Source organism: Butyrivibrio sp. INlla21 (genome assembly GCF_900116875.1).
Lineage (GTDB): Bacteria > Bacillota > Clostridia > Lachnospirales > Lachnospiraceae > Butyrivibrio.
In genome coordinates this window covers 1-57,671 of the sequence record NZ_FPCC01000015.1, presented here as the reverse complement: position 1 = coordinate 57,671, position 57,671 = coordinate 1, and the positions used below count along the sequence as shown (strand labels likewise).

The window sequence follows — 57,671 nt, the reverse complement described above, 5'->3', positions numbered from 1 at the left end:
GCGAATAAAGGATGTAGAGAAGTTGTCCTTACGGGAATTCATATAAGCTCATACGGGATGGAAAACGGAGAACAACTCCTTATTCCGCTTATCGAGAAGATAGGTGATATTGAAGGAATAGACAGGATCAGAATAAGCTCTCTTGAACCCAGGATAATGACCGAAGAAAACGTCAAGAGACTTGCAGCTGTAAAGAAACTCTGTCCCCATTTCCATCTTTCCCTTCAGAGTGGATGTGACAGTGTGCTTGCGAGGATGAACAGGCATTATACAGCCGACGATTTCAGAAAAGGTGTAGATCTTCTTCGTGAGTATTTCGATAAGCCTGCGATCACGACAGATATTATCGTGGGATTCCCGGGAGAGACCGAGGAAGAGTTTGAAGAATGCAGAAAATTTTCCGAGGAGATCGATTTCTACGAGATGCATGTGTTCAAGTATTCTCCGAGAAAAGGAACTGTTGCGGCAGGAATGAAGGATCAGCTCACCGACAAGGAAAAGAGTGCCAGAAGCGATGTGCTTCTTGATTTGACAAAGAAGCAGTCTGAGTGTTATCGTGAACTCTTCATTGGTAAAGAACTTTCGGTTCTATGGGAAGATGAGGAAAGAATAAGCGGTAAGAGATACATGATAGGGCATACTGACAGATATGTCAGAATTGCAGCACCTATGCCCGACGAAGCCCCTGAAAATGCGGGCTCAGGAGAGATTGCCACTGTTATACCCAGAGCTTTCTTAAGCTCCGATACGTTGCTTATTTGATTTTCTTATGTCATAATAATTGTGTACCGTTTTTTACAGATTCCAAGCGGAGAGAGAAGTCCGCTTCAATAATATATGAATGGAGAATACTATGGCAGAGCAGGATTTAGGAAACACCCAATTTTTTAAAGTTGAGATTGAACCCGAGACAGGTGTTAAGAAGGTTCTTTCTGTGGTATACGATGCTCTTCTTGAGAAAGGATACAATCCGGTCAACCAGATCGTCGGATATATCATGTCGGGAGATCCCACTTATATCACAAGCCACAAGGGTGCAAGAAGCCTTATTATGAAGGTTGAGAGAGATGAACTCGTGGAAGAGATGCTTGCAGAGTACATCAAGAGCAACGATTGGGCTAGAAAGTAATACGATAATATGCGGATAATGGGGCTTGATTACGGTTCCAAGACGGTCGGAGTAGCCATCAGCGATGCGCTTCTTCTTACCGCTCAAGGTAAAGAGATAATCCGTAGAAAAGAAGAGAATAAACTTAGAAAAACACTGGCACGTATAGAGGAGCTTATTGTGGAATACGGAGTCGAGAAGATAGTTCTGGGACTCCCTGTTAACATGGATACCACACCTTCTGTGCGATCAGAGTTATGCCTTGAATTCAAGGACAAGATTGAGAGAAGAACAAACATCCCCGTAATAATGTGGGATGAGCGCCTTACCACGGTAGAGGCGGATGAGATAATGGACGAACTCGGAATACGAGGTCGCGAGAGAAAAGAATACGTAGATATGATCGCAGCTCAGATAATACTTCAGGATTATCTGAACAACAGAAAAGATTGAGAGAAAACCGATTTGGAAAAGATTATTTTTAGTCCCGACGGCGAAGAACCTGTTGAGTTCTATTGCCTTGAACAGACAGTTATTGGTGCAAAAACATATTTGCTTGTAACAGATGAAGAGGATGGTGACGGAGAAGCGCTCATTTTGCGCGATGACTCCGATATTAAAGATGAAGAAGCGGTTTATGTGATCGTAGATGACGAAAAAGAACTTGATGCGGTCGCAGGCGTTTTTCGCAAGCTGCTTTCAGAAGACGACATAGATCTCGATATTTAACGGGTAACTGGTTATTATTGGGTTCTGCGTCTTTTCTACAAAAGATGGAGGAATAATTTTGAACAAAAAGAAAATTGAAAATGCGTCCAAGCTGCAGATCATTCCTTTGGGTGGTCTTGAGCAGATTGGAATGAACATCACTGCCTTCAGATATGAAGACAGTATTATTGTGGTTGACTGCGGATTGGCATTCCCTGACGATGACATGTTGGGAATCGACCTTGTCATTCCGGATATCACATATCTTCAGGAAAACATTGATAAGGTAAAAGGATTCGTTATTACCCACGGACATGAGGACCATATCGGTGCTCTTCCGTATATTTTGCATGAACTCAATGTACCCGTATATGCAACAAGGCTTACAATGGGTATAATTGAACACAAGCTCGAGGAGCATAACCTTTTAAAGAGCACAAGAAGAAAAGTGGTTAAGTTTGGACAGTCCATTAACCTTGGACAGTTCAGAGTTGAGTTTATAAGAACCAACCATTCGATCGTTGATGCAGCAGCGCTTGCGATATATTCGCCTGCAGGTACGATCGTGCATACGGGAGACTTTAAGGTTGACTACACACCTGTTTACGGAGATCCCATAGATCTTCAGCGTTTCGCTGAGATCGGTAAAAAGGGTGTCCTTGGTATCATGTGCGATTCAACCAACGCAGAGCGTCCCGGTTTTACTCCTTCCGAGAAGACAGTCGGAAGAGCGCTCAACTCACTTTTTGAAGAGCACGAGAATTCAAGGATCATCGTTGCGACTTTTGCTTCCAACGTTGACAGAGTTCAGCAGATAATCAACATTGCTCACAAATTCGGCAGAAAAGTTGTGGTCGAGGGCCGAAGCATGGTCAGCATTATCGATATAGCTCAGAAGCTTGAATGTATACAGGTTCCTGATGATACACTTATCGATATTGACCAGATCAAGAACTACCCTGAGAACAAGACCGTCATCATTACGACGGGAAGCCAGGGAGAGAGTATGGCTGCACTCAGCAGAATGGCAAGCAGCCAGCACAAGAAGATCACTATAGGCGCGGGTGATACGGTTATTTTCTCATCACATCCGATTCCGGGTAATGAGAAGGCCGTTACCAATATAATTAATGAACTCCAGATGAAGGGTGCAGATGTTGTATTCCAGGATGTCCATGTTTCGGGACATGCTTGTCAGGAAGACATCAAGCTTCTTTATACTTTGGTTAAACCCAAATATGCGATTCCCGTTCACGGAGAGTATAGACATCTTATGGCTCAGCGCAGAATAGCCAAGGATCTCGGAATACCCAAGGAGAATATCTTTATTCTTCATTCCGGTGATATTCTTGAGCTTAACGGAGAAGGCGCTGCCATAAACGGAAAGGTTCCTTTCGGAGCTATTCTTGTAGACGGACTTGGCGTAGGAGATGTAGGAAATGTCGTGCTCAGAGACAGACAGCATCTTGCCGAGGATGGAATTGTAATAGTTGTATTCGGGCTGGATCAGTCCAATGGAACGCTTGTATCAGGCCCCAGCATCGTATCAAGAGGTTTTGTTTATGTAAGAGAGTCCGACAAACTCATTGACGATGCTACGGATCTTGTTTACGACGAGGTTACCGAGGCACTTGATAAGGGTATTACCGACTGGGGAAAACTAAAAAATATTGTCAAAGACGTCTTAAGCGATTATATTTGGAAGAAGACAAAAAGAAGACCGATGATCATGCCGATAATTATGGACTCCAATAATTGATGCTAGGTCTGTAAGAGGAAAGACTATTTATGAATGCAAAAAACGGAATTTTAGGAATTCTTGATACCGTAGTAAAAGTTGCCTTTGTTTTACTTATGGTCATGCTTATAAGCAAATATTCCAAGCTTGCTTACAATTACGGATATCAGATCTTTAATCAGAAGCCTGTTTCCGCTTCGGGAACGGGAAGGGAAGTTACCGTCACCATAAGTGAGGGAGACGGCGCCAAGACTATAGGAAATAAGCTTGCGGGTGCGGGGCTTATCACAGATAAGACCTTGTTCATACTCCAGGAGCGCTTTTCCGAATATCATGGCAAGGAACAGCCGGGAACATATCAGCTCAGTACAGCGATGACTCCCGAGCGTATGATAGTGATAATGTCAGGTGCAGAAAACGCTGAGGGCGAGGAAGGCTCGGAGGCTAAATCCGCAGAGAAAGCGGAAGATACCGAGGAAGAAAGCTCTGAAGAGACAGCAGATGATACATCTGAAGGTGAAGAAGATGACGAGTCTGAAGATGAATCTGAGGATTCAGACGCTTCGGAGGAAGAAAACGGTGATTGAACAGGATAGAATGACTGCTTTCATCAATTCTCTGGATCCGGGAAATGAGGAATATCTTGATGCTCTTGAAAAAGAAGCCAAGGCAGCGGATGTTCCCATTATCCGAAAGGATACTCAGGCTTTGCTTAAGTTCCTTATGGCATCATCCAAACCCAAAAACATTTTGGAAGTAGGATGTGCCATTGGATTTTCGGCTCTTTTAATGGCGCAGTACAGCGGTGATGATACCAAGATTACGACCATTGAGAAGTACGAGAAGAGAATTCCTGTTGCTAAAGATAATTTCATAAAGTACGACAAAAATAATAAAATCACACTTTTGGAAGGTGATGCGACCGATATACTAAGAACGCTGGCCCCGGGGTATGATTTTATTTTTATGGATGCGGCAAAGGGCCAATATATCAATTTTTTGCCCGAATGCATAAGATTACTTAATAAGGGTGGTCTGCTTGTTTCCGATAATGTGCTTCAGGACGGGGACATAATAGAATCCAGGTTTGCGGTCACAAGGAGAGATCGGACCATCCATGCGAGAATGCGTGAGTATCTGTATGAACTCAAGCATAACGATGCACTAAATACGGTGATACTTACCGTTGGCGACGGAATGACACTTTCCGTCAAGCTTTGATCTGTTAAATGGAGATTTCAATGAAAAAACCGGAATTACTTATACCTGCGAGCAGCCTTGAAGTATTAAAGACTGCCGTTATATTCGGAGCTGACGCGGTCTATATCGGAGGAGATGCCTTCGGACTGCGTGCAAAGGCTAAAAACTTCAGTAAAGACGAGATGAAGGAAGGGATTTCTTTTGCCCATGAGCATGGAGTTAAGGTTCATGTTACGGTAAATATCCTTGCCCATAACTACGACCTCGACGGCGTTGAGGAATACCTTCATGAGTTAAAAGAGCTTAAGCCCGATGCGCTTATTATCGCAGACCCCGGTATTTTCATGAAGGCAAGAAGGATCTGCCCCGAGATAGACATACATGTTTCGACGCAGGCCAACAATACCAACTATGAGACATATCTTTTCTGGAGAGATCTGGGAGCCAAGAGAGTAGTGGCAGCCAGAGAACTTTCCATGAATGAGATAAAAGAGATCAAGGAAAGAATTCCCGATGATCTTGAGATGGAGTGCTTCATTCACGGGGCAATGTGTATCTCATATTCCGGAAGATGTCTTTTGTCCAATTATTTCACGGGAAGAGACGCTAACCACGGTGCGTGCACTCATCCCTGCAGATGGAAGTATGCCGTTGTAGAGGAGAAAAGACCCGGAGAGTACCTTCCTGTCTATGAGAACGACAGAGGTACCTATATCTTTAACTCTAAGGACCTGTGCATGATAGAGCATATTCCGGAGCTTGTGAATGCCGGTGTCGACAGCTGCAAGATTGAGGGAAGAATGAAAACGGCCCTCTATGTAGCGACCGTTGCAAGAACTTACAGAAAAGCAATTGACGATTTCTTTGAATCCGAAGAAAAGTACAGGGAGAACATGCCCTGGTACAAAGAGCAGATTTCAAAGTGTACATACAGACAGTTCACCACAGGCTTCTATTTCGGAAAGCCCAGTGATGAGACGCAGATCTACGACGTAAACACATATGTTAATGAGTATATCTATCTTGGAATAGTCGGCGAGGTCGATGACAGAGGCTTTGCCAAGATCGAGCAGAGAAACAAGTTCTCTGTGGGTGATGAGATAGAGATCATGAAGCCTGACGGAACCGATGTGAAGGTTACGGTCAAAGGACTTTACACCGAGGATGGCGAGAGTATCGAATCATGCCCTCATCCCAAACAGGTTATCTATGTGGAGCTGTCTGAGTCAGCCGAGAAGTACGACATATTGAGAGCCCCTTCAAAAGAAAATGAGAAAAAATAATAATATTTTGGTAGTAGTTTTTGGTAAGTTGATGTAAACTGTTAAACAGTTAAAATTTGTAGTTCAGAAAGGGGCACTGATGAGCAATAGCGTGAACGTAGAAGAGATATTCGGACAGAACGTTTTTACTCTTGCAAAGATGAGAGAGAGACTTCCCAAGAATGTTTACAAGGAGGTTGTGAGCGTTACTGAGCACGGCGGGGCATTATCCAAGGAATCCGCTGATGTTGTTGCCAACGCTATGAAAGAGTGGGCTGTTGAGAACGGAGCGACACATTATACGCACTGGTTCCAGCCGCTTACAGGTATCACGGCCGAGAAACATGATTCATTTGTGGGAAGCGCAGAAAAAGACGGAAGGATGCTTACTTCTTTTTCAGGAAAAGAACTGATAAAGGGTGAGCCTGACGCGTCATCTTTCCCTTCAGGTGGACTCAGAGCCACATTTGAGGCAAGAGGATATACGACATGGGATATCACATCTCCCGCATTCCTTAAAGAGTCGGGAGCAGGCGTTACACTTTGCATTCCCACTGCCTTTTGTTCATACACAGGAGAGGCGCTTGATAAGAAGACTCCGCTTCTTAGATCCATGGAGGCTATTAACAAGCAGGCTCTCAGAATAGTTAAGCTTTTCGGTAATACTACAGCTACCAAGGTCAATGTATCTGTAGGCCCCGAGCAGGAATACTTCCTTGTCGATTGGGACAAGGCAATGAAGAGAGAGGATCTTCTTTTTACCGGAAGAACTCTTTTCGGTGCAAAGCCCCCCAAGGGACAGGAGATGGAGGATCACTACTTCGGAGTTATCAGAGAAAGAGTCGGAGAGTTCATGAAAGACCTCAACGTAGAACTCTGGAAGCTCGGTGTTCCCGACAAGACACAGCATAATGAGGTTGCTCCCGGACAGCACGAGCTTGCTCCGGTTTATGAGACAGCCAATATTGCGGTTGATCACAACCAGATTATTATGGAGACAATGAAGCGTGTTGCAGAGCATCATCATATGAGATGTCTCCTTCACGAGAAGCCTTTTGCGGGCGTTAACGGATCCGGTAAGCACGACAACTGGTCTCTTTGCACAGATGACGGTGTTAACCTTCTTGATCCCGGCGATACACCCAACAAGAACGTACAGTTCCTGTTTGTGCTTTCATGTATCTTAAAGGCTGTTGATAAGCATGCCGATCTTTTGAGACAGAGTGCGTCTGATGTAGGTAACGACCACAGACTTGGCGCGGACGAGGCTCCTCCGGCTATTATTTCCGTATTCCTCGGAGAGCAGCTTGAGGACGTTGTAAGACAGCTTATCGAGACGGGTGTTGCTAAGTCCAGCAAGAAGGGCGGAAAGCTCAAGACCGGTGTATCCACTCTTCCTCAGTTTGAGAAGGATGCTACGGACAGAAACCGTACATCACCTTTTGCGTTTACAGGTAATAAATTCGAGTTCAGAATGGTTGGTTCTTCCGATTCCATGGCAAGTTCCAACACTACACTTAATACGATTGTTGCCGAGGCATTTGCCGAAGCTGCCGATATCCTTGAAAAGGCAGATGATTTTGATATGGCTGTACATGACCTTATCAAGGAATATCTTACCGAGCATCAGAGAATCATCTTCAACGGTGACGGATATTCGGATGCATGGGTAAAAGAAGCTGAGAGACGCGGACTTCCCAATATTAAGTCAACCATTGAGGCAGCAGATACACTTACTACCAAGAAAGCTATCGATCTTTTCCAGAAGTTCGGTGTTTATACAAAGACTGAGCTTGAGTCAAGAAAAGAGATCATATTTGAATCATATGCCAAGACTATCAACATCGAAGCTCTTACAATGATTGATATGGCTTCCAAGCAGATTATTCCTGCAGTTATGAAGTATGCCGGAAGAGTTGCCACGGATGTCAACCAGATCAAGGCAGCAGGCGTTGATGCGTCGGTTGAGGTCGCGGAGCTTAAAGAGATCCAGGATCAGCTTGCCAAGATGAAGACAGCGCTTGATAAGCTTAAAGCAGGTGAAGAGAAGGCCAAGAAGATCAAAGATCAGCGCGAGCTGGCTTTCTTCTACAAGGATAAGATCCTTCCTATCATGGAGGCGCTCAGAACCCCCGCAGACAAGCTTGAGATGCTTGTAGATAAGAAAGATTGGCCTATTCCGACATACGCAGATCTTCTTTTTGAGGGTTGATTTTTCCTAAGTAATATATACCCCTCGCAACTTTTGTTGTGAGGGGGTATAATATACATACGAGAAATGAAAAAAATTCAAAAAAAGTACTTGCTTTTTTCTGACGCCTCACGTATAATCATTTCTTGTCGGTGGGCTATCGCCAAGCGGTAAGGCAACGGACTCTGACTCCGTCATTACGTAGGTTCGAATCCTACTAGCCCAGCTAATATGTGAAAGCGAGATTGGTGACAATCTCGCTTTTTTGTTGGATAGCAAATTCCTATCCAACAAAAAACGCTCCGCTATGGATGCGCAGCTCGCGGAATGGTAGACAATTGCTTCGCAATACCGCTCGCGCGCGAAAGTTCCGGCGAGCGAATGCGAGAGCGGAACCTCATTGTACGCAAAAGGAGAGTGAAATGTACACTTTTAATTCCAAAATCAGATACAGTGAAGTTGGCAGTGACGCTGCGCTTACGATAGAGTCGCTTATCAATTATTTTCAGGACAGTACGATCTTTCAGACACAGAGCGGACCGGCATCGATTGGCTATCTTAAGGAAAACGGTCTGGCGTGGGTCCTGTCGGCTTGGCAGATAACGGTAAACAGATATCCCAAGCTGTGTGAGGATGTAACGATAGGAACAATGCCTTATGAACTCAAAGGGGCAATGGGACTTAGGAATTTCTTTATGGACAGCGCTGACGGAGAAAGGCTCGCGGTTGCCAACTCCATATGGACACTTGTCGATGTTGAGAAAGAGATGCCAAGCAGGATTACGGAAGAAATCGCATCAGCGTATGTCCTTGATGAGAAGCTTGATATGGATTATGGCAGCAGAAAGATACAGCTTCCCAAAGACGGGGAGAAGATCGAATGCCAGAGTATTGAGATCACAAGAGGCCAGATTGATACCAACAAGCATGTAAATAACGGCCAGTACATAAGGATGGCGGTTGATTGCCTTGGCAATGAGGATTTCAAGATCTCGAAGCTTCGCGCGGAATACAAGCGTCAGGCAAGACTTGGGGACGTGCTCTTCCCTGTTGTTATAAAGAGCAAAAAAGAGGATAATGATATCTATACGGTATGCCTTAATAACAGTGAAGGCGATCCGGTATGTTTGGTTGAGCTTATTTAACCGGAGGATAAATGATAAGATTAGGTGAAAAGCAGAAATTAATAGTTGTAAAGAAGGTCGACTTCGGTGTTTACCTTTCAGAGGAACAGGGAAGCGAGGAGAAAGTTCTTTTACCCGCTAAGCAGGTTCCGAAGGAAGCGGAAGTCGGATCGGATATAGAAGTGTTTATTTACAGAGATTCAAGCGACAGGCTTATTGCAACTACAGGCGAGCCTAAGATAATGCTTGGAGATGTAAGACTTCTAAGAGTTAAGGAAGTCGGTAAGATCGGAGCATTCATGGACTGGGGCCTTGAGAAGGATGTTCTTCTTCCGTTCAAGGAACAGACCAAGAAGGTTAAGGTGGGCGATGAGGTACTTTGCGCGCTCTATATTGACAAGAGTAGCAGACTCTGCGTAACCATGAATGTTTATAAATATCTTTTGAACACAAGTCCTTATAAGAAAGACGATAAGGTTAAAGGTACCGTATACGAGTTGAGTGATAATTTCGGGGCGTTTGTAGCGGTGGATGATATTTATTCGGCACTAATCCCAAAGAAGGAACTCTACGGTAATATTGGCATAGGAGACAGGATCGATGCGCGTGTTACTTCCGTAAAAGAGGACGGAAGGCTTAATCTTAGCGTCAGGGAAAAGGCATATCTTCAGATGGATGAGGATGCCCGGAAGCTTCTTGCCATGATGGATGATAATAACGGCAGAATACCTTTTACAGATAAAGCATCTCCCGAGCTTATTCGTCAAAAGACAGGAATGAGCAAAAATGAATTTAAGAGGGCTGTAGGAAGGCTTCTTAAAGAGGGCAAGATAGAGATAAAGACGGATTCGATTGAGCTTAAATGAGGTGACTATGGAATATAGAAGAGCAAACAGGGCATTCATGTTTATGATACTGTCAACAATATTGATGGGCGTATTGATATCGGCATGGTATCTTACATCTGGTGAGGAACTTTCGGTCCTTTGGAATAATGTTCTTTGTGAGCTTGTTGTGATCGTACCGGCGATTGCTGCTGTGCTTTACAGTGGGGAAAGCCTGGGCTCGGTGATCCCGCTTAAGAAATTCAATATAGTGTCGGTCCTTCTGACAATTCTATATGTATTTGCACTCTTCCCACTGATCACGTTGGTGAATTCTATATCCATGATCTTTGTAGAGAATATGGTTGATTCGATCTCTGACAGTGTTATAGCAATGCCGATGTGGATCATGCTTCTGTCAATGGGAGTAATCAGTCCGTTTGTTGAAGAAGTGGTATTTAGAGGAATCTTTTTCCATACATATAAGAGGAGCGGCAGGATTCTTGCATCGATCATATTGTCGTCTGTGCTTTTCGGAATGATGCACCTTAATTTTAACCAGTTTACGTACGCAGCGGTTATGGGCGTTATGTTCTGCTTGCTTGTTGAAGCTACAGGAAGCGTGTGGTCATCATTTTTGGCGCACGGTGTTTTTAATTCGATCGAGGTGATCTTCCTTTATGCTTCCGAATATTTTATGGATGACGTAGAACAGATCGCAGAAACGCAGGTGGGAGGCGATTATGGCCTTCTTCCGGCAATAGGTCTTTATTTATTGCTTGCGGCTATCTTTACACCCGTAGCTATCTGCATAGTTTATAAGATTGCTAAGATAGAGGGAAGAGAAGCGGCACTGACATTGATATTAAAAGGCGAAAAAGATAATAACAGAGGAAGCCTTATATCATTTCCGCTTATCGTGGGAATTGTTATAGCGGTCGGTTATATGGGCATTATTACGATCACACCATATCTAAAATAACAAAGAGGAGGGCATTCACCCTCCTTTTTGTGTTGATGACATTATCAAAGTCTTATGTCGATGTTGGAACCTACATTGGGATTAACGGACAGTTCAGAAACAGAGTCTATTTGCTCTGCAAAATTGCTGCCTACGTCTTTCATGAAATCCAGGTTCTTTGACAGCATAGCTACACCCACGTCTGTAAGAACGCGATTTTGTGATAAAGCCATCGATAATGAAGGAATATCCATAAGCACCTCCGTTTCCCTACGGATATCAGTTCCTCGAGGAATGTATATTATACCATTTCTCATCTTTTATATCGTAATATTATAATCGAATATTTAGCTATATAATGATAAATTTCATACCAAAAAAAGAATCCCTTTTTGTAGATTTTGACGGGATAATCAAAAAAATGTACAAAAAAAGACTGCTATAAGGTAGATTTTTTTGTACATTTATATTAAAATGGCTTTGTATATTATTCGTTAGCCCCTATTTAGGGATGGCAGAAAGAGTGACAAATGATTTCAAATCAGATTCTCCAGAACACAATCGACGGCCTTAAGAATATCGCTCATGTTGAGCTATATGTGTTAGACATCGATGGAAGAGAGGTAGCGTCAACATCATCGGACATGGGCAATGTATCAGCGGTTGCCAGAGATTTTGTGGAGTCTGCAGCTGATTCCCAAGAGATACAGGGACATCAATATTTCAAGATTTTTGATGAGCAGCAGCTTGAGTATATTCTTATCTGTGCCGGAACAGGCGAGAATGTTTATATGCTCGGCAAGATGATCGCTTATCAGATCCAGAGCCTTCTTGTCGCATACAAGGAGCGCTTCGATAAGGATAATTTCATTAAGAACCTTCTTCTTGATAATCTCCTTCTTGTGGATATATACAGCAGAGCCAAGAAACTTCATATTCAGTCTGACGCCAAGAGAGTGGCGATGATCGTGGAGTCACATAACGGAAGAGACAATAATGCCCTTGAGATAGCAAGGACTCATTTCGGCAACGGTACTGATTTTGTGACCGAGGTAGATGAGGACAATATCATTATCGTCAAGGATGTAACTGATATTACAAAGCCATCGGATATCACCAAGACAGCGGAAGAAATGCTTTCCGTACTTGAAAAAGACGGCCTTTCCAAGGTTAGGATAGCTTACGGAACTGTTGTGGGTGAGATCAAGGAGGTCAGCCGTTCTTATAAAGAAGCCAAGATGGCTCTTGATGTAGGAAAGATTTTCTTTGATGAAAGAAAAGTAATATGCTACAGCGAGCTGGGTATAGGACGACTTATCTATCAGCTTCCGATTCCTTTGTGTAAGATGTTTATCAAGGAAATATTCGGAGGAAGAAATCCCGACGACTTTGATCAGGAGACCTTGTCAACTATCGATAAGTTCTTTGAGAACAGCCTTAACGTGTCAGAGACATCAAGACAGCTCTTTATTCACAGAAATACTTTGGTTTATCGTCTCGATAAGCTTCAGAAGAGTACAGGCCTTGATCTTAGGGTGTTTGATGATGCGATCACATTTAAGATCGCGCTCATGGTTGTAAGGTATATGAAATACATGGAGAAGTTCACTTAATCATCCATAAATCATAATATATTTCGGGAGACAGATATGGAACGAGGATACAGGAAAAAGAGATTAAACAGGCAGATACCTGAAGATGAGATAATAACACTTGAGAATGTGACCAAGTCTTATTCAACGGGTGCACCTGCTTTAAACGGAGTCAATCTTCACATTAAAAGAGGTGAATTCGTATTTATAGTCGGAGACAGCGGATCGGGAAAGTCTACGCTTATTAAGCTCTTACTCAGAGAGCTTACACCGACAGAGGGAGAGATCACGGTTCTCGGATACAATCTCAAGAGGATCAAGCATCGCAAGATTCCGAAGTTCAGGCGTAATCTCGGAATAGTATTCCAGGATTTCAGACTTTTAAAAGACAGAAATGTCTATGAGAACGTTGCTTTTGCGCAGCGAATCGTTCAGACTCCCACAAGAGAGATAAAGAGAAACGTGCCTTCAATTTTGGCAACCGTTAACCTTGCGGGTAAGTACAAAAGTAAGATCAATCAACTTTCCGGCGGTGAACAGCAGAGAGTTGCTCTTGCAAGGGCTCTGGTAAATAAGCCGACTATTCTTTTGGCCGATGAGCCTACCGGAAATCTCGATCCCAACAATTCATGGGAAATCATGAAGCTCATGGAACAGATCAATGAGAACGGTACAACTGTTATTGTGGTAACACATAACAGAGAGATCGTTAATGCCATGAAGAAACGAGTTATCACCATGAAAAAGGGCGTCATCATAGAAGACGAGGAAGAAGGTATGTACATCGATGAGGATTAGTAGTTTTTTCTATACATTAGGACAGGGAATCAAGAACCTTGGCAGAAATAAGTGGTATACACTGGCATCTATAGCAACTATCGGTGCTTGCCTATTTCTGTTCGGTATCTTTTATTCAATAGTTACCAATTTCCAGAACGTCGTTAAGACCGCCGAAGAAGGCGTATCAATAACAGTGTTTTTTAACGAGGGAGTTTCAGAAGAGCAAATCCTGGCTGTGAAGTCGGAGCTTGAGAAGAATCGTCCCGAAGTAAGAGAGATTGAATATGTGTCTGCAGATGTGGCATGGGAAGGCTTCAAAGAGGAGTACCTCGGAGAGTATGCCGACGGATTTACCGAGAATCCGCTTGCCGATTCAGCCAACCTACAGATATATCTTAAAGATGTATCCATGCAGCCTGCACTCGTAACATACATAGAATCAATTGACGTTGTCAGAGAAGTCAACAGATCGGAAGTTACGGCCAACACACTTAGCGGACTCAATATACTTATCGCATATGTGTCTGCCGGAATCATCATAATTCTTTTGCTGGTATCAATATTCCTTATCAGCAATACGGTTACAATGGGTATTGCCGTAAGAAAAGATGAGATCAACATCATGAAATACATCGGTGCCACAGACTTTTTTGTAAGAGCACCTTTCGTGGTTGAGGGTATTCTCATCGGAATGATCGGTTCAGCAATTCCTCTTGTGATCATTTATTTTGTATATACTCATGCGATCGAGTATGTAGGAACCAAATTTACGATGCTTTCATCAATCCTTAATTTCCTTCCGGTTGAGGTTATTTACAACAAGCTTCTTCCGATATCGCTTGCGATCGGTATAGGAATCGGATTTTTGGGAAGTTTCGCAACGGTTAAAAAACACTTGCATGTATAAGAAATAATTAAAAGGACATTTTTGTTTTGAGCAGATCAATTTGCAGCACAAGGAAAAGATTGTTTAATGTGTTGTCGTGTCTGATAATCGTGATTCTGGTGTTTTTTAACAGTTCTTTGCCGACACGTGCCGAAGTTACCGAAGAGAGCATTAAGGCAAAAGAGAATCAGATATCAGAGGCTAAAAAGGAAAGAGACAACTTAAGCAATGCAAAAAGTAACCTTGAGAAGATAAAAAAAGATCTTGAAGCAAGCAAATCCAATCTTGATAAATATATCACCGAGCTTGATGCTTCGATAACGGATATACAGAACAAGATAGATGAGCTAAACACCAAGATTGATGAAAAGGTTGCTCAAATTGAAAAGACAACGGCTGAGCTTGAAGAGGCGGAACGAATTCAGGAAGAGCAGTATGAGGCCATGAAGAAACGCATCAAGTTCATGTATGAGCGCGGAAATGCGGTATACATGGAATTATTCATGGAGTCCGGAAGCTTTGGCGATATGCTTAATAAAGCGGAATATATTGAGATGCTCTCAAGCTATGACAGAAAGAAGCTTGATGAGTACATTGCTACAACTGAACTCATACAGCTTACCAAGGAAGCCTTGGAAGAAGAAAAAGCGACCCTGGATGCGACCAAAGAGAGCAAAGAGCAAGAAGAAGCAAACATGCAGTCTCTTATGGATCAAAAGAACGCAGAGCTCAATACCGTAAAGGCAGATATCAACAACAAACAGGCTGCCATAGCAGAATACGAAGCTGAGATCAAGGCAGAGAATGCAACCATTGCAGCCCTTGAGAGAGAAGTTGCTGCGGATAAAGAGGCTCTTAACAGCAAATATAAATATGACGGCGGAATGTTTACATTCCCATGTCCGAGTTATACCAGAGTATCCGATGATTTCGGCATGCGTATGCATCCTACACTTGGTGTGGAAAAGATGCATAACGGTGTAGACTTTGCGGCACCTACGGGATCGGCGATACTTGCAGCATATAACGGAACGGTTGTGGCTGCTGATTACAATGCTACCATGGGTAATTATGTTATGATCAATCATGGTAACGGATTATATACTGTCTACATGCACTGCTCTGCGGTGTATACTTCAAAGGGACAGGATGTTACTGCAGGAACCAAGATAGCTGCGGTTGGATCAACCGGAAGGTCGACAGGACCTCATTTGCATTTTGGAGTTCGACTTAACGGCGCATATGTAAGCCCTTGGAATTATCTTAAATGATTTCAAGGAGTGGGGAGTAAAAAGTGGATTTTAACAATAACATGACAGAAGAGACTAAGACAGAAGAAACTAAGTCAGAATACTTTACTGCGGCGGAAACTGTAAGTGAAGCGAGATTTTACGGCAACGAAGAAGAAAAAAGGCTTAGAAGAAGATTTATAAGCGGAATTCTTATAGGAACTATGTGCACGGCTTTTATATGTGCTGCTGTGGGCATAGCATTACACTACGTATCCTTTGGCAACAGCAATGGATTGGGGATAATGAATGATGAGACTGCCGCCAAGATAAATAGGCTCGAAGCGCTCATAGATTCTTGCTATTATAAGACCGATGTAGATAAGAAAAAGGAGAGAGACGGACTTTATAAGGGCCTTCTTGATTCCTTGGACGATCCTTATTCGGTATATTATTCCGAAGAAGATCTTACAGTGTTTGAGAACGAAACTCAGGGAATATACTTCGGTATAGGTGCCTATATATCAATGGACACCACGATCAATATGCCGCGTATAAGCAAGGTTATGCCCGGAACACCTGCTGAAGAGGCAGGAATTCTGGCTGATGACATTATTACCGAGGTCAACAAAGAAAGCGTTCAGGGTCTTACAACTGAAGAGGTTGTTTCAAGAATAAAGGGCGAAGAAGGAACGACTGTACATCTGACACTTGAAAGAGAAAGTGCCAAGGAAACTGTCGAGGTGGACGTATGTCGTAAAAAGATAGAAGTTCCCACTGTTGAAGCTAAGTCCTTGGATGACGGAATCGGATATATTCAGATAACAGAATTTGATGAAGTTACCTACAATCAGTTTGTAGAGAGATTGGCGGAACTTAAGGCTGATGATTTGAAAGGTCTTATCATCGATCTTAGAAGTAATCCCGGAGGAAACCTTAAGACTGCCTGTGATATAGCGGATCAGATCATTGCAAAAGGCAGTACGATCGTATATACCGTGGACAGAGACGGTAATCGAGTAGATTACACATGTAAAAATGAAAGCAAACTGGAGATACCGATCGTTGTTCTTGTAAACGGATATTCGGCGAGTGCATCGGAGATATTGGCCGGAGCCTTAAAGGATTACGAATTGGCAAAGCTTGTCGGAACCAAAACATTCGGAAAAGGAATTGTCCAGAGTGTATATAATCTTAATGACGGAACTGCAGTGAAGCTTACCGTAAGCAGTTACTTTACACCTAACGGAAACAATATCCACGGAATAGGAATTGAACCGGATGTTGAGGTAGAATTTGACGCCGACGCTTATACTGAGGATAAAACAGACAATCAGCTTGATAAGGCTGTAGAGGTTATGAAGGACCTTCTTGACAAATAATTAAATTGAGAGTACCATACAAAACTGTGTCATTCATTGGCACAGTTTTTCTTTTTATTTCGGTTAATACTTCTTGCCCGTATCGGGCGGTATTCCACACTGTTATTTTTGTTTTTGAAAGGTAAGTTATGAAAGTAAAAGCATGTATTTACACGGATGCGGGTATTGCCCGTAAAGTAAACCAAGACTCTGTTTTGGTAAAAGTAGCAAGAACTAAAAATTTGGGAAGAATCTCTTTTGTTGCAGTCTGTGACGGATTGGGAGGCTTGTCTAAGGGAGAGGTAGCAAGCTGCAAGGTTATAAGAGCTTTGGAAAACTGGTTCCATGAAGAGTTGTGCCTTATGCAGGATCTAGAGGGCGAGAGATTGTTTGAGGTAATAGAGCAGTCTTGGAGAAGACTTATCGCAAGAGTGAACGGTGAGATAAGAAGATACGGAAAACACAGACGTATCAAGCTTGGAACGACACTTACCGCACTTTTACAGATAGGGACAAAATATATTCTCATGAATATCGGAGATTCCAGAATCTATATCGCCGGGAAAGATGATGTAAGGCAGCTTACAAAGGATCAGAGTATTGCGCAAAACGTTCTTTTGCAATGCGTCGGAACGTCAGGAACGCCTGAGCCTGAAATAGAGGTGGGGCAGTTTGACGGCAATTCAACTGTACTGGCGTGCAGTGACGGCTTTTGGAAGACCATGAACAGTGATGAGGTCTTTAAAATGCTATGTCCTCAGATGTGCGTGACATCTGAAGATATGCTTGATTCGTGCAAAAAACTTGCTGAAAGAGCATATTCAAGAAATGAAGAAGACAACGTTTCCGTAGCAGCGCTTTGCATGGAGTTCTGACGTATGGATAACATGGTTTTACATAGATATAAGCGGATAAAGCTGCTCGGCAGAGGAGGATGCGGAGATGCTTTTCTTGCACGCGACAGAGCGGGCGGGAAACTCGTGACCTTAAAGATCTTGAGAGATACAGGTGATAAAAGGTATAAAAAGGCAAGCGAGAGCCTTAAAAACGAGGCGGATATCCTTAAGAGGCTTAAATTCAAAGGAATACCGAGGCTTATAGATTGCGGAGAAGAATATATAGCTACAGAGTATATTCCGGGGAAAAGTCTTTTTACCATAATAGGTGAAAACGGAAGGCTTAAGGAAAAAGAAGCGGTCAGGATAGGAACTGAGCTTGTTACAATACTCGGTTATCTCCATGGGTTAAAAGAACCGGTGATCTACAGAGATTTAAAGCCGTCAAACATAATATTGGGAAATGATAATGCCGTGACACTTATAGATTACGGAGTTGCCAGAGTATACAGAGAGGGAGAGACAACTGACAGTACCTATCTGGGGACATGCGGTTTTGCTGCGCCCGAACAATACGGGCATCTTGGGCAAACAGATCCAAAGACAGATATATACTGCTTTGGGATGACTCTTTTGCAGATGGTGTCAGGGATCAATCCCAAAGATGACGTGGCTGTTTCAAGAGCCAAAGAAGCGGGAGTGCGAGGCGTATCACCTGAGCTTATGTCATTGATCGATAAATGTATTAAACCTGACAGAGAGGATAGGTTTAAAAGCTGTGATGAGATAAAAGCGGCTCTTATGAGATATCCGAGAACGGTCATGTTCAGAAAGATGATAATGGTTATAAAGGCCGGTGTGGCAGCAGCTTGTCTTTCAGCGGTAATATCTGCCGGAATGGCATATTACACACCTGCAAAAGACTATGTGCAGGAGGATGCAAGAAAGAGAATTCCTGCGGTCAAAGAGAGACTCGGAGTTGCTAGGATCAGGATTGAAGAATATTTAGAGGAGTTTAAATGATTATTTTTATATACACTTTTGTTGTTATTTTTATAGCGCTACTGCTTATTTTGGGAGTCGGAAGTCTCCTGGTCGGAGAGGGTGAAGCCCCGGCGGAGATTACGGAGGGCGAGGCGACGGCTGCAATGTGTACCACAAGACTGCTTGATACTTACTGCCCTGAAGACAGGATCAGCATGGATGATTTCGTTATAGAGCAGGATATGGTCTATACATATGACTCTTTTAACCTATAAAAAAATTGAATATTTAAGTAAAAAAGTGTCAAAAAAGTGTGAAAAAGGTTTTTTTATATTTTATTTCAAGTATAATGGACCCTATGTTGAAAAAAGAGCAGAAATTATTACTAATCAAAAAGGCAGCAATAAAGGGATTTTCAACTATTGCCATAGCTGTAATGCTGATATGTACTAAGTCTGCTGATGCATATGCAGCAGAAACACAGGCGGATTCGAAGTTCGATTATCGTTATTACGCTGATACGTACCCGGATCTGAAAGCGACTTTCGGATATGACGAGAAAGCGCTCAAAAAACACTATATCACATTCGGCAAAAAAGAAGGCAGAAAGTGCTGCCCGGACGAAGCCGCAGCGGTTCAGGGAGCGGTCAGACCAAATCAGGCGGGCAATGTTGTTGCGGATAAGTATGTGCTGGATATGTTTGCACAACTTAATGCTTATCGTACATCAAACGGATTGCCGGCGCTCGAACTCAGCCAGAAATGTGTTGATGTCGGAAACTTAAGAGCAAAAGAGATAGCTAAGAAGTTCTCGCATAATCGTCCCAACGGTACGGATTTTGCGGGAGCGTACACAGAACTTGGATATACAACACAGGCTGTTGGTGAAAACCTTGGTATGATCTATTCAAGTGCGACCGATCCGCAAGCAAATATTTCAAACTCAATGGGATTGTTTAAAGGCAGTTCCGGACATAATGAGAATATGTTGGATGCATCATGGAAATACGTTGGGTTTGGATACTATATTGAAGGCGGTACGGTATATTTTGTCCAAGAATTTGCAAACTAAATAAGGAAAGAGCATTGATGAAAGCCGTAGGCAAATAAAAAAGCCTACGGCTTTTGCTTGAGGAAGCTCGCGAACGTATGTTCAGATTTTTATAGACAGTTATCACTCGTAATGATATACTACGAATGGTATACCGTACTTGTTTCAGGTCTATCCATAGAAGATGAGGTTATAAGAAATAATGGACTTCAAACTACATTCTGATTATAAGCCTACCGGCGATCAGCCCAAGGCAATAGAGGATCTTGTTAAGGGTTTCCGTGAAGGTAACCAGTTTGAGACTTTGCTTGGAGTTACCGGTTCCGGTAAGACTTTTACCATGGCCAATGTTATTGCGGCCCTGAATAAACCCACACTTATCATTTCACATAACAAGACACTTGCCGGTCAGTTATATGGCGAGATGAAAGAATTTTTTCCGGAAAACGCCGTTGAGTACTTTGTGTCTTACTATGATTATTATCAGCCGGAGGCATATGTTCCTCAGACTGATACATATATAGCCAAGGATTCTTCGATAAATGATGAGATAGATAAGCTCAGACTGTCTGCGACAGCTTCTCTTTCAGAGAGGAATGATGTCATCGTAGTAGCCAGTGTTTCCTGTATTTATGGACTGGGAAGTCCGGATGAGTTCAAGGGGATGTCTATTTCTCTGCGTCCGGGCATGCAGAAAGACAGAGATGAAACGATCAAAGAGCTTGTGGCCATTCAGTACAACAGAAATGACATGGAGCTCGGAAGATGTAACTTCAGAGTCAGAGGAGATACGATTGAGATATTTCCTGCCAATGCAGATGACTATCTTATCAGAGTTGAGTTCTTCGGAGACGAGATAGACAGGATCACGGAGATAGAGCCTGTGACCGCCAAGGTCAGAAGCGAATTAAGCCATGTTATGATCTACCCCGCATCTCATTACGTTGTTCCGCAGGAGAAGATCAATGCGGCTTGCGACAATATTGAGAAAGAGCTCGAGGAGCAGATCAAGTTCTTTAAGGGTGAGGATAGACTTATTGAAGCTCAGAGGATATCCGAGAGAACCAATTTTGACGTAGAGATGCTCAGAGAAACGGGTTTTTGCTCCGGAATAGAGAATTATTCAAGACATCTTAATTTTATGAAACCGGGAGAGCCTCCGCTCACTCTTTTGGACTTCTTTGACAGGGATTTTCTTATAATAATCGATGAGTCACATATGACGATACCGCAGATCGGAGCGATGTATCACGGCGATAGGAGCAGAAAGCTTACTCTTGTTGATTACGGATTCAGACTGCCTTCTGCGCTTGATAACAGACCGCTTAATTTCGAGGAGTTTGAATCGCATATAGATCAGATGCTCTTTTGTTCGGCAACTCCCGGTAAATATGAGGAGGAACACGAGCTTCTTAGGACCGAGCAGGTTATAAGACCCACCGGACTTCTTGATCCTGAGATTTCGGTTCGCCCTGTCGAGGGACAGATTGATGATCTTATCGGTGAGATAAGAACCGAGATAGATAAAAAGAACAAGGTGCTTGTCACCACGCTTACCAAGCGGATGGCTGAGGATCTTACGGAATATCTTGCAGAATCCGGTATAAGAGTCAAGTATCTCCATTCGGATATTGATACGCTTGAAAGAGCGGAGATTATCAGGGATATGAGACTTGATGTGTTTGATGTTCTGGTAGGTATCAATCTTCTCAGAGAGGGACTTGATATTCCGGAGATATCGCTGGTTGCTATAATTGACGCCGATAAGGAAGGTTTCCTTCGTTCGGAGACTTCTCTTATCCAGACGATAGGACGTGCTGCGAGAAATGCAGAGGGACGCGTAATCATGTACGCCGATAACATGACGGATTCCATGAAGAAGGCTATTGATGAAACGAGAAGGCGTAGAGCTCTTCAGGAGAAATACAATGAGGAGCACGGCATTACTCCTCAGACTATCAAGAAGGCAGTAAGAGACCTTATTGCCGTTACCAAGGCTATCGCCAAGGAAGAGGTCAAGTTTGAGAAAGATCCCGAATCAATGGATAAGGAAGAACTTGAGAAGCTTATAGCTCAGATACAGAAGAAGATGAAACGTGCGGCTACGGAGCTTGATTTCGAGACTGCAGCGACGCTTCGTGATGAGATGATAAATCTAAAGAAAATATACAACGACCTCACAGAGGGCAAATGAATCATTGGCTACCTGAAATATGATAAAGTGCCAAGATCGGAGAATATATGTCTGATAACAACAGAATGACCAAAAAAAATACAACGACCAAGAGAATACTTCCCTCAGATATACATGACTATATCAGGGTAAGAGGTGCTGATGAGCATAACCTTAAACACGTAAGTGTTAAGATTCCCAGAGAGACTCTTACGGTATTTACGGGACTTTCGGGATCGGGTAAGTCATCTCTTGCTTTTGATACCATTTTTGCAGAAGGACAGAGAAGATACATGGAATCTCTTTCTTCATATGCGAGAATGTTCCTCGGACAGATGGATAAGCCCAACGTTGAGAGAATAGAGGGACTTTCTCCTACCATATCAATAGATCAGAAATCGACCAACAAAAACCCAAGATCAACTGTCGGTACGGTTACTGAGATCTATGATCACTTCAGACTTCTTTATGCGAGGATAGGAATACCGCATTGCCCGAACTGTGGACGAGAGATCAGAAGGCAGACCGTGGATGAGATGTGCGATCATATTCTTGCACTGGGTGAGGGAACAAAGATACAGATTCTTGCTCCCGTTGTAAGAGGCAAGAAGGGCGAGCATGCCAAGACACTCGACAGAGCGATCCGTGCCGGATATGTAAGAGCCAGGATTGACGGAAGTCAATATGACCTTACCGATGAAGAGATCAAGCTTGATAAGAATATTAAGCACAACATAGAGATAATAGTCGACAGAATTGTCGTTCATGAGGACAGTGACAGCCTTAGGAGCAGGCTTACAGACTCCGTTGAGAGTGCACTGGGGCTTGCCGATGGACTTCTTACGGTTGATGTTCTTGGAGGAAAAGAGCTTAGTTTTAGCCAGAACTTTGCCTGCCCCGATTGTGGTATCAGTATAGCGGAGATCGAACCAAGAAGCTTTTCTTTCAATAATCCTTTCGGTGCATGTCCCGACTGCGCAGGTCTCGGATACAAGATGGAATTTGATGAAGATCTTATGATTCCCGATAAGTCGCTTTCGCTTAATGACGGATGTATCGTGGTAATGGGATGGCAGTCTTCCAACAAAGAAGGCAGCTTTTCTAACGCTACACTAAAGGCACTGGCCAAGGCTTATAAGTTCAGTCTCGACACGCCATATCAAGATCTTCCCGAGAAAGTAAGACACATGCTCATATACGGAGCGGATAAGACTGTCAATGTACATTACAAGGGCTCAAGAGGAGAGGGTGATTATCCTATTCTTTTTGATGGACTTATAAGAAATGTTGAGCAGAGATACAGAGAAACATTTTCAGAGACAGCCAAAGCGGAGTATGAGGAGTTTATGAGAATAACTCCTTGTACCACATGTCACGGTCAGAGACTTAAGAAAGAAGCACTCGCCGTAACTATAGACGGGAAAAATATTTACGAGATTACTTCAATGTCTATCGACGAGCTTCAGAAGTATCTAGAAAATATGCAGCTTTCCGAGCACCAGCTTATGGTCGGAGGACAGATATTAAAAGAGATCAAGGCAAGGGTCGGATTCCTTGTGGATGTAGGTCTTGATTATCTTTCCCTTTCCAGAGCAACGGGAACACTTTCGGGTGGTGAGGCGCAGAGAATCAGACTTGCGACTCAGATCGGATCGGGACTTTGCGGAGTATGCTATATCCTTGATGAGCCCAGTATCGGACTTCATCAAAGAGACAATGATAAACTGCTTAATACTCTTAAGAATCTAAGAGACCTTGGAAATACACTTATAGTTGTCGAGCATGACGAGGATACGATGAGAGCGGCTGACTACATTGTGGATGTAGGTCCCGGGGCGGGCTCCAGAGGCGGTAAGATTGTTGCTGTCGGAACCGCAGAAGAGATCATGCAGGTAAAAGAGTCCATTACAGGTCAGTATCTTTCGGGAAAACTTAAGATAGAAGTACCGAAGGAGAGAAGACAACCTAAGGGATGGCTGAAAGTAAAAGGCGCCAAAGAAAATAACCTTAAGAACGTAGATATAGATGTTCCGCTCGGAGTGATGACTATAGTTACGGGAGTTTCCGGATCGGGAAAGAGCTCTTTTGTTAATGAAATCCTCTATAAGCACCTTGCAAGAGATCTTAACAGGGCTAGATGTATTCCCGGAAAGCACGACTCAATTGAGGGAATTGAGCAGGTCGATAAGGTGATCGCGATCGATCAGTCTCCGATCGGAAGAACGCCCAGATCCAATCCCGCAACATATACGGGCGTGTTCGATATGATAAGAGATCTTTTTGCCGGAACACCCGATGCCAAGGCAAAAGGATACAAGAAGGGTAGATTCTCGTTCAATGTAAAAGGCGGAAGATGCGAAGCCTGTGGAGGAGACGGAATCATAAAGATCGAGATGCATTTCCTTCCCGACGTATATGTACCTTGTGAAGTTTGCGGAGGTAAGAGATATAACCACGAGACTTTGGAGGTTAGATACAAGGGCAAGAATATTTATGATGTACTCAATATGACCGTTGAAGAAGCACTTACCTTCTTTGAGAATGTAAAGACAATAAAGCGTAAGATACAGACGCTTTATGATGTAGGACTTGGATATGTTAAACTTGGTCAGCCCAGCACGGAATTATCAGGTGGTGAGGCACAGAGAATTAAACTTGCGACCGAGCTAAGTAAAGTCAGCACCGGAAAAACGGTCTATATTCTTGATGAGCCGACGACAGGACTTCATTTTGCCGACGTTCAAAAGCTTGTAAAGATCATGCACGAACTTGTTGAACAAGGAAATACGGTTGTCGTTATCGAGCACAATCTCGATGTTATAAAAACGGGAGATTATATTATCGATATGGGACCCGAAGGAGGATCAAAGGGAGGTACCGTTGTTGTGTGCGGAACACCCGAGGAAGTTGCAAAATGTAAGAAGTCTTACACAGGCGCTTATATCAAGAAAATGCTGAAGTAAAGACATGTTGAAAACATGCCGATAATATATAAAAGTGCATAGCCCCTTTTAAAACTGGCTGTTTTGGTTTATAATGGCAGTGAAATTATAATCACTATATTAATATCCGCATTTATGCGCTGAAATAAATGCTACACAGTTTTTGAAAGGGGATTCTAGGATTATGCAGTATGCAGATATAGGAATTGATTTGGGAACAGCGTCTGTTCTTGTGTATATAAGAGGAAAGGGAGTTGTTCTTAAAGAGCCATCAGTTGTGGCTTACGACAGAGACACCGAGGAGATCAAGGCAATCGGTGAGGATGCGAGACTTATGCTTGGACGTACACCCGGCAATATCGTTGCGGTAAGACCGCTTCGTCAGGGAGTTATTTCTAACTATAAGATAACTGAGCAGATGATGAGATATTTCATCAAGAAAGCAATAGGAAAAAGAATTCACAGAAAGCCTTTTATTGCGGTTTGTGTTCCCAGTGGAGCAACAGAAGTTGAGAAGAAGGCTGTTGAAGATGCTACAAGACTTTGCGGAGCAAGGGATGTTAAGACTATCGAGGAGCCTATCGCGGCTGCCATCGGTGCCGGAATCGACATCACTAAGCCCTGCGGTAATATGATAGTAGATATCGGTGGTGGTACTTCAGATATCGCGGTTATCTCACTTGGCGGAACAGTTGTCAGCACTTCCGTTAAGGTTGCCGGAGATGACTTTGATGAGGCAATTGTTCGTTACATGAGAAAGAAGCACAATCTTCTTATCGGTGATAGAACAGCCGAGGATATCAAGATCAAGATCGGTTCGGCTTATCCGAGAGCTGAGGACGATTATATGGATGTAAGAGGAAGAAACCTTGTAACAGGTCTTCCCAAGACTGTAAGAGTATCTTCAGAGGAGACTGAGGAGGCGCTCAGAGAGCCTACATCTCAGATTATTGAGGCTATTCACAGTGTACTTGAGAACACTCCTCCGGAGCTTGCTGCGGATATCGCAGACAGAGGAATCGTACTTACAGGAGGCGGAGCACTTCTTCGCGGACTTGAGGAACTTATATATTCCAAGACAGGAATCAACACAATGACAGCAGAGGATCCCATGACAGCGGTTGCTATCGGAACCGGACGTTATGTGGAATTCATCGTTGGCTATCGTCAGGATTAAAAAACTATAGCGCCGTTCATGGATTGAATGGATAGTAAGACCAGGACGGTATGAGGTGAAATTGTATGGTAAAAGGTCTATACACAGCTTACACTGGAATGATCAATGAACAGCACAGAATGGATGTGCTCACCAACAATCTTGCTAATGCCAATACCAACGGATACAAAAAGGAAGGCGCAACTGCACAGTCTTTCAGTGATCAGCTTGCGCTCAAAATCAAAGACTATACTGATGCCCCGTTCACAGCTCGTGGACTGGGCATTATTAATCCCGGTGTTAAGATTGGCGAAGGCTATGTTGATTGGTCGGAAGGTCCGATGAAGGAGACAAACAACAAGTTTGATCTTGCTATCGGCGGATACGGATTCTTTGGAATCGAATATACCAATAAGGCCGTGAACATTGAAAGAGATGTTCCGAGTCAGACGGATATTATGTACACAAGAGACGGTAACTTCACACTTACCGCAGACGGCGCCCTTGTTACACAGGACGGTGACTTCGTTCTTTCACAGGATGGCGGACATATAGAGATCGATCCCAATCTTCCCGTAGAGATCAACACATTGGGAGATGTTATTCAGGACGGAGATGTAGTTGCGAGAATAGGTCTTTTTGATTTTGAAAAGACAATACATCCCGATGGAAGGATTGCTTATAACAATCTGGAGCATTACGGCGAGAATATGTTTATTCCTATAGAAGGAACCGCTCCCGTAGAGGCAAATGGTCAGATTTATGCGGGATTTTTGGAGCAGTCCAATGTATCTGTTGTTGATGAGATGGTCAACATGATCGCAGTGCAGAGAAACTACGATACCAACCAGAGAGTTATCACAACAATAGATGATACGCTTGATATCGCAGCTAACCAGCTCGGAAGAATGGGATAAAATTTTATAAAAATTTTATAATTATTTTTTCGGTTTTTGCCGATATATAGTCAGAGAGATGAAAATTACCAGTCACGGAGGACGGTAACTTGATTATCGGAGGTGACACATGGTTAGAAGTTTATGGTCAGCAGCAACAGGAATGAATGCTCAGCAGACTAATGTAGATACCATTTCCAACAACTTGGCAAATGTTAATACAGTAGGCTACAAGGCACAGGGAGCACAGTTTAAATCCCTTTTATATCAGGAGCTGCAAACTGTAACTACGACAGCTAACGGTGCGCCTAAGCCAACCAATTCACAGGTTGGACTTGGTGTTCGTACTTCAACAATAAATCAGTTCTTTTCACAGGGTTCTTTCCAGAACAGTGACAATCCGGCTGCTCTTGCCATAAGCGGAGACGGTTTCTTTGCTTACATGGCAGCAGATGGAGAGACAGTGCAGTATACCAGAAACGGTAACTTCACATGGGCGCTCCAGGAGACAGGCGGTAATGTTCTTGAGCTTACAACAGCAGAAGGAAACCCTGTTCTTGATGCGAATTTAAATCCTATTCTTGTTGAAAACAATGCAGTTGCGAGCCGTATTACGATCGGCGGTGACGGCAGAATATATTATCCCGATGAGGAAGGCGTTCCTCAGCAGGTAGGCGATGCTCAGATCGGACTTTGGCAGTTCAGAAACAGAGAAGGACTTGAGAGAGTCGGAAGCGCAGCATGGCAGGAGACTGCAGCAAGCGGAGAGCCTATTTCAGAGCTTGAAGGCGATGCCGAGATGAAGAGAAGTGAGATCGTTCAGGGATATCTTGAAGGATCAAACGTTAATGTGGCAACCGAGATGGTTAATCTTATCGTTGCACAGAGAGCATATGAAATGAACTCAACAGCAATCCAGACAACCGACGAGATGATGCAGACAGCTAACGGCCTTAAGAGGTAAGATGAGGAATAGATATGGCAGGATTTGATATTAAGGGGCTCAATGCCACTGCTATAACTGAATATGCAATGCAGGAAAGCAAGAATGCTTCCGCATCGATGCTTCAGAACAAGATTTCATCTACATCCAAGGAGTCGACAGACGAAGAGCTCTGGGCAGCATGTAAAGGATTTGAAGCATATTTCCTTGAGCAGATGTACAAAGAGATGCAGAAGTCGGTAGATGCACTTAAACCGGAAACACAGGACAGATCCACAAATACACTGGTCAATTTCTTTAAAGATCAGACCCTTCAGGATATATGTGCCGATTCTGTAGATTCTCAGAGTAATGGTTTTGCCAAGATGCTTTATGAGAATCTAAAACGCAATTACGACATCCCGAATGCTCCCGAGAAAAAGGACGAATAAAGCCTAAAATTTAGGCGCTCAATTCTTAAGAAAACTTAAGAATTGAGCGCTTTTTATTGTGCTATACTATATTCACTATGGAAAACGAAACAATAAAAGGTTATGTAGAACATTTTATATATAAGAACGAGGAAAACGGCTACGCGGTACTCAATCTTGTCACAGAGGATGATGAACTCACCTGCACCGGTAATTTTAAGGATGTCGATATAGGAGATACCCTTGAGATAACCGGTACTTTTGTCGATCATCCCGTCTATGGACATCAGCTGAAATCAGAGCATTACAAAATTTCTATTCCGGATGACGCCGTATCGATGCAAAGATATCTGGGATCGGGTGCGATCAGGGGAATCGGAGAGGCTCTTGCGGCTAGGATAGTCAAGAAGTTCGGAAACGATACATTTAGGATCATAGAAGATGAGCCCGAAAGACTTGCTGAAGTAAAGGGAATAAGCGAGAAAAAGGCAATAGACATAGCGATGCAGATGGCTGAGAAGAGAGAAATGCGTGACGCTATGATATTCCTTCAGCAATATGGGATCAGTAATGCCATGTCTGTAAAGATATACAACAGATATGGTACCGGAATATACGAAATATTAAAGGAGAATCCATATAGACTTGCAGATGACATAAGTGGAATCGGCTTTAAGATCGCTGATGAGATAGCAGGCAAAGTGGGAATTCGAGTGGATTCGGAATATCGCATAAGAAGCGGTATTCTTTATACTCTTTTGCAGTCTTCAATGGATGGAAACACGTATCTTCCGCGAGAAGAGCTTGTTTCAAAGACCGATCAGCTTTTGAGAAACGGTCCGGAAGACTATATTGATACCGATTCTATCTCTATGCAGATAGATAACCTAATAATGGATAAGAAGCTTGTGTGCAAAAATGACCGGAATATCTATGCTTCAGGCTATTTCTATGAGGAGCAGGCATGCGCCGTGATGCTTCATGACCTTAACATATCGGAGAAAGTAACCGCATCTGAGGAAGAAGTATATAAAAAGCGCATTCTGGATATTGAAAAAAGAAAAGGTCTCGAGCTTGATGAGCTGCAAAGAGAGGCCGTATTAAAAAGTATATCCAACGGAGTTGTGATAATAACGGGCGGCCCCGGAACCGGAAAGACAACAACGATAAATACCATAATAAATTACTATGCAAGCGAGGGACTTGATATCATGCTTGCTGCGCCTACGGGTAGAGCGGCAAAACGAATGACCGAGGCGACAGGCTATGAAGCCAGAACGATCCATAGACTTTTGGAAGTGTCAGGACAGGTAGAAGACGATGACAGGCATAGCGGATCAAGATTTGAAAAGAATTCGGACAACCCGCTTGAAGCAGACGCGATCATAATTGATGAGATGTCCATGGTTGACACTCATCTCTTTTGCGCACTTTTGAAAGCACTGGTACCCGGCGTACATCTAATACTTGTAGGTGACAGCTCGCAGCTTCCCAGCGTCGGACCCGGTCAGATTCTTGGAGATCTTATTAGCAGCGGAGAATTTCCGACCATATATCTTAAAAAGATCTTCAGACAGGCTGAAGAGAGCGATATTGTCATGAATGCTCACAGGATACACAACGGAGAAAAACCGGTTTTGGATAACAAGAGCCGAGATTTCTTTTTCCTTGAAAGAAGTGACGCAGATGTAATATACAAGCACATGATACAGCTTATCAGAGATAAATTGCCGAGCTACGTCGACGCCGGACCGCTCGACATACAGGTTCTTACACCCATGAAAAAAGGTCCGTTGGGAGCAATACAGCTCAATCAGGTGCTTCAGAAGTACCTAAATCCGCCGGAGTCGTCCAAAAAAGAGCATGCTTACGGTGACCAGCTCATAAGAGAGGGTGATAAGGTCATGCAGATAAGGAACAATTACCAAGCCCAATGGGAAGTTATCGGAAAATATAATATTCCGATAGATTCGGGAATGGGTGTTTTTAACGGCGATATGGGAATAGTAAAAGAGATAAATGAATATTCCCAGGATGTTGTTGTGGAATTTGATGAGAACAGGAGAGTCAGATATCCATTTTCCGAGCTTGATGAGATCGAGCTTTCATATGCCATAACAATTCATAAATCTCAAGGAAGTGAATATCCGGCAGTTATTATGCCGATTCTTGGCGGACCAAGGATGCTCTTAAATCGCAATCTTTTATATACTGCGGTTACAAGAGCAAAGAGCACGGTATGTATACTCGGAAGCAGCGCTACCCTCATGAACATGGTAGATAACGAGCAGCAGCTTAAGAGATATACGGGACTTGCGGATAGGATAAAAGAAGTATTTGATGTTGATAGAGAATAAAGAGTTAAAAGAAACGCAGAGTATCGTGTTTGACCTTCTTTTTCCGAGAAGATGCCCTGTATGTGACGAGATAGTGCCACCTTTTGTATATTCGGATGGCAAAATATTGCGTGGAGGCTTGATTCACGATGGATGCAGGAAAAAACCAAAGCCCGTAAAGGGAGTTACATGCATGAAATGCGGTAAACCTCTGATGAAAACTGAAGAGGATGAAGAATATTGCTTGGATTGCAGGAAACATGTGCATTATTTTGATCGAGGCTTCTCGCTTTTTAAGTACAGAAGCATATCAGGATCAATCTATAGGTTTAAATATGCGGGAAGAGCCGAATATGCGGATTATTATGCGGCCGAAACGGTAAGAAGACTTGGGAAAAGGTTGAATAACCTGGGAATACAAGCTCTTATACCTGTTCCGATGTATGAACAAAAGCGAAATGAGAGGGGATATAACCAGGCGGAGATATATGCGAGGAAGCTTTCCGAGATAATCGGAATCCCCACTTACACGGATGTGATAAAAAGGGTCAAAAGCACAGTACCGATGAAGGGTTTGGACGCCCGAACAAGGCGCAATAATTTGAAAAAAGCTTTTAATATAGTGCGAAATGATGTAAAATTTAGGTGTATACTTATTATCGATGACATCTACACAACAGGAAGTACCGTTGATGAGATCGCCCATGAGTTTCGTATGACGGGTGTGGACAGAATCTATGTCCTTACGCTTGCCATAGGGCAAACTACTTAACATATATGGAGGTCATTTTATGAACTTACGGAATTGTTCAAGATGCGGTAAGATGTTTAATTACATTGGAGGTCAGCCAATCTGCGAACCTTGTAAGAAGGCTATCGAAGAGGATTTCCAGAAGATTAAGCAGTACATTGCGGATAATCCGCATGCAAGTCTCAAACAGATCGCAGAAGATAATGAGGTATCATCTAAGCAAATCCAGCAGTGGATCCGTGAGGAGAGACTGATGTTTGCTGAAGGCTCACCGATTCAGCTCCAGTGCGAGAGCTGCGGCGCGTCAATATTAACAGGAAGATTTTGTGCCAAATGTAAGGCAACAATGGCAAATAATCTCAACAATACCTTTGCCAGACCCAAGCCTACACTTGAACAGCCCGTCAAAAAGGATAACAAGGCCGGAATGCGCTTCCTGGATACTTAAGGAGCAAGAATGTTAAATGAAGAAAAAGTCATCTTGATGACTAGGATGGCTGCGTTCATAGACCGAGAGGGTAAAAAGAACGATGCGATAAATTCATATTTTAAGAGCGATTATATCGGATTGAATGTGATCAAATCTGTTATAAGCGCGACCATCGTCTTTGTTATTATCGTCGGGGCCTATGTTTTGTATGACTTTGAGAAAGTCTTGGCAGATGTTTACAATACCAATAATTTATTAAATACCGGCAGGAGGCTGTTAATTTACTACCTCCTGCTTGTTGGCGTGTATTCTCTTATATCATACGTTATTTATTCTTATCGCTATTCCAAGATGCGTAAGAGTATGAAGGGGTATTACGGTGACTTAAAGAGGCTCGCCAGAATGTACGAAAAGGAAAGGTAACATGACAGCATTACTAGAAATCAAACAAGCTATTAGAAAATTTTATATCAAAAACGAAGTTTATATCACTTATTTGTGGAAGTTCCTTTTGGCACTTATCTCAATAGCGGTTATCAACAATAAGCTTGGCTATATGAGTAGCCTCAACAATATCGCTATTGTTCTCATGGCATCATTGCTATGTGCTATTCTTCCCGCCAATTTCATAGTGTTTATAGCGGCAGTGTTCATAATCGGACACCTGTTTGCGTTGGCACCGGAGTGTGCAGTTATTGCACTTATAGTGTTTGCACTTATGTTTCTTTTGTATTTTAGATTTTCACCGAAAGATACTTTGGCAGTGCTTCTTACTCCGCTGCTTTTCTTCCTGCATATTCCATATGTGGTACCTATCGCAGCAGGACTTCTCGGAACACCGGCATCTATAATTTCGGTATCATTCGGACTTGTGATCTCGTACATGATATCGTACTTCTCGGCCAAGACAACCGGAGCGGGAAGTGAAAACGTAGAAGCTGCAGCGCTTGAGTTTAAATCAATGATCACGGGAATGCTTGGAAACAAGGCTATGATCGTAATGATTGCTGCGTTTGCAATTACTATCGCGGTTGTATATATCATTCGCAGATCTTCGGTTGATAATTGTTGGAAAATCGCAATTGCATCCGGTGCGATTGCTCTTGTTATCGTTGCGATAATCGGAGCGGTTGCGACCAAAGCAGACATCTCCATCGCCGGAGTTATAATCGGAACCATCATTTCTGCAGTTCTTACGCTGGTGATAGAGTTCTTTTCCTTCAATCTTGATTATTCGAGAACCGAGAAGGTTCAGTTTGAAGATGACGACTATTATTACTATGTAAAAGCGGTACCCAAGGTAACGCTTACAGCACCCAACAGAAGGGTTAAAAAGATAAATCGCGCCACAGGACAGCGCTGATATTATTCTATGTTCTAAGGAAGCACTATGAAACAGTTGGATTTGGGTTCTCTTTTTGATCTAAACAGAACAAATCTTCATATGCCCATGATAAGAATCCCTGATATTCTGGAAATAATTATTATTGCATTTCTGGTATATCATATTTTGGTGTGGGCAAAAAACACCAGATTATGGTCGCTTCTTAAGGGAATAGTTGTCATCGTTGTTTTTATTCTTATTGCAACACTTATGGAAATGTCGACTATCTTGTGGATAGTTGAGAGAGTGTTCAGTATTGCGATCATTGCGATGGTTGTTATATTGCAGCCGGAACTTCGAAAGGCACTTGAAGAGCTTGGACGAAAGAATTTCTTCTCGAATTTTTTGTCGCTCGGTAATTCAAGAATGTCGGGAAGGTTTTCTGACAATACTTTAAATGAGATTGTTAAAGCAAGTGTGGAGATGGCCAAAGTCAGAACGGGTGCACTTATAGTTATAGAGCAGAATCACCCGCTTACAGAGTTTGAGAGGACAGGAATTGATGTTGATGCTTTGGTTTCAAGCCAGCTTCTCATCAATATCTTTGAGCATAATACTCCGCTTCATGACGGAGCGGTTCTTATCAGAGGAGACAGGATCACATCTGCAACATGCTATCTTCCGCTTTCTGATAATATGGGAATCGGAAAAGAACTGGGAACAAGACATCGTGCAGGTGTAGGTGTTTCGGAAGTTACCGATTCTCTTACGATCATTGTATCCGAGGAAACAGGTAAGATAAGTGTGGCATACGGAGGAGAGCTTGAAAGAGCTCTTGACAGTGACAGACTTCGTGAGAGACTTCGTATCTTGCAGGACAAACATGAGGAGGAAGCACCGATTAAGTACTTCGCCAGAAAGGCCAAGGTGAAAAAATGAAGAAATTAACGGCTAACTGGGTACTTAAATTGGTATCGCTTTTGTTCGCATTTATTGTGTGGTTTTTGGTAACCAACATAAACGATCCCCTGCAATCAAAGACTTTTCGTAATGTAACGGTCACATTAGAGAATCCCGACTATCTTGAAGAAAGAGGACAGGTCGGAATTATTCTTGACGGTTCAAATACCATTAGTTCCGTTACTGTTTATGCGGCGCGTTCGATCGTTGAGCAGCTTGAGAAAAATAATATAGTTGCTACTGCGGATATGCAGCAGCTTTCGCCTTCAAATACAGTAAGCATCAATGTTACTACCAATAAGTACAGTGAAAAGATAGACAACATAGTGCTTAGTTCTGATGTTGTTAAACTTAATGTTGAGAAAAAGGCAACCAGAACATTCAGATTGGTGGCGACAACATCAGGAGAGCTTGAGGACGGCTATATAACGGGCGATGTTGCGCTTAATCAGAATATGATCAAGATAAGCGGTCCGGCATCGGTTGTGAACAACGTTGCCAAGGCTGCGGTAGATATTGACGTGACCGGATTTGCACACGCGGACGATGTAAGCGCGGAAAGCGATATAGTGTTGTACGACAATGACAACGAAGTCATAGACCCGGATGAATCCAATCTGGAAATGAATATCAGAAAAGTCGGATTTAAGGTTCCGATTTTGGAAACCAAGAAAGTGCCGCTTAAGGTTAAATATTCGGGACAACCCGCAAACGGATATGCAGTCAGTGACGTTGCGGCCGATCCGGGAGAAATACTTATTGCCGGTAAGAGCAATGTCCTTAAAAAGGTAGATTCGATCGTGGTTGAATCAGATGATCTTGATGTAACGGGACTGAAAGATAACCTGCTATATAGCGTTGACCTGACTAAGTATATTCCGTCGGGCATCTCGTTCGGAGATCCGAAATTCAATGGCAAGGCTATGATAGCAGTAAATATAGGAGCCATCACAGAATCGACTGTTGACGTCAGCATTAAGAATATTACGGTTGGCGAAGCACCTGAAGGCTTTGAGGTGAAGGTCGATGACAATGAATATGATACGGTTTCGCTTACTCTTGAGGGACTTGAGAGCAAGCTTAACGTTCTGAATACCGATGCGCTCAGGGGTACAGTGGATATTAACAAGGTCATGAAGAATAACAACCTTACTGAACTTGCCGAGGGTACATACAGTGCCGAGGTAGAGTGGGTTCTTCCGAACGGAATTAAAGAGAAGACTCCCGTCAGTGTATATATAACAGTTAAAAAAGAAGATTAAAGAGGTTTTTATCATGGGTAGATTATTTGGAACAGATGGTGTAAGAGGAGTAGCCAATGATGAGCTTACACCGCTTCTTGCTATGCAGCTTGGACAGGCCGGCGCATATGTTTTATCTAAAGAGGTTAATCACAGACCAACAATTATGGTCGGATGTGATACAAGACTTTCGGGCGATATGCTCGCCAGCGCACTTATGGCAGGAGCATGTTCGGTAGGTGCGGATGTAGTCAATGTGGGTATTATTCCCACTCCTGCAGTTGCATATCTTACCAGAAAATACAGAGTTGATGCGGGAGTAGTTATTTCAGCATCCCATAATCCTATGGAGTTTAACGGTATCAAGTTCTTTGACGGAAACGGATATAAGCTTCCCGATGAGCTTGAGGATGAGATCGAGGCACTTATCAAGAACAATATGGAAGGCGTAAAGATGCCTACCGGTGCCGGAATCGGTAAGATCAAGAACAGAAGTGATGCAAAAGAAGAATATATCAACCACAACTTAAGAGCTGTAGATATCAATCTTGAAGGAATGAAGGTCGTAATGGACTGCGCTGAGGGTGCATCATATTACACTTCTGTTGAAGCGATCAAACAGCTTGGTGCTGAGGTTATTGTAATACACAACAATCCTGACGGAACCAATATCAATGCAAATTGCGGTTCAACACATATGGAAGAGTTGATGGGAAGGGTTGTTACCGAGAAAGCAGATATAGGACTTGCTTTTGACGGAGATGCCGACAGATTCCTTGCCGTAGATGAGAACGGTAAGCTTGTAGACGGCGATGAGATCATGGCTATTATCGGAAAGTTTATGAAGGAGAAGGGCAAACTTTCCGGAGATACTATAGTAGCAACAATAATGAGTAACCTGGGATTCTTTAAGATGGCGGAAAGAGAAGGAATTCGTGTCGATAAGACCAAGGTAGGAGACAGATACGTTCTCGAGCACATGGAAGAAATCGGTGCCAACCTTGGAGGCGAACAGTCCGGACACATTATCTTCTTGGATGACAATACTACCGGAGACGGTTTGTTATCTGCGCTTCATCTTTTGGAGGTTATGGTTGCCACAAAGAAGCCTCTTTCAGAACTTGCCAAAGTTATGGAAGTTATGCCTCAGGCGCTGGTTAATGCTCATGTTCCCAATCACAAGAAGGAAGCATACATGGAGTATCCTGAAATTGCCGGTGCTATCGAAGAATTGGAGAAACATTTTGCCGGAGACGGAAGAGTACTTATCAGACCTTCCGGAACAGAACCTCTCGTAAGAGTAATGATCGAGGGTAAAGACCAGGCAGAGATCGACAAAGAGGCTAATAAGCTTGCTAAGCTTATCGAGGAGGTTATGCTGTAATATGGTTAGTCAAAAGGTAGTCATTACAAATCCTACCGGATTACATTTGCGTCCGGCCGGTAATTTATGCAAGGTGGCTATGAATTTTAAATCTCATATTACTTTCAGCTACGGGGAAAATACTGCTAATGCAAAGAGCGTGTTAAGTGTGCTCGGCGCATGTATCAAGTGTGGGGATGAACTTGAGTTTAAATGCGAGGGACCGGATGAAGAAGAAGCTATGAATGCTATGATTCAGGCAATCGAGACCGGCCTTGGCGAATAATCGTATTATGTGATAAACTTAGGCAGATAATTTTTACCGGGAGAGGATTTTAGTATGAAAAAAGTTGAGGCATTTTTGCTTGTGGGACTTATAGCATCTATGCTTATTGGTTGTGGTGCGAAAAATGACGATGCTGTTATAGGTATCAGTGTTGAGAAATTGGAAGATGTTCAGCCGGTTGAGGCTGCATCTGTAGAAGAGACAGAGGAAGAGACAGACGAGGATGCTCCACCCAAGGAAGGAATGGTAAGAAGTTATTTTACCAACGAATGGGTTGATGAAGCGATAAACGAGAATAGACCTTTGGCAGTTATGTATCCTATCAACAAAGAGGCTCAGCCTCAGTACGGACTCAGCAATGTTGCTGTATTTTATGAGATCATGGAAGAAGGCAGCATGAGCCGTCAGATGGGAATATTGGAAGACTGGGAAGACCTTGAACAGATAGGTAATATTCGTAGTATCCGTGATTACTTTATATATGCGGCGCTTGAGTATGATCCTGTCATTGTTCATTTCGGAGGACCCGAGCTTTACGTTAAATCCGTACTTACACGTGATGATGTTGATAATGTTAACGGTGTAGGCGGAGTGATGGGACCCGATTACGGTGCATTTTTCAGAATACCTAAGGGAAGTGCTTCCGAGCATACTGCTTTCACCGACGGTGAGCATATTTCGAAGGCTATTGATAAGGCTAAGTTTTCTCGTGAGCACAGGGATAAGTTTGAAGGCGAATCACATTTCAAATTTACGAGTGCCGTTAAGCCCAACACGCTTGAGGATTATTCCGATGCGGTAGAGGCTACTGAAATAGATATGAAGGGATGTTTCCCTGTTACCAAGTCTGCTCTTAAGTATGATGAGGATAAGGGAGTATATCTCAAGAGTTTGTACGGATCTGCACAGAAGGACGCTATTACAGGCGAGCAGCTTGCATTTTCAAATATAATTATCCAGAGAACATATCATGAAGTTCGTGATGATAACGGATATCTTGCATATCAGATGCATGATACCACTCAGGACGGTTATTTTATTACCAAGGGCAAGATGATTCATATTACTTGGAAAAAGACTGATGATTACAGCCCTACAACATATTATGATGACAACGGAGATGAGATCACACTCAATACCGGAAAGACAATGATCTTTGTTGTTCAGGAAAAGGGCGGATCATTCTCAAAGTTTACTGTTAACGGCGAAACTTATGCCGATTGATCGAAAGCCGGTAAGACCGCTTTCATGGTTATGCAACATAATAGCGGACGGCAGTGATGCCGTCCACTTTTGAATTTTAAAGGTGAAAAAATGAAAAAGATTATTATTACAGGTTGTAACGGACAGCTCGGAAGAGCAATCAATATTGAATTGGGAAAAAGTAACGAGTATGAGCTTGTTAATACCGATGTCTTTGAGGGTGATGGAATTACGCCTTTAGACATCACAAATGTTGATGCTTGTCTTGAACTTGCAAGAAAGGTTAAGCCCGCCGCTATTATTAACTGTGCTGCATACACGGCGGTTGATAAGCAGGAGAGCGATGTGGATCTTTCATACAAGATCAATGCCATCGGACCAAGAAACCTTTCTATAGCGGCTACAGAAGTGGGAGCTAAGCTTGTTCATGTTTCCACAGACTATGTTTTTGCGGGAAACGGTGACAAGCCTTATATCGAGTTTGATAAGACAGGTCCCGTAAGTGTATACGGAAAGACCAAGCTTGCCGGAGAAGAATTTGTAAAAGAGTTTGCGAAGAATTATTTTATTGTCAGAACTGCTTGGCTATACGGTGACGGCAAAAATTTTGTAAAGACTATGCTTAATCTTTCAGAAAAGTATGAAGAGGTAAGCGTTGTAAAGGATCAGCTTGGAACACCTACAAGCGCAACAGAACTTGCCAAGGCTATCTGCTATCTTTTTCCTACGGATAATTACGGAACATTCCACGGAACATGCGAAGGATCAACCAATTGGGCTGATTTTACGGAAGAGATATTTAAGATTGCAGGTAAGAAGACCAGAGTAAATCATGTAACTACCAAGGAATATCTTGAGAAAAATCCTCAGGCAGCACCGAGACCGGCATACAGTATTCTTGAAAACTATATGCTCAAGCTCACATCGGATTATATGTTTGCAGATTGGCATGATGCTATCGAGGAATACTTAAAGGGAATCCTTTGATCATCGGATCGGAATAGAGGTTTTAGATGTCTGTTTTTAATCAACTTATCGGCAACAAAATTCTTGTTTCTGCTTTTTGCGGATGGTTTGTTGCTCAGGTTCTAAAGACTATATTATATATTATAGTAAATAAGGAATTTAACCCCGAGAGGCTTATGGGCGACGGCGGAATGCCAAGCTCACATTCGGCGACTGTAATGGCTGTTGTTACTACATCATATGCTCTTTACGGCGCATCTTCTTTTGAGTTTGCGATTGCCGGAGTACTGGCTCTTATCGTAATGCATGATGCTACCGGAGTAAGACGTGAGACAGGAATTCAGGCCAAGGTCATCAATAACATGATGGATTGGTTCCTTCAGCTTGACAGCGATATTCCTGTTGAGGAAAAGCTTAAGGAATTTGTAGGTCACACGCCTATGCAGGTTTTATTCGGAGCAATCATAGGTGTTATTGTCGGGGTGATTGTTTCTTCTATGTAACGAAGAGGGGAAGAGGGACATTTATCTATGTTATTGGTCATATTGTTGTGGATATATGTGACGATAACCACATACTTGATGGGATACTGCTTTATCCATGCGATTCTTTCCCATGGAGAGAAGAAGCTTTCGGTTTCCAATAATGGGAAGGCCAAAAAAGAGCAGCGTTACAGAATTAAGTCCCATAAAAATTACATAATTACCGGTGTTGTCCTTACGACTGTCTATGCTCAGTTCTTTAGTTTGTTTTCCGGAATAGATCTTGCGGAAAATATTCTGCTTGTTGCGATATGTGTAGTCATTGCAACCTACTACAGAGAGGAGCTTCGAGATGACCTTTCTGAGCTTATCAGAAAATTAAAGAGTGAGGGCAATATTTTTTTATACGCCGCAGTGTTTCTGATCATGGCATACGCAACGTCGCACGGCATCATGCATTATGACAGTGACTTGTATCATGCGCAATCAATAAGATGGATCGAGGAATACGGGATTGTAAAAGGGCTTGGAAATCTTCATGTAAGACTTGCTTATAACAGTTCGGCGTTTGCGCTGTCCGCGCTGTACAGTATGGCCTTTCTCGGAGGGCAGTCATACCATATAATGGCCGGATTTCTGGCGCTTATTTTGGGATGGCAGTGCCTTGATATCAAACATATCGTTGTGAGAAAACATTTTGTACTGTCGGATTTTGCAAGAATGGCAGCTATCTACTATCTCTTTTCCGTGTTAGATGAGATTGTTTCACCGGCTTCGGACTATTTTCTTGCAATGTTTGTCTTTTACATAATAATAAGTTGGTTGGATCTCAACGTGGCGCATGAGAAGTCTTATGTTCCTTACATACATCTGGCGCTTCTGGGTGTTTTTGCGATAACGATCAAACTTGCTGCGGCGCCGCTTCTTCTTTTGTCACTGATACCTATTTATAAACTGCTTCACAACAGAAACAGGCATAAGACTAAGGTGCTTTTAGTATCGGTGCTGCTGGCGCTTATCATAACAGCGCCATTTCTTATCAGAAATGTTATTATATCGGGGTGGCTTGTTTATCCTGTGACATTTATCGATCTGTTTAATGTAAGTTGGAAGATTCCAAAAGGCTTGGCGCAGTTTGATGCACTGGAGATAAAGACATTCGGACGAGGCTTTACCGACGTGGTTGCATACGGAAATGCACCGCTTTCTGCGTGGGCTCCGACTTGGTTCAAAAGTCTTTCATCCTTTGATAAAGGCATTATACTGTTGGATATAGTGTCTGTTATGATCTACCTTCTTATGGCGGGCCTATTCCTCGGAACGCATTTTGAGAAAAAGGCGACAAAAGAAAGCAAAGTCTTTTCCATAAGCCACAGAACGATGCTTAATCAGATCGATTTTATGGCTATAGGCGGAACGATGATAGTGTGTCTTTTGTTCTGGTTTAACAGCGCGCCGCTTATAAGATACGGGATAGTATATTCACTTCTTACCGCAGCTATCATATGCGGAAGAGTGGTTATAATAATTTACAACAGGATCGACCGGGGCATTGCTCTTACAGGTTTTAAATGTGTTATTGCAATGCTTGCGCTGTGGTACATATATAAAGGCACATTCCTGATCATGGATGAGGAAAAAAGATATAATGCAAAGTGGCTGGTACATCAACAGGATTATGGGACATACGATGTTGATACCTTTGAAATAGACGGAACAACATTCTATTATCCCGTTTCAGGAGATCAGGTCGGTTACGCACCGTTCCCTTCATCGGCAAAAGATATGACGGGGCAGATAGAGTTTATCGACGGCACTATCGAGAGCGGTTTTAAAAGCATAGAAAGTGAGTAGGAGAAAACAAATGACAACTAGGGATTTTGACGCAGTAGTTTTTGATATGGACGGTGTTATCTTCGATTCGGAGAGAGCAATAATGGATTGCTGGAAAGAGCTTGCAAACAAGTACAACATCTCGAACGTTGAAGAGAATTTCTATAAATGCATAGGAGTAACCGTCGCTAAGACAAAAGAGATAATGCTTGATGCATACGGTGAGGACTTTCCGTATGATGAATATGACGTTGAAGCAAATCAGATTTTTCATGATAAATATTCCGGAGGCCGACTTCCGATGAAAGAAGGGATAAAAGAGATCCTGTCTTTCCTTAAGAACAGCGGCAAAAAGATCGCGCTTGCTTCTTCGACCGGAAAAACAAAGGTTGAGGCGCAGCTTCGCGATGCTAGCATACTTGAATACTTTGATGTGCTTATCTGCGGAGATATGGTAAAAAGAAGTAAACCCGCTCCCGATATTTATCTCAAAGCCTGCGAAGAACTTGGAGTTGAGCCGGAGAGAGCATACGCCATCGAGGATTCCTACAACGGAATAAGATCTGCTAATGCCGGTAAACTAAGACCTATCATGGTTCCCGATATTCTTCCCGCAGATGATGAGATGAAAGAAAAAGCGGAAAAAGTACTTGATAGTTTGATCGATGTTAAAGAATATCTTGCGGAAGCAATCTAAGCAGAAAGGACCTGAGATGGGATACAAGAACATTTTATTTGACTTGGACGGAACGCTTACAGATTCATCGGAAGGAATAACCAAGAGCGTTACAACACGATCGGAAAGTTTGAAAACAATCCCTATCCTGGCATGATAGAACTTTTGCAGAAGTTAAACGATGAAGGTTATAACTTATATGTCGCAACATCCAAGCCCGAAAAGACTTCTCTTGAAGTGCTCGACCACTTCGATATGACCAAATATTTCAAAGAAGTCGCCGGTGCTACCTATGACGCTAAACGTGAGAAAAAAGAGGATGTGATCAGATATCTTTTGGATAAGATTTCTCTTGAAGACAAAGATGAGTTATCCGATACGGTTATGATCGGTGATACAACTTATGACGTTACAGGTGCTGCGGAATTCAATATTCCTTGCATAGCAGTAACTTGGGGATTCGGAGATCTTGAAGAGATGAAAGATAAGGGCGCAATCGCAGTCGTAAACACAATGGAAGAATTGTATCGAGCAATCGCTCAATAAATGAAAACGAGTAGGTGTTAACCTACTCGTTTTTTTAATCATTCGTAGATGCTCTGAGCACTATCTCAAGTGGAAGAGCGATGGTGCGTGGAAGCATATCGTAGCCCTCCATGCGCTGCTTAAGCGTGTCAAAAGCAAGTGTTCCCATCTGCGCGGTCTGAATACCTATAGTTGAAAGCGGCGGATTTGAAAACCGTGACATCTCAATGTTCGATATACCCATTACAGCAACTTTGTTGGGAACCTTAATTCCAAGATCATACAGTGCACGTAGAACAGCCATTGCCATAAGGTCACTTGCAACCACAAACGCATCGGGTAAGATACCGTCTTTGTGCATTTTCTTTATAGCTTTAAAACAAGTATCCTCATTCCAATTACAATCTATCATTATCCGAGGATCGATCTTAAGCTTGTGTGCATACATGGCACTAAGATATCCCCTGAATCTTTTGCTGTCTTCAAATGCAAGACCTGAAGGAGACGCACCGAGAAATCCGATCTTCTTATAGCCTTTTTTATAAAGAGTATCAACAGCCAAAGACGCGGCTGCGTAGTGATCATAGATAATGTTGTCTATGTCGGTGTGGGCCGTATCTATTCCGACGATCGCCGGAACTTTTTTCTTAATAGATGAATAAATATCGTCACTCAAGGTGTTCATAAGAATGATACCGTCAAGTTTTCCCGAAAAAAATGTATCTACAATGGGAGTATCCTCGATCTCTTTGGAGGTAACAACAAAAGGAACGCTACATCCGTTGCGCCTTGCCTGCTCCTCGATGGCAGAGAGAATGCTGAGGAAATATGGATCACTGTACTTGTCCTTGTCTGTACTGATAACACAGCCAATCTGCTGCGGAGAATCATCAGAAACGGAAGCACTGTGACTTTTCTTTTTAACACTGCCTGCAGGCGCCTTGTAACCGAGCTTGGCTATAGCGGCCCAAACTCTTTCCTTGGTCTCTTCAGTCATTCGCCCCATTGTGTCATGGTTTATAACGCGGGATACGGTAGCAGTTGAAACACCCGCCTCTTTGGCAACATCTCTAATATTGCTCATAAACAGTCACCTCTTGTTTAGTAAACAAAATCTAACTACTTTGAATTATAGGAGAGTTTTAACACAGTGTCAATTGATTGACAAGTTGTTATTGTGTACAAAAATATCCATCAAAAAGTGTATATTTCTCACATTTATCAATTCTATCCGCGATGATATAATCTAGGTAACAAAAGTGGGAAACACAAGGTAACAAAAGGTAAACGGTATGGAGATTTCAGACAAGAAATTGGAGCTTGCTCTTATAGGAGCGGGACAAAGAGGCAGGATATATGCGGACTATGCTTTCGAGCATAAGAGGGCTGAGATAACTTTTTTGGTGGAGCCTGATGAGAACCGCAGAAGAGAAGCCAAGGAAAAATATGGATTGGATGATGCGCATGTATTTACGGATCCCGCGGATTTTTACAAGCTGGGTAAGGTATGTGATGCGCTTATTATCGCGACCATGGACAGGCAGCACTATGAGCACACGATGGGTGCGCTTGAGCTTGGATATGACATACTTCTTGAAAAGCCAATCTCTCCCGATCTTGACGAGTGTATCGGAATAAGAGATCTCGCGCTTAAGAACAAGTGTCGCATAATGGTCTGCCACGTGCTCAGATACACAGGTTTCTGGGCTACGCTCAAGAAGATAATAGATTCCGGAGAACTCGGAAAAGTCATAAACATTCAGCACAATGAGAATATCGGTAATTTCCATATCGCACATTCTTTTGTACGAGGAAATTGGAGAAACAGTGATATCACAAGTTCGCTTATTATGCAGAAGTCCTGTCATGATATGGATCTATTGACATGGCTGTGCAACAGCAAAGCTAAGAGCGTTTCATCCTTCGGAGAACTTACATATTTTAATAAAGAACATGCACCTGAAGGCAGTGCAGAGAGATGCTCCAAATGCGGAATTATGGATTGTAGATTTGATGCCAGAAAAGTCTATCTTCCTATTGCAGGTAACTGGCCTGCGACGGTACTTTCCGTTGATCAGAGCGAGGAGAGTCTGATCAACGCGATTGAAGAAGGACCATACGGAAGATGTGTATATAAGTGCGACAACAATGTTTGCGATCATCAGGTCGCAATATTTGAATTTGAAAACGGAATACATGCTTCGTTTAATCTTAGCGGCTTCACAAACCGCATGTGCAGAACCATTAAGGTGATGTGTGAAAACGGTGAGATACGAGGCGATGATGAAAAGAATGAGATAGAGATAATTCGCTTTACATCCAACTGGCAGCAGGAACCTGAAATAAAGACCATAAATCCCGACGTGAGAGAGGGCTTCCACGGCGGAGGAGATGCAGGTCTTATGGAGCAGTTCCTCGACATGATACAAGGAGATGATGTAGAAAATCTCTCAGCGATAGAAAGATCCATAGAGAGTCACGTTATGGCAATCGCCGCAGAGAAGGCAAGAGTCGAGCACAGAATCGTTGAGATGAAAGAGCTTAGATAAAAGAGCTAATTAAAAGAAAAAAGTTTTGGAGTAAGAAATACAAAATGGGAAAACTAAGTTTTAATGCTGTTTGTGAATATATAAAACCGGTCAATATGCCGGATAAGTTTGCGGGAGCTTATGAGAAGTGGAGCGGAGAGGGCCACGTCGTAGGTGAAAAGGAATTGGATGATATTCTTGTTCGTTATTCACTTACAGACGAGCAGAGTAAAAGGCTTCACGGATATCTCAGACAAATAACCGATGATGAAAAAATCAGTGATTATATTAAGTTCCTCGTTTGGACACAGTGCGACATAAGACGTTACGAATACTTCATTGACTGCGACAACAATCTAAACGGAGCAGCGTTGGGAGAACTCGGTGAGACATTGGAATTCTTCATGCTCTTATCCTGTATCGCATATGCTAGGATCGATCTTGAAAACAGAATGATCCCCAAAGAACTTTATGAGCAGATTCCGTATCGTATGCTGGATGAGATAATTGGAAGATATAAGGAAAAAGAAACTTTGCGAATTCTTGATATCCCGTGGAAGCTCAATTTCTTTTCTCTTTCGATATATCTTTTTGACAGATTCTTATTTGTACCTTGCAAGTTCGATGACCCGTTTTATTTTTACAGAGGGGAAGACGGCGAGGTTATCGGAGTGGCTATGGGTGGTCTCAATGTGGATGATATGGGACAGCTTATACCCGATGACGAGGAACTGTCAGATCCAAACGGAGAAAAGAACGGATATTACTACGGAAGGTTTTCTGAAAAAAGAAAAACTGCCTTTACCACTACATTTAAGGAAACAGATACAGAGATAATCGGAAGCCGCATTTCTCCATGCGGAACAATAACGACAAAATCCATTATCTTAAGTAAAGAAAAATATAAAAAGATACTTGAAAGAGACGACTGGATGATAGGCTTCCATATCCCTTCGGGAGACGGCTACACTCCGCAGAGAGTAAGAAATTCAATGACTCTTGCGTGGAAGTTTTTTGAAAAGTATTATCCCGAGATTCCTTTCAAAGGTTTCTGGTCCTCAAGCTGGTTGTACGACGGAAGACTGTCGACACTGCTTCCGGACGACAGTCGTATAGTAAGAGTCCAAAGACAGTTCTTTAACTACACGGGAGGCTGGAACGGAGAATCAACTTACTATGAACTGTTCGGAGATGCAAAGCTTCTTATCGACGAGGTACCGCAGGAGAGTTCGCTGCAAAGAAAGCTTGCGCAGTGCCTTAAGGATGGCAAAAAATTCATCGATACGGGAATGGTTTATTTCCCTGAAGAATTAAACAAAGATTACAACAGACCAATCTATATAACAGACGAAGATCTGAAAGAGCAGGATGAACTTTATGTAAGAACGGGATGGAAAGGAGGAACGTCATGAAAGCTGAATTAAAAAGACACTGGCAACTGTATCTCATGTGCGTTCCCGCGATAATCTATCTCATAATGTTCTGCTACATTCCGTACGGCGGACTGTGGATGGCATTTACCGACTACAACATAATCGACGGAATATTCGGAAGCCGTTTCGTGGGTCTTCAAAACTTTAAATACTTTTTCTCGGGAACGGGAATGGGTCCCAAGGTTATAGCCAATACGCTTATTATCAATGCATGGGGACTTGTACTTGGAACGATAATTCCGATCACGATCGCAATCTGTTTTAACGACGTACAGAACAAATTTTATAAAAAGATATCTCAGAGCATCATGTTTTTCCCGTACTTCCTTTCATGGGTTGTTGTAGGCGCGATAATCTATGCGTTCTTTTCAACAAGTACCGGAATAATCAACCAGTGGATCGCGGCAAGAGGCGATGAGATCATCAGGTGGTACGCTGAGCCAAAGTATTGGAAACCGATCATCATTATCGCAGATGTGTGGAAGTGGTGCGGATACAACTCGATCATATACATGGCGGCAATGACCAACTTTGATAAGACACTTTATGAGGCGGCACAGGTTGACGGAGCCAATAAGTTTAAGCAGATAATGTATATCACACTTCCGCTCCTTAAGCCGACGGTTGTAGTGCTCATGCTTATGTCGATAGGTAGGATCTTCTTCGGAGATTTCGGAATGATCTACGGTATAGTCGGAAACAACTCACTTCTTTATGATGAGGTTGCAGTCATCGATACATATGTTTATTCATCGATGAGAACGCTTGGATTTTCCTATACCACAGCGATAGGTCTTTTCCAATCCGTAATGGGACTGATACTCATTACAATATCCAACCATTTCGCTAAAAAAATAAATGAGGGGGAGGGACTGTTCTGATGGAAAAAAGAGCAACGATGAAAGTAAAAACCTCCGCCGCGGATAAAGCGGTAATAGCGTTCTCATATATATTTGTGGGATTTATCGCGCTGATATGTTTTATTCCGCTCCTCATGGTATTGTCGGTTTCATTTTCCAACAATACGGCGGTAGTACAAAAGGGATACTCAATATTCCCAAGAGAATTTACGTTGAACACGTATCTGTATCTTTTTGCACACAGCGGTATGAGGATACTAAGATCCTACGGAGTGACGATCTTCGTGACCGTTGCCGGAACGTTCCTTGCGATGATAGTGACAAGCATGTGTTCTTTTGCATTGTCCATAAAGAACCTTAAGTACAGAAATGCAATATCGTTTTTCTGCAATTTCACGATCATCTTTTCAGCAGGACTTATTCCGTGGTACTACATCTGTGTTAACTGGTATGGGTTCTCCAATAACTTTAGAGCACTTATATTCCCGTTGATACTGAATATGTTCAACATGTTCCTTTTAAGAACATATTTTTCGCAGGTTCCGTTTTCGCTTTATGAATCTGCAAGGATTGACGGAGCCGGATACTTTACGATATGGCACAAGATAGCGCTTCCGCTTACCAAGACGGGTATGATGACAGTCGGAATGATGTATGCGCTCTGCTACTGGAACGACTGGTGGAATGCTCTCATGTTTGTGGATAACAGGGACTACTTCCCTTTGCAGTACTATCTTTACAACATTTTGTCTAACGTAAATGCCATCAGCTCGGGACGAATTCCCGCAGGCGCGGCAGCAAACATTCAGCTTCCCGCAGAGACGGTAAAGATGGCGGTAACTATTGTGACTATCGGACCTATCATATTCCTTTACCCGTTCATACAGAAGTATTTCGTGGATGGAATCATGGCAGGTGCCGTTAAAGAGTAAGTTAAAGATATTTCTTTAATTATAAGGAGGGTTAATATGAAAAAAAGGCTTATGAAAGCAATGGCTACTTTGCTTGCTGCAACGCTCATGCTGACAGGCTGCGGCGGCGGATCCAAGGTGGCTTCCGGCAAGACTCCCGAGGATAACGGAAAGGTTCGTATCCTGTATCCCGGAGAAGAGACGGATGCAATGGCAAACTTCATTAAGAACGAACTCAATCCCAAGTTAAAAGAAGAGATCGGCGAAGAAGTTGAGATCGTCTACAAGGGATGGGATCAGTACTGGGAGCAGAAGGATATCATGCTTGCAGCAGGTGAAGGCATCGACCTTTACTGGGACGGACTTGTTGATATCGGTATCATGGTAAATAAGAAACAGTGCCAGCCTCTTGATAAGCTCATTGAAGAGTATGGTCAGGATATGAAGAAGGTATTACCCGATTCACAGCTTTCAGGTGGTAAGGTAGGCGGAATCCAGTACGGTATTCCTTCAGCTTATGCACCGAGTTCTGCTATGTTCCAGCTTGTATGCGTAAGACAGGATCTTATGGATGAAGTCGGAATGACAGATATCAAGACTGCAGAAGATCTTGCAGAGTATGCAGAGAAGGTTAAAGAAGCTCATCCCGAGCTCAGCGGACCTGCAGACATTATCTACAAGCCTCTTACAAGATATTTCCAGGATGAGCAGCTCACATGGTGCTCAGCAGGTGACACGGTTGTATATGGCGAAGATTCCAAGAAGGCTATGAACTTCTTTGAGACAGAGACCTTCAAGAAGGTTGCTGATTTTAACAGAAGCATGTATGAAAAGGGTATCTACAGAGACGAGCTTACAACCAATTACAACGAGCGTGACAGCCGTATGCAGCAGGGTACATATATCTGGGTAGAAGGATCTCTCGGAAAAGAGAATGAGATCATCAGTGCGGTTCGTGCAAATGCACCGGAAGCAACTCTTAAGAGCTATCTTCTTAAGCCTGATGAGCCCAAGTATCTTATCTCTTGCGGTGGTGAGGTTCTCTGCGTACCTTATTCAGCTAACAATCCTATCGGTGCCATCAAGTTTGTAAACTGGATCTACACAAGCCAGGATAATTACATGTTTGCGCTCTATGGACCCGAAGGTGAGAACTACACAATGAACGGTGACAGAATTGAGCTTAAGGATCCTGCATTTGAAGGATACTTCTATGAGTGGATGTTCCGTAACGTTAATTACCAGAAGTTCACATCAGACGTTCCCGAAGAGTTCATCGAGAGCTATCAGAAGTGGGATGACGGTGCGATTCCTTCAGATGTTATGGCATTCTATTTTGACAATACCAATGTGAAGAATGAGCAGACAGCTCTCGGCGAGATCTGGAACAAAGAAATCCAGCCCGTTATCTGCGGTTATGTTTCATATGATGAGGCTCACGACAAGATTGCTCAGGAACTTAAAGACGCAGGTATGGACAAGTACCTTGCCGAAGTTCAGAAGCAGCTCGATGAGTACTTTAAGACCGAAGGAAAGTAATAAGATTTATGAGTATCGATATTCTTGGAATAGTTAATAATTTCAAATTGGAAGGGGACTTCATTTACAGTGAAGTCTATGGCTGCGGTCATATCAATGATACTTACGCCGTATATTTCAAAAGAGATAATGAAGCCCCTATTCGATACATTTTGCAGCGCATCAACACACAAATTTTTGATGCAAAAGAGCTTATGGAAAACATCTGCCTTGTTACCGATTATCTGAAGGATAAGATAAAAGAGGAAGGCGGAGATCCGGCAAGAAACACGCTGACTATCATCCCTACTGTTGACGGAAATCTGTACTATGAAGACAGCGAGCACGGATGCTGGCGTATCTATAAATTCATCGAAGATACTATAACCTATCAGAGCGCAGCGGACGAAACGGTATCAAGAAATGTCGGAGCGGCTTTCGGACATTTCCAAAAGCAACTCGCAGACTTTGATGCGAAGAAGCTTTATGAGATCATACCGAATTTCCACAACACGAGGATGAGATTCGATGCACTTAAGAAGGCGATTGATTCTGACGCTAAGGGCAGAGCCGAGTCTGCGAAAGACGCAATTTCTTTTGCCCTCGAAAGAGAAAAGTACTGTGACGTTGTAACCGATAAGCTTGGTACAAAAGAGATTCCGTTTAGGGTAACTCACAACGACACCAAGCTGAACAACATCCTTATCGACCCTGATACGGGTAAGAGTGTATGTATCATAGACCTTGATACTGTAATGCCCGGTTCGGTGCTTTACGATTTCGGTGACAGCAACCGCTTTGGATCAAATACAGCGCTTGAGGATGAGACCGATCTTTCCAAGGTTTCTTTTGACCTTAAGATATTTAAGGCATTTACGGAAGGTTTTCTTTCGGAAGTAGGAGATATACTTACAGATACAGAAAAAGAGCTTTTGGCATTTTCATGCATTTTGATGACATATGAGTGCGGAATAAGATTTCTTGCCGATTACCTTGAAGGAGATGTATACTTCAAGACCTCTCACGACACGCACAACTTAGAACGCGCAAGGAATCAGTTTAAACTGATAGAAGATATGGAATCAAAGCTTGGAAAAATGAGGGAAATAGTAAATTTATATTGAGATAATAATTGCATAATCGATATTCGTGAAAGCTTTCCATAGTTAATGAGAGTCAGTCCTGAGGGCAATATCATTAAGTTTAAGCCCCCAAAATCCCCCCACATCATTACTGATGCGGGGGGATTTTGGGGGCTTAAACTTAATGATAAACGTTAAAAAACATGTCGTTCATAACAAAAAACATGTCGTTCATAACATTGTGGTAGAATTCGGTCGATGAATGCAGATATAATATGAATAATCGATCGATTGAACTTGTTTAACAGCTGAAGAAGAGTGTAAAAAAGACTAAAAGGAGAAAACACAATGGAAATGATTTTATCAAATGATTTTTGTGAAATTGATCAGAAGGAATGTTTAGATATTAATGGCGGAAATGCTGAACCTCTTGAAGTTGCAGAAGTGGTTGTTGGAGGCGTTTTGGTTGCGAACAGCCCAGTTGTTGCAGTGGTTAATCCGGGGGCTGGAGTTGCAACTTTAGGCTTGGGCTTAACAATGCTTGCAGACGGTTATGATGCTATTCAACACTGATAATATTAAATGACTGGAGAGTGTTAAGTATGGAAAATACAATGTTTTACGAAATTGAAAATGAGCAATTATTTAATGTAGAAGGCGGGAACGTCGTTGGAGATGCTGCGACTATTTTAGGTGCTGGGGCCGCTGGCGCGGAAATTGGTGGAGCTATTGGTGGAGCTATAGGTGGACCAGGTGGTGCATTTACAGGTGGGGTAGTTGGAGGCGCAATTGGTGTTGGATGTGGTGTTATGATAGTTGTAACTGACTAAAAGCTATTTAAGCATCAAGTTTTTATATAATAATAAATAGAAACAGAGACGACATAGGCTTTCTACACCGAAAAGTGTACTGTTCATGGTGATTAGATATGTCTCGTAAGGGGCATATCTAATCACTAGGTTCAAAACCCATTTTTGACATGAGAAGTTTTAGTTAATAACATTAGGGAGACATGTGTTGAAATGAATAATTTACTATTTGTTACAGGATGTTCTTGGATAGTATGGGCTGGAATAGGAAGAAAAATATTTAGTTATATATTAGAAAAAAAAATAATAACAGTATGTTATTGGATTTTTGGGTTTTATAATATTTTTTTGGCTTTTTTTGGTAAAGGAAAAATAGGGGAAGTACTACTTATCATCGATTTTGTCATTGTTTTTGTATTAGATATTTACTTTTTAATAATTAGATTGAAAAAAGGCAAAAAAGGAGCTTTAAAGATTTATCAATTAGGGCTTGGATTTATTTTTATTATTATAGCAGTGTGGATGCTTTGGCTTGATGTGAAAAAAATTCATGTGAGTATAGCGACATTAACAGGCGCAATGATGATGCTTTCTGTGCCGTTTCAAGAATTTATAGAAAAACTGGATAAAGAAAAAAATAATTATTAGCCTGAGTAATATTTCGGGATAATTTTGCAAAGCATCGCATATACATAAACGAGAATGTTTTTTACGATAAATTAGGACATGTAAATGAAATACTATTGTATACGGCAGCATGATATGACAGACTGCGGTGCTGCATGCATCGCTACAATTTCAAAACAATATGGTTTTACTACTTCTATTTCAAGAATAAGGGAGGTCGCAGGAACAGATAAAGCGGGTACTAATGCATATGGAGTTATTCTTGCAGCTAATGTGCTTGGTTTTACAGCCAAGGCAGTAAAAGGGAATAAAGAAGCTTTCTTTTCGGAGTTTCCACTTCCAGCGATTGCGCATGTTGTATCTGAAGGCAAACTGTTACACTATGTGGTAATTCAAAAGATAACAAAAAAGCAGGTTATAATATCAGATCCAGCTAGAGGAATAGTAAAACTAAAACCGGAAGAATTTTTTGGCGAGATTACGACAAATAATGAGCCTCCCAAATATTGTTGGACAGGCGTACTTATTTTGATTGTACCGACAAAAGAATTTACAAAAGGAAAAGATAGTAAGAATATCTTTGAGCGTTTTTTTTGCCTGTTGATTCCTCAAAAGGCACTTTTATTTAATATATTCTTATCTTCTATAATAATTACAATTCTGGGTATTGTAGGTGCTCTATATTTTCAGGTGATTATTGATGATATAGTTTCAGCCAGCCTTTTTGATACTCTTTCAATCATTTCAATAGGTGTTATAGGACTTAAAGTATTCACAGTAGCATTAGGTTTTATTAGAACGAAGCTACTTGTTTATCTTGGTCAGAAATTAGATATAGCATTACTTCTTGGGTATTATGACCATGTGCTTAAACTCCCTATAAATTTCTTTGGAACAAGGAAAGTTGGAGAGATAATATCAAGATTTCAAGATGCTTCATCAATAAGGAACGCTATTTCTTCAGCAACATTAACGGTTATGATAGATACTATTATGGCTATAGTTGGTGGAGTTATTTTGATACTGAAAAGTCCGATTCTGTTTTTGATAGCATTTATAATGATAATTTTATATGCTGTGCTTGTGTTTGCTTTTAATAAGCCGATTAAAAAAGCTAATGAGCAGCAGATGGAAGATAATGCACAGCTTACATCTTATCTTGTGGAGTCGCTTAATGGAATACAGACGATAAAAGCCTTTAATGGAGAACAGTGCGCTCAGAATGAGACGGAGTTTAGGTTTATTAGATTACTTAGAAGTGTATTCAAATTATCAAATATTGGTAATTTGCAGGAGACACTAAAAGCGTCTGTACAACATATTGGAGAAGTTGTGATTATATGGGTTGGCGCAATAAATGTATTAAAAGGGAATATGACAGTAGGAAGTCTTATCTCTTTTAATGCATTACTTGCGTACTTTTTGGGGCCAATAAGAAATCTTATTGATTTACAGTCTCAGATGCAGACAGCGATTGTTGCATCTGAGCGACTTGGAGAAATACTTGATCTTGAAATTGAGAAAAATGAAAAAGAGCAGAATAAGCTCAGGAATATTTCCTTGAATGAGGATATAGATATAAAGAATGTTTCATTTAGATATGGAACGAGAAGATTGATACTTGAAGATTTTTCTTTGCACATTCCCAAAGGGAAAAGAGTGGCTCTTGTTGGAGAGAGCGGATCAGGGAAGTCTACAATAGCAAAATTATTACTACGTTTTTATCCTATGGAGAAAGGTAAGATAAATATTAAAGATTATGCTATTGAGGATATTGATATAGAGTATCTAAGAGAAAAGATTGCATATATACCGCAGGAAACGTTCCTATTCACTGGTACTATAATGGAAAATCTTACTTTTGGATTAAGCGATGTAGATTTGGAAGAGGTTTATGAGATCGCGAGATTGACTAGAGTAAATGATTTTGTAAATGAGCTTCCACTCAGATATGAAACGCTTCTTGAAGAGAACGGAAGTAATTTATCCGGTGGTCAAAGGCAAAGAATTGCAATAGCGAGAGCTCTTTTAAAACATCCGGATATACTTATTCTTGATGAAGCTACTTCGAATCTTGATACGGTAACTGAGCGAATTATTCAAAATACAATCGATTCGTTAAGTAAAGATATAACTACGATTATAATTGCGCATAGGTTAAGTACAATAAAAAACTGTGATGAGATATTTGTAATTGAGAATGGTAAAGTCATAGAAAAAGGATCGCATGGCAAGCTGATAAAAATAGAAGATGGATATTATAGAAAATTATATGAATCACAGTTATCCGGATGAGGGAAGATATGAGAGAAATTGTAATAGATTTAAAGGATATGAATGACACAAAAGAGGTTTATGAAAAAAAGATAAGTCCCTTATATTCGGCGTTTATTTATTTCTTGGTTTTTTGTTTCGGGCTATCATTTATATATTTTTATTTTGGTAAAATAGAGATAGTAGCAAAAGCTAACGGTGTTATACGCCCAAATGATGAAGTGAGCACAGTTTCCCCTTTGGTTGGAGGAAAAGTTACAGGAGTTTTTTATTCGGATGGGGAAGTGGTAAAAGAAGGTCAGAAGCTATTATCAATTGATACTACTGAAAGTGAGATAAGTCTTGAGGCATTAAGAAAACAAGAACAAAAACTTGGAGAGGATCGCTTATATGTGGAAAAGTTTATTGACGGTATAAAAAAAGATACTAATCCGTTTGATAAAGATTCCAAGGAAGAGGAATATAATTATTTCGTTCAATTTGAACAGTATAAACTGGACAAAAAGAGTACGTTTATTTCTAGTGACTTTAATGAAAAAAAAGCGGTTTCCAGTATCGAGGCTTGCAAGAAGCAAAAAGTTGATATGGAATATCAGATAAAGGGATTAGAGGCATATAAGAATAGTATTGAGACAGGTAAAGATATGCTTAAGGATTTTCCTGAATATGAAAATATGTATTTATCATATAAAAATCTTATTACTTCTATTGATAATGATTATAATTCTAAAAAAGCCGATATAGATTTCAATGTGTCAACGGCAAGCAATGACTATTATATAAATTATTATCAAGATAGAGTATCAGAATATGAGGATTTGGTTGATTCTATAAAAAGTGGTGAATCTAAGTTTAATGATGATGATACAAGTGAAGCGAAGCTTTTCTATAAGCAGTATTCATATGAAGCGGAGGGGTATGAAAAAGCTATAGATAGAAATGGAGATACGCCTGGTTTGGAGAATACTGCAAGAAGTGATGATAATCTAAAAAGATTAGAGGGATATAAGCTTTTTAGGCAATCGGTTGAAAGCGGAAATGATTGTTTTTCGATGGATTCGCCGTCTTATGAGTATCATTATCTATATGATAATTACAAAAATGAATATGATAAGATAGATGAGAATGTAGCTTTACTTCAAACAGAGTATGAGAATCTAATCAATAATGAGGAGCGGAATGAAAGTGTCAATATGGATGAGTTTGTGGCAAATCTTTCAAAGCAAATTACTGCAAGGGATAATTATAAGGCTACAACAATATCAAATATTGATAATGTAATCTTACAAATACAAACTGTAGAGCTAAGTTCAGGAGATGATACAGATAAAGAAACATCAGAACAAGCGTTGAATACATATAAGAGCAAGTCGCTTGCTACTTATACTGGTACGCTTGATGAGTATAAACAAAAGCTTGATGAAGCAAAATTACAAAAAGATGGGATAAAAAGCAAAGAATTACTATACGCTGATCTTGACAAAACATATCAAAATACTAAAAGACAAAGATATTTAAGTACAATAACTGAAATTGACAACAGTATACAAAGCCTTAAGACCAAACTTATTCAGATAGAAGCCGACCTTGATATGAATGAGGTGATAAGTCAGATGTATAAGGATTCAAAAGGTGAAGATGGGACATATGTTGATGTTTCAAAAGTAAAGATAGATAAGCTATCGGAGCTTTTATCCAGAAAAAAACAAATAGAAACAGAACTTGATGAATTAAAGACACAGATTAAGCAAACTGAAGAACAGATAAGTGCAGGGAATATAACTGCCTCAAGAGATGGTATTATTAACGTGAGTCAGGAAATCAGCGCGGGTGATGTCATACCTTCAGGCTCACTTATAGGCACAGTGATTCCAGCTGGATCGAATGAGTTTAAAGTGCAAATTTATGTGGATAATTCAAGCATTGGAAATTTGAAGGAAGGAGATGATATTAAATATAGTATTATGTCTCTTCCGAGCAGTGAATATGGATATGTGAACGGAAAAGTAGTGAGTATATCCAAAGATACATTAGTTATGGATGGAAAGAATTCCGGATATTATCTTGTTACAGGTACTATAGATGCGGAAAAACTAAAAGATCATAATGGTAACGAGGGTGAAATCGCTATAGGAATGCAGGTAGAAGCTAAGATCGTTACAGAAAAGAAGAGGATTATTTCATATATTTTAGAGAAGATAAATATAACATGAATTGGGGGGGGTAAATAATGAGTGTTTAAATTGATTACCTAAAATTAAAGGGACTGTCGTACGTGATATGTACCCAGTTTTCTGGACACATGTTATGAGTTAAGCGAAACACATGGATGCTTCCCTGTATTTTACAGGAGGCATCCATTTTGGTTTTGATTGGATCCTTCTGTTATTATAATAATCTATGTATTCATCTATTGCTGTCTTAAATGATTCAAATGATTCATAACAGCGTTCATATCCACAGTACATCCCATTTTTCAATCGCTCGAAGAATGTTTCCATGATGCAATTATCATAGCAGTTTCCTTTTCAGGACATGGATTGTGTAATTCCATGTTTCTTTAATTCATTTCGGGTAAGCGTCAAATAATCCGCCTATCTGTAAAATAAACGCCGCAGGTTTATTTGCGGCGTGGTTTACGGCAGTTATCTGGTAATGTCTCGGACCATGGTAATAACTGATCCAGACTTGCCGTATCTATATTTCCATTCTCATCACGGAGCTTTGGAAGTTCTGTAAGGAGGTGATCAACGTAGTAATAGGAACTGAGGTTATTTAATCTTGCAGTCTCAACAACTGAATAGATCACAGCACTGGCTTTCGCGCCTCTGATGGTGTTCATGAACTCCCAGTTCTTTCTGCCTATCGTGAACGGTCTTATACTTCGTTCAGCAGCTT

General features: G+C 41.8%; 56 protein-coding genes, 1 tRNA gene and 1 pseudogene (1 of these 58 running past the window's edge). 54 read left to right on the top strand and 4 right to left on the bottom strand.

Features of this window, described 5'->3' with window-relative positions; translation table 11 throughout:
* The 13 genes from mtaB to BM377_RS09905 form a co-directional block, all read left to right on the top strand.
* Positions 1-762: the 3' portion of a tRNA (N(6)-L-threonylcarbamoyladenosine(37)-C(2))-methylthiotransferase MtaB gene (gene mtaB / locus BM377_RS09965; protein ID WP_092247491.1), read on the top strand. Its footprint begins 591 nt before the window's first position; only the last 762 of its 1,353 coding nucleotides appear in the window; its start codon lies off the left edge, out of view; its stop codon occupies positions 760-762.
* 91 nt (positions 763-853) lie between these two features.
* Positions 854-1,129, top strand: coding sequence for an IreB family regulatory phosphoprotein (locus BM377_RS09960; protein WP_092247489.1), 276 nt, complete (start codon positions 854-856; stop codon positions 1,127-1,129).
* Between the two features lie 9 nt (positions 1,130-1,138).
* A complete protein-coding gene (gene ruvX, locus BM377_RS09955) occupies positions 1,139-1,561 on the top strand; it encodes a Holliday junction resolvase RuvX (RefSeq protein ID WP_092247487.1) in 423 nt (140 codons plus the stop codon).
* 12 nt (positions 1,562-1,573) lie between these two features.
* A complete protein-coding gene (locus BM377_RS09950) occupies positions 1,574-1,837 on the top strand; it encodes a DUF1292 domain-containing protein (RefSeq protein ID WP_092247485.1) in 264 nt (87 codons plus the stop codon).
* A 58-nt stretch (positions 1,838-1,895) separates the two neighbouring features.
* Positions 1,896-3,575: a ribonuclease J gene (locus BM377_RS09945; protein ID WP_092247483.1), complete on the top strand. Its 1,680-nt coding sequence runs from the start codon at positions 1,896-1,898 to the stop codon at positions 3,573-3,575.
* Positions 3,576-3,604: 29 nt separating this feature from the next.
* Complete coding sequence (locus BM377_RS09940) at positions 3,605-4,141, top strand: endolytic transglycosylase MltG (RefSeq protein ID WP_092247481.1); 537 nt, start codon at positions 3,605-3,607, stop codon at positions 4,139-4,141.
* The gene (locus BM377_RS09935; protein ID WP_092247479.1) at positions 4,134-4,775 is read left to right on the top strand and encodes an O-methyltransferase; all 642 of its coding nucleotides are present in this window, start codon (positions 4,134-4,136) and stop codon (positions 4,773-4,775) included. Before BM377_RS09940 ends, BM377_RS09935 begins: the two co-directional genes overlap by 8 nt.
* 20 nt (positions 4,776-4,795) lie before the next feature.
* Positions 4,796-6,037 (top strand): peptidase U32 family protein, encoded by a 1,242-nt coding sequence (locus tag BM377_RS09930; protein ID WP_092247477.1) that lies wholly within the window; start codon positions 4,796-4,798, stop codon positions 6,035-6,037.
* 79 nt (positions 6,038-6,116) lie between these two features.
* The gene (locus tag BM377_RS09925) at positions 6,117-8,228 is read left to right on the top strand and encodes a glutamine synthetase III family protein (protein ID WP_092247475.1); all 2,112 of its coding nucleotides are present in this window, start codon (positions 6,117-6,119) and stop codon (positions 8,226-8,228) included.
* Positions 8,229-8,360: 132 nt separating this feature from the next.
* A tRNA-Gln gene (locus BM377_RS09920) sits at positions 8,361-8,433 on the top strand.
* A gap of 196 nt (positions 8,434-8,629) precedes the next feature.
* Positions 8,630-9,352 carry an acyl-[acyl-carrier-protein] thioesterase gene (locus tag BM377_RS09915; RefSeq protein WP_092247473.1) on the top strand — a complete coding sequence of 241 codons (723 nt, stop codon included), beginning with the start codon at positions 8,630-8,632 and terminating at the stop codon, positions 9,350-9,352.
* Positions 9,353-9,363: 11 nt separating this feature from the next.
* On the top strand, positions 9,364-10,197 hold the full coding sequence (locus BM377_RS09910) for a CvfB family protein (RefSeq protein WP_092247471.1): 834 nt from the start codon (positions 9,364-9,366) through the stop codon (positions 10,195-10,197).
* A gap of 7 nt (positions 10,198-10,204) precedes the next feature.
* Complete coding sequence (locus BM377_RS09905; protein WP_092247469.1) at positions 10,205-11,137, top strand: CPBP family intramembrane glutamic endopeptidase; 933 nt, start codon at positions 10,205-10,207, stop codon at positions 11,135-11,137.
* Between the two features lie 44 nt (positions 11,138-11,181).
* Here the strand turns inward: BM377_RS09905 and BM377_RS09900 are convergent, their stop codons facing one another.
* The gene (locus BM377_RS09900; RefSeq protein WP_092247467.1) at positions 11,182-11,370 is read right to left on the bottom strand and encodes a YjfB family protein; all 189 of its coding nucleotides are present in this window, start codon (positions 11,368-11,370) and stop codon (positions 11,182-11,184) included.
* 276 nt (positions 11,371-11,646) lie between these two features.
* Between BM377_RS09900 and BM377_RS09895 the strand changes: the two genes are divergently transcribed.
* From BM377_RS09895 to BM377_RS09750, 30 genes are all read left to right on the top strand, one after another.
* Entirely contained in the window at positions 11,647-12,729 is a 1,083-nt protein-coding gene (locus BM377_RS09895) for a PucR family transcriptional regulator (protein WP_092247465.1), read from the top strand.
* A 90-nt stretch (positions 12,730-12,819) separates the two neighbouring features.
* Positions 12,820-13,506, top strand: coding sequence for a cell division ATP-binding protein FtsE (gene ftsE, locus BM377_RS09890; RefSeq protein WP_092247564.1), 687 nt, complete (start codon positions 12,820-12,822; stop codon positions 13,504-13,506).
* Positions 13,496-14,395: a permease-like cell division protein FtsX gene (ftsX, locus tag BM377_RS09885; protein ID WP_092247463.1), complete on the top strand. Its 900-nt coding sequence runs from the start codon at positions 13,496-13,498 to the stop codon at positions 14,393-14,395. Before ftsE ends, ftsX begins: the two co-directional genes overlap by 11 nt.
* A gap of 26 nt (positions 14,396-14,421) precedes the next feature.
* Positions 14,422-15,645, top strand: coding sequence for a murein hydrolase activator EnvC family protein (locus BM377_RS09880; RefSeq protein WP_092247461.1), 1,224 nt, complete (start codon positions 14,422-14,424; stop codon positions 15,643-15,645).
* Positions 15,646-15,668: 23 nt separating this feature from the next.
* Positions 15,669-16,985, top strand: coding sequence for a S41 family peptidase (locus tag BM377_RS09875; RefSeq protein ID WP_242948144.1), 1,317 nt, complete (start codon positions 15,669-15,671; stop codon positions 16,983-16,985).
* A 128-nt stretch (positions 16,986-17,113) separates the two neighbouring features.
* Positions 17,114-17,839 (top strand): PP2C family protein-serine/threonine phosphatase, encoded by a 726-nt coding sequence (locus BM377_RS09870; RefSeq protein WP_092247459.1) that lies wholly within the window; start codon positions 17,114-17,116, stop codon positions 17,837-17,839.
* Positions 17,840-17,842: 3 nt separating this feature from the next.
* Complete coding sequence (locus tag BM377_RS09865) at positions 17,843-18,823, top strand: serine/threonine protein kinase (protein WP_092247457.1); 981 nt, start codon at positions 17,843-17,845, stop codon at positions 18,821-18,823.
* Positions 18,820-19,059: a hypothetical protein gene (locus BM377_RS09860; protein ID WP_092247455.1), complete on the top strand. Its 240-nt coding sequence runs from the start codon at positions 18,820-18,822 to the stop codon at positions 19,057-19,059. Before BM377_RS09865 ends, BM377_RS09860 begins: the two co-directional genes overlap by 4 nt.
* An 83-nt stretch (positions 19,060-19,142) precedes the next feature.
* Positions 19,143-19,856 carry a CAP domain-containing protein gene (locus tag BM377_RS09855; RefSeq protein ID WP_177223850.1) on the top strand — a complete coding sequence of 238 codons (714 nt, stop codon included), beginning with the start codon at positions 19,143-19,145 and terminating at the stop codon, positions 19,854-19,856.
* Between the two features lie 181 nt (positions 19,857-20,037).
* Positions 20,038-22,029: an excinuclease ABC subunit UvrB gene (gene uvrB, locus BM377_RS09850; protein WP_092247451.1), complete on the top strand. Its 1,992-nt coding sequence runs from the start codon at positions 20,038-20,040 to the stop codon at positions 22,027-22,029.
* A 65-nt stretch (positions 22,030-22,094) separates the two neighbouring features.
* Positions 22,095-24,971 (top strand): excinuclease ABC subunit UvrA, encoded by a 2,877-nt coding sequence (gene uvrA / locus BM377_RS09845; protein ID WP_092247558.1) that lies wholly within the window; start codon positions 22,095-22,097, stop codon positions 24,969-24,971.
* 163 nt (positions 24,972-25,134) lie between these two features.
* Positions 25,135-26,127, top strand: coding sequence for a rod shape-determining protein (locus tag BM377_RS09840; RefSeq protein ID WP_092247449.1), 993 nt, complete (start codon positions 25,135-25,137; stop codon positions 26,125-26,127).
* Positions 26,128-26,192: 65 nt separating this feature from the next.
* Complete coding sequence (locus tag BM377_RS09835) at positions 26,193-27,023, top strand: flagellar hook-basal body protein (protein ID WP_092247447.1); 831 nt, start codon at positions 26,193-26,195, stop codon at positions 27,021-27,023.
* Between the two features lie 109 nt (positions 27,024-27,132).
* The gene (locus BM377_RS09830; RefSeq protein WP_092247445.1) at positions 27,133-27,966 is read left to right on the top strand and encodes a flagellar hook-basal body protein; all 834 of its coding nucleotides are present in this window, start codon (positions 27,133-27,135) and stop codon (positions 27,964-27,966) included.
* A gap of 14 nt (positions 27,967-27,980) precedes the next feature.
* A complete protein-coding gene (locus BM377_RS09825) occupies positions 27,981-28,376 on the top strand; it encodes a hypothetical protein (protein WP_092247443.1) in 396 nt (131 codons plus the stop codon).
* A 77-nt stretch (positions 28,377-28,453) separates the two neighbouring features.
* Positions 28,454-30,712, top strand: a complete 2,259-nt coding sequence (recD2, locus tag BM377_RS09820) for an SF1B family DNA helicase RecD2 (RefSeq protein ID WP_092247441.1) — start codon at positions 28,454-28,456, stop codon at positions 30,710-30,712.
* A complete protein-coding gene (locus BM377_RS09815) occupies positions 30,696-31,463 on the top strand; it encodes a ComF family protein (protein WP_092247439.1) in 768 nt (255 codons plus the stop codon). The genes recD2 and BM377_RS09815 overlap by 17 nt, the downstream gene beginning before the upstream one ends.
* A 19-nt stretch (positions 31,464-31,482) precedes the next feature.
* On the top strand, positions 31,483-31,890 hold the full coding sequence (locus BM377_RS09810) for a flagellar protein (RefSeq protein ID WP_177223849.1): 408 nt from the start codon (positions 31,483-31,485) through the stop codon (positions 31,888-31,890).
* Between the two features lie 9 nt (positions 31,891-31,899).
* A complete protein-coding gene (locus BM377_RS09805; RefSeq protein ID WP_092247433.1) occupies positions 31,900-32,295 on the top strand; it encodes a hypothetical protein in 396 nt (131 codons plus the stop codon).
* Between the two features lies 1 nt (position 32,296).
* Entirely contained in the window at positions 32,297-33,235 is a 939-nt protein-coding gene (locus BM377_RS09800) for a hypothetical protein (protein WP_092247430.1), read from the top strand.
* A 27-nt stretch (positions 33,236-33,262) separates the two neighbouring features.
* The gene (cdaA, locus tag BM377_RS09795; protein ID WP_092247427.1) at positions 33,263-34,135 is read left to right on the top strand and encodes a diadenylate cyclase CdaA; all 873 of its coding nucleotides are present in this window, start codon (positions 33,263-33,265) and stop codon (positions 34,133-34,135) included.
* On the top strand, positions 34,132-35,418 hold the full coding sequence (locus BM377_RS09790) for a CdaR family protein (protein ID WP_092247424.1): 1,287 nt from the start codon (positions 34,132-34,134) through the stop codon (positions 35,416-35,418). The genes cdaA and BM377_RS09790 overlap by 4 nt, the downstream gene beginning before the upstream one ends.
* 13 nt (positions 35,419-35,431) lie before the next feature.
* Positions 35,432-36,781: a phosphoglucosamine mutase gene (glmM, locus tag BM377_RS09785; RefSeq protein WP_092247422.1), complete on the top strand. Its 1,350-nt coding sequence runs from the start codon at positions 35,432-35,434 to the stop codon at positions 36,779-36,781.
* A gap of 1 nt (position 36,782) precedes the next feature.
* Positions 36,783-37,046 (top strand): HPr family phosphocarrier protein, encoded by a 264-nt coding sequence (locus tag BM377_RS09780; protein WP_092247419.1) that lies wholly within the window; start codon positions 36,783-36,785, stop codon positions 37,044-37,046.
* Between the two features lie 54 nt (positions 37,047-37,100).
* The gene (locus BM377_RS09775; protein WP_092247416.1) at positions 37,101-38,270 is read left to right on the top strand and encodes a DUF3048 domain-containing protein; all 1,170 of its coding nucleotides are present in this window, start codon (positions 37,101-37,103) and stop codon (positions 38,268-38,270) included.
* Between the two features lie 90 nt (positions 38,271-38,360).
* Positions 38,361-39,236: a dTDP-4-dehydrorhamnose reductase gene (gene rfbD, locus BM377_RS09770; RefSeq protein ID WP_092247413.1), complete on the top strand. Its 876-nt coding sequence runs from the start codon at positions 38,361-38,363 to the stop codon at positions 39,234-39,236.
* A 26-nt stretch (positions 39,237-39,262) separates the two neighbouring features.
* Positions 39,263-39,718 (top strand): divergent PAP2 family protein, encoded by a 456-nt coding sequence (locus BM377_RS09765; RefSeq protein WP_092247410.1) that lies wholly within the window; start codon positions 39,263-39,265, stop codon positions 39,716-39,718.
* A gap of 27 nt (positions 39,719-39,745) precedes the next feature.
* The gene (locus BM377_RS09760) at positions 39,746-41,551 is read left to right on the top strand and encodes a DUF8201 family protein (RefSeq protein ID WP_092247407.1); all 1,806 of its coding nucleotides are present in this window, start codon (positions 39,746-39,748) and stop codon (positions 41,549-41,551) included.
* A 10-nt stretch (positions 41,552-41,561) separates the two neighbouring features.
* The gene (locus BM377_RS09755) at positions 41,562-42,227 is read left to right on the top strand and encodes an HAD family hydrolase (RefSeq protein ID WP_092247404.1); all 666 of its coding nucleotides are present in this window, start codon (positions 41,562-41,564) and stop codon (positions 42,225-42,227) included.
* Between the two features lie 144 nt (positions 42,228-42,371).
* Positions 42,372-42,752: an HAD hydrolase-like protein gene (locus BM377_RS09750; protein WP_242948143.1), complete on the top strand. Its 381-nt coding sequence runs from the start codon at positions 42,372-42,374 to the stop codon at positions 42,750-42,752.
* Between the two features lie 34 nt (positions 42,753-42,786).
* On the opposite strand, the gene BM377_RS09745 is transcribed toward BM377_RS09750, so the two are convergent.
* Positions 42,787-43,815, bottom strand: a complete 1,029-nt coding sequence (locus tag BM377_RS09745; protein WP_092247398.1) for a LacI family DNA-binding transcriptional regulator — start codon at positions 43,813-43,815, stop codon at positions 42,787-42,789.
* Positions 43,816-44,023: 208 nt separating this feature from the next.
* Here BM377_RS09745 and BM377_RS09740 point away from each other — a divergent pair, with 208 nt between their 5' ends.
* The 11 genes from BM377_RS09740 (at position 44,024) to BM377_RS09690 (ending at position 56,986) form a co-directional block, all read left to right on the top strand.
* Positions 44,024-45,280: a Gfo/Idh/MocA family protein gene (locus BM377_RS09740; protein WP_207646910.1), complete on the top strand. Its 1,257-nt coding sequence runs from the start codon at positions 44,024-44,026 to the stop codon at positions 45,278-45,280.
* Positions 45,281-45,324: 44 nt separating this feature from the next.
* Positions 45,325-46,671 (top strand): hypothetical protein, encoded by a 1,347-nt coding sequence (locus BM377_RS09735; protein ID WP_092247395.1) that lies wholly within the window; start codon positions 45,325-45,327, stop codon positions 46,669-46,671.
* Positions 46,668-47,573 (top strand): ABC transporter permease, encoded by a 906-nt coding sequence (locus tag BM377_RS09730; protein WP_242948142.1) that lies wholly within the window; start codon positions 46,668-46,670, stop codon positions 47,571-47,573. The genes BM377_RS09735 and BM377_RS09730 overlap by 4 nt, the downstream gene beginning before the upstream one ends.
* Positions 47,573-48,484 (top strand): carbohydrate ABC transporter permease, encoded by a 912-nt coding sequence (locus tag BM377_RS09725; RefSeq protein WP_242948141.1) that lies wholly within the window; start codon positions 47,573-47,575, stop codon positions 48,482-48,484. The genes BM377_RS09730 and BM377_RS09725 overlap by 1 nt, the downstream gene beginning before the upstream one ends.
* 36 nt (positions 48,485-48,520) lie before the next feature.
* Positions 48,521-50,002, top strand: a complete 1,482-nt coding sequence (locus tag BM377_RS09720; RefSeq protein WP_092247389.1) for an ABC transporter substrate-binding protein — start codon at positions 48,521-48,523, stop codon at positions 50,000-50,002.
* Positions 50,003-50,010: 8 nt separating this feature from the next.
* On the top strand, positions 50,011-51,105 hold the full coding sequence (locus BM377_RS09715) for a phosphotransferase enzyme family protein (protein ID WP_177223848.1): 1,095 nt from the start codon (positions 50,011-50,013) through the stop codon (positions 51,103-51,105).
* A gap of 306 nt (positions 51,106-51,411) precedes the next feature.
* Positions 51,412-51,636: a hypothetical protein gene (locus BM377_RS09710; RefSeq protein ID WP_092247383.1), complete on the top strand. Its 225-nt coding sequence runs from the start codon at positions 51,412-51,414 to the stop codon at positions 51,634-51,636.
* Between the two features lie 29 nt (positions 51,637-51,665).
* The gene (locus BM377_RS09705; RefSeq protein ID WP_092247380.1) at positions 51,666-51,893 is read left to right on the top strand and encodes a Blp family class II bacteriocin; all 228 of its coding nucleotides are present in this window, start codon (positions 51,666-51,668) and stop codon (positions 51,891-51,893) included.
* A gap of 192 nt (positions 51,894-52,085) precedes the next feature.
* Positions 52,086-52,520, top strand: coding sequence for a hypothetical protein (locus BM377_RS09700; RefSeq protein WP_092247377.1), 435 nt, complete (start codon positions 52,086-52,088; stop codon positions 52,518-52,520).
* Between the two features lie 84 nt (positions 52,521-52,604).
* Positions 52,605-54,794 (top strand): peptidase domain-containing ABC transporter, encoded by a 2,190-nt coding sequence (locus tag BM377_RS09695; protein WP_092247374.1) that lies wholly within the window; start codon positions 52,605-52,607, stop codon positions 54,792-54,794.
* 8 nt (positions 54,795-54,802) lie between these two features.
* Positions 54,803-56,986: a beta-barrel domain-containing protein gene (locus BM377_RS09690; RefSeq protein WP_177223847.1), complete on the top strand. Its 2,184-nt coding sequence runs from the start codon at positions 54,803-54,805 to the stop codon at positions 56,984-56,986.
* 99 nt (positions 56,987-57,085) lie between these two features.
* Here the strand turns inward: BM377_RS09690 and BM377_RS16765 are convergent.
* Positions 57,086-57,286, bottom strand: a pseudogene (locus tag BM377_RS16765) (IS3 family transposase); the annotation flags it as partial.
* A gap of 107 nt (positions 57,287-57,393) precedes the next feature.
* A partial coding sequence (locus BM377_RS09680; RefSeq protein WP_143104494.1) for a transposase domain-containing protein occupies positions 57,394-57,671 on the bottom strand: 278 nt, incomplete at its 5' end.

Excerpts from the sequence above, each read along its gene's own strand:
- BM377_RS09960 (WP_092247489.1), top strand. The coding sequence starts at position 854 with ATGGCAGAGCAGGATTTAGGAAACACCCAATTTTTTAAAGTTGAGATT.
- ruvX (WP_092247487.1), top strand. The coding sequence starts at position 1,139 with ATGCGGATAATGGGGCTTGATTACGGTTCCAAGACGGTCGGAGTAGCC.
- BM377_RS09940 (WP_092247481.1), top strand. The coding sequence starts at position 3,605 with ATGAATGCAAAAAACGGAATTTTAGGAATTCTTGATACCGTAGTAAAA.
- BM377_RS09930 (WP_092247477.1), top strand. The coding sequence starts at position 4,796 with ATGAAAAAACCGGAATTACTTATACCTGCGAGCAGCCTTGAAGTATTA.
- BM377_RS09925 (WP_092247475.1), top strand. The coding sequence starts at position 6,117 with ATGAGCAATAGCGTGAACGTAGAAGAGATATTCGGACAGAACGTTTTT.
- BM377_RS09915 (WP_092247473.1), top strand. The coding sequence starts at position 8,630 with ATGTACACTTTTAATTCCAAAATCAGATACAGTGAAGTTGGCAGTGAC.
- BM377_RS09910 (WP_092247471.1), top strand. The coding sequence starts at position 9,364 with ATGATAAGATTAGGTGAAAAGCAGAAATTAATAGTTGTAAAGAAGGTC.
- BM377_RS09905 (WP_092247469.1), top strand. The coding sequence starts at position 10,205 with ATGGAATATAGAAGAGCAAACAGGGCATTCATGTTTATGATACTGTCA.
- BM377_RS09900 (WP_092247467.1), bottom strand. The coding sequence starts at position 11,370 with ATGGATATTCCTTCATTATCGATGGCTTTATCACAAAATCGCGTTCTT.
- BM377_RS09895 (WP_092247465.1), top strand. The coding sequence starts at position 11,647 with ATGATTTCAAATCAGATTCTCCAGAACACAATCGACGGCCTTAAGAAT.
- ftsX (WP_092247463.1), top strand. The coding sequence starts at position 13,496 with ATGAGGATTAGTAGTTTTTTCTATACATTAGGACAGGGAATCAAGAAC.
- BM377_RS09870 (WP_092247459.1), top strand. The coding sequence starts at position 17,114 with ATGAAAGTAAAAGCATGTATTTACACGGATGCGGGTATTGCCCGTAAA.
- BM377_RS09865 (WP_092247457.1), top strand. The coding sequence starts at position 17,843 with ATGGATAACATGGTTTTACATAGATATAAGCGGATAAAGCTGCTCGGC.
- BM377_RS09860 (WP_092247455.1), top strand. The coding sequence starts at position 18,820 with ATGATTATTTTTATATACACTTTTGTTGTTATTTTTATAGCGCTACTG.
- BM377_RS09855 (WP_177223850.1), top strand. The coding sequence starts at position 19,143 with ATGTTGAAAAAAGAGCAGAAATTATTACTAATCAAAAAGGCAGCAATA.
- uvrB (WP_092247451.1), top strand. The coding sequence starts at position 20,038 with ATGGACTTCAAACTACATTCTGATTATAAGCCTACCGGCGATCAGCCC.
- uvrA (WP_092247558.1), top strand. The coding sequence starts at position 22,095 with ATGACCAAAAAAAATACAACGACCAAGAGAATACTTCCCTCAGATATA.
- BM377_RS09840 (WP_092247449.1), top strand. The coding sequence starts at position 25,135 with ATGCAGTATGCAGATATAGGAATTGATTTGGGAACAGCGTCTGTTCTT.
- BM377_RS09835 (WP_092247447.1), top strand. The coding sequence starts at position 26,193 with ATGGTAAAAGGTCTATACACAGCTTACACTGGAATGATCAATGAACAG.
- BM377_RS09830 (WP_092247445.1), top strand. The coding sequence starts at position 27,133 with ATGGTTAGAAGTTTATGGTCAGCAGCAACAGGAATGAATGCTCAGCAG.
- BM377_RS09825 (WP_092247443.1), top strand. The coding sequence starts at position 27,981 with ATGGCAGGATTTGATATTAAGGGGCTCAATGCCACTGCTATAACTGAA.
- recD2 (WP_092247441.1), top strand. The coding sequence starts at position 28,454 with ATGGAAAACGAAACAATAAAAGGTTATGTAGAACATTTTATATATAAG.
- BM377_RS09815 (WP_092247439.1), top strand. The coding sequence starts at position 30,696 with ATGTTGATAGAGAATAAAGAGTTAAAAGAAACGCAGAGTATCGTGTTT.
- BM377_RS09810 (WP_177223849.1), top strand. The coding sequence starts at position 31,483 with ATGAACTTACGGAATTGTTCAAGATGCGGTAAGATGTTTAATTACATT.
- BM377_RS09805 (WP_092247433.1), top strand. The coding sequence starts at position 31,900 with ATGTTAAATGAAGAAAAAGTCATCTTGATGACTAGGATGGCTGCGTTC.
- BM377_RS09800 (WP_092247430.1), top strand. The coding sequence starts at position 32,297 with ATGACAGCATTACTAGAAATCAAACAAGCTATTAGAAAATTTTATATC.
- cdaA (WP_092247427.1), top strand. The coding sequence starts at position 33,263 with ATGAAACAGTTGGATTTGGGTTCTCTTTTTGATCTAAACAGAACAAAT.
- BM377_RS09790 (WP_092247424.1), top strand. The coding sequence starts at position 34,132 with ATGAAGAAATTAACGGCTAACTGGGTACTTAAATTGGTATCGCTTTTG.
- glmM (WP_092247422.1), top strand. The coding sequence starts at position 35,432 with ATGGGTAGATTATTTGGAACAGATGGTGTAAGAGGAGTAGCCAATGAT.
- BM377_RS09780 (WP_092247419.1), top strand. The coding sequence starts at position 36,783 with ATGGTTAGTCAAAAGGTAGTCATTACAAATCCTACCGGATTACATTTG.
- BM377_RS09775 (WP_092247416.1), top strand. The coding sequence starts at position 37,101 with ATGAAAAAAGTTGAGGCATTTTTGCTTGTGGGACTTATAGCATCTATG.
- rfbD (WP_092247413.1), top strand. The coding sequence starts at position 38,361 with ATGAAAAAGATTATTATTACAGGTTGTAACGGACAGCTCGGAAGAGCA.
- BM377_RS09765 (WP_092247410.1), top strand. The coding sequence starts at position 39,263 with ATGTCTGTTTTTAATCAACTTATCGGCAACAAAATTCTTGTTTCTGCT.
- BM377_RS09760 (WP_092247407.1), top strand. The coding sequence starts at position 39,746 with ATGTTATTGGTCATATTGTTGTGGATATATGTGACGATAACCACATAC.
- BM377_RS09755 (WP_092247404.1), top strand. The coding sequence starts at position 41,562 with ATGACAACTAGGGATTTTGACGCAGTAGTTTTTGATATGGACGGTGTT.
- BM377_RS09745 (WP_092247398.1), bottom strand. The coding sequence starts at position 43,815 with ATGAGCAATATTAGAGATGTTGCCAAAGAGGCGGGTGTTTCAACTGCT.
- BM377_RS09740 (WP_207646910.1), top strand. The coding sequence starts at position 44,024 with ATGGAGATTTCAGACAAGAAATTGGAGCTTGCTCTTATAGGAGCGGGA.
- BM377_RS09735 (WP_092247395.1), top strand. The coding sequence starts at position 45,325 with ATGGGAAAACTAAGTTTTAATGCTGTTTGTGAATATATAAAACCGGTC.
- BM377_RS09730 (WP_242948142.1), top strand. The coding sequence starts at position 46,668 with ATGAAAGCTGAATTAAAAAGACACTGGCAACTGTATCTCATGTGCGTT.
- BM377_RS09725 (WP_242948141.1), top strand. The coding sequence starts at position 47,573 with ATGGAAAAAAGAGCAACGATGAAAGTAAAAACCTCCGCCGCGGATAAA.
- BM377_RS09720 (WP_092247389.1), top strand. The coding sequence starts at position 48,521 with ATGAAAAAAAGGCTTATGAAAGCAATGGCTACTTTGCTTGCTGCAACG.
- BM377_RS09715 (WP_177223848.1), top strand. The coding sequence starts at position 50,011 with ATGAGTATCGATATTCTTGGAATAGTTAATAATTTCAAATTGGAAGGG.
- BM377_RS09710 (WP_092247383.1), top strand. The coding sequence starts at position 51,412 with ATGGAAATGATTTTATCAAATGATTTTTGTGAAATTGATCAGAAGGAA.
- BM377_RS09705 (WP_092247380.1), top strand. The coding sequence starts at position 51,666 with ATGGAAAATACAATGTTTTACGAAATTGAAAATGAGCAATTATTTAAT.
- BM377_RS09700 (WP_092247377.1), top strand. The coding sequence starts at position 52,086 with ATGAATAATTTACTATTTGTTACAGGATGTTCTTGGATAGTATGGGCT.
- BM377_RS09695 (WP_092247374.1), top strand. The coding sequence starts at position 52,605 with ATGAAATACTATTGTATACGGCAGCATGATATGACAGACTGCGGTGCT.
- BM377_RS09690 (WP_177223847.1), top strand. The coding sequence starts at position 54,803 with ATGAGAGAAATTGTAATAGATTTAAAGGATATGAATGACACAAAAGAG.